At 41.8% G+C, this 57,671-nt stretch carries 34 protein-coding genes and 1 pseudogene (1 of these 35 only partly in view); 7 read left to right on the forward strand and 28 right to left on the reverse strand.

Going from position 1 to position 57,671, the window contains the following annotated elements:
• The 12 genes and pseudogenes from AB5443_RS06785 to AB5443_RS06840 all read right to left on the reverse strand — a co-directional run.
• Positions 1 to 234: pseudogene (locus AB5443_RS06785) on the reverse strand (right-handed parallel beta-helix repeat-containing protein); the annotation flags it as partial.
• Between the two features lie 29 nt (positions 235 to 263).
• Positions 264 to 2,360 (reverse strand): glycoside hydrolase family 127 protein, encoded by a 2,097-nt coding sequence (locus AB5443_RS06790; protein ID WP_277133204.1) that lies wholly within the window; start codon positions 2,358 to 2,360, stop codon positions 264 to 266.
• A gap of 143 nt (positions 2,361 to 2,503) precedes the next feature.
• Positions 2,504 to 3,238: a DUF5131 family protein gene (locus AB5443_RS06795; protein WP_022140071.1), complete on the reverse strand. Its 735-nt coding sequence runs from the start codon at positions 3,236 to 3,238 to the stop codon at positions 2,504 to 2,506.
• A 152-nt stretch (positions 3,239 to 3,390) separates the two neighbouring features.
• A complete protein-coding gene (locus tag AB5443_RS06800) occupies positions 3,391 to 3,789 on the reverse strand; it encodes a hypothetical protein (protein WP_195407234.1) in 399 nt (132 codons plus the stop codon).
• Positions 3,790 to 4,349: 560 nt separating this feature from the next.
• The gene (locus AB5443_RS06805) at positions 4,350 to 4,748 is read right to left on the reverse strand and encodes a hypothetical protein (RefSeq protein ID WP_195407233.1); all 399 of its coding nucleotides are present in this window, start codon (positions 4,746 to 4,748) and stop codon (positions 4,350 to 4,352) included.
• A complete protein-coding gene (locus tag AB5443_RS06810; protein WP_277133206.1) occupies positions 4,735 to 5,607 on the reverse strand; it encodes a DUF5106 domain-containing protein in 873 nt (290 codons plus the stop codon). The genes AB5443_RS06805 and AB5443_RS06810 overlap by 14 nt, the downstream gene beginning before the upstream one ends.
• Before the next feature lie 103 nt (positions 5,608 to 5,710).
• Positions 5,711 to 7,333 (reverse strand): fimbrial protein, encoded by a 1,623-nt coding sequence (locus tag AB5443_RS06815; protein WP_277133209.1) that lies wholly within the window; start codon positions 7,331 to 7,333, stop codon positions 5,711 to 5,713.
• Between the two features lie 15 nt (positions 7,334 to 7,348).
• Entirely contained in the window at positions 7,349 to 9,334 is a 1,986-nt protein-coding gene (locus AB5443_RS06820) for a hypothetical protein (RefSeq protein WP_277133211.1), read from the reverse strand.
• Between the two features lie 22 nt (positions 9,335 to 9,356).
• On the reverse strand, positions 9,357 to 10,325 hold the full coding sequence (locus tag AB5443_RS06825) for a FimB/Mfa2 family fimbrial subunit (protein ID WP_277133213.1): 969 nt from the start codon (positions 10,323 to 10,325) through the stop codon (positions 9,357 to 9,359).
• Between the two features lie 147 nt (positions 10,326 to 10,472).
• Complete coding sequence (locus tag AB5443_RS06830; protein ID WP_277133215.1) at positions 10,473 to 12,233, reverse strand: Mfa1 family fimbria major subunit; 1,761 nt, start codon at positions 12,231 to 12,233, stop codon at positions 10,473 to 10,475.
• Between the two features lie 55 nt (positions 12,234 to 12,288).
• A complete protein-coding gene (locus AB5443_RS06835) occupies positions 12,289 to 13,452 on the reverse strand; it encodes a DUF3868 domain-containing protein (RefSeq protein ID WP_277133217.1) in 1,164 nt (387 codons plus the stop codon).
• 8 nt (positions 13,453 to 13,460) lie between these two features.
• Positions 13,461 to 14,054: a DUF3575 domain-containing protein gene (locus AB5443_RS06840; RefSeq protein ID WP_195407226.1), complete on the reverse strand. Its 594-nt coding sequence runs from the start codon at positions 14,052 to 14,054 to the stop codon at positions 13,461 to 13,463.
• Between the two features lie 255 nt (positions 14,055 to 14,309).
• On the opposite strand from AB5443_RS06840, the gene AB5443_RS06845 reads away from it, so the two are divergent.
• Positions 14,310 to 15,206, forward strand: a complete 897-nt coding sequence (locus AB5443_RS06845; protein ID WP_283140006.1) for a helix-turn-helix transcriptional regulator — start codon at positions 14,310 to 14,312, stop codon at positions 15,204 to 15,206.
• A 204-nt stretch (positions 15,207 to 15,410) separates the two neighbouring features.
• On the opposite strand, the gene AB5443_RS06850 is transcribed toward AB5443_RS06845, so the two are convergent.
• The 3 genes from AB5443_RS06850 to AB5443_RS06860 all read right to left on the reverse strand — a co-directional run bounded on the left by AB5443_RS06850 (position 15,411) and on the right by AB5443_RS06860 (position 19,387).
• Entirely contained in the window at positions 15,411 to 16,631 is a 1,221-nt protein-coding gene (locus AB5443_RS06850; RefSeq protein ID WP_368113515.1) for a phage integrase SAM-like domain-containing protein, read from the reverse strand.
• Between the two features lie 149 nt (positions 16,632 to 16,780).
• Positions 16,781 to 18,538 (reverse strand): helix-turn-helix domain-containing protein, encoded by a 1,758-nt coding sequence (locus AB5443_RS06855; protein ID WP_277133222.1) that lies wholly within the window; start codon positions 18,536 to 18,538, stop codon positions 16,781 to 16,783.
• Positions 18,539 to 18,841: 303 nt separating this feature from the next.
• Positions 18,842 to 19,387, reverse strand: coding sequence for a DNA polymerase ligase N-terminal domain-containing protein (locus AB5443_RS06860; protein ID WP_022140058.1), 546 nt, complete (start codon positions 19,385 to 19,387; stop codon positions 18,842 to 18,844).
• A 223-nt stretch (positions 19,388 to 19,610) separates the two neighbouring features.
• Between AB5443_RS06860 and AB5443_RS06865 the strand changes: the two genes are divergently transcribed.
• From AB5443_RS06865 to AB5443_RS06890, 6 genes are all read left to right on the forward strand, one after another.
• Positions 19,611 to 20,699: a linear amide C-N hydrolase gene (locus AB5443_RS06865; RefSeq protein WP_073345161.1), complete on the forward strand. Its 1,089-nt coding sequence runs from the start codon at positions 19,611 to 19,613 to the stop codon at positions 20,697 to 20,699.
• Positions 20,700 to 20,850: 151 nt separating this feature from the next.
• Positions 20,851 to 23,319 carry a glycoside hydrolase family 95 protein gene (locus AB5443_RS06870; RefSeq protein ID WP_277133225.1) on the forward strand — a complete coding sequence of 823 codons (2,469 nt, stop codon included), beginning with the start codon at positions 20,851 to 20,853 and terminating at the stop codon, positions 23,317 to 23,319.
• 13 nt (positions 23,320 to 23,332) lie between these two features.
• The gene (locus tag AB5443_RS06875; RefSeq protein ID WP_277133227.1) at positions 23,333 to 24,538 is read left to right on the forward strand and encodes a glycoside hydrolase family 105 protein; all 1,206 of its coding nucleotides are present in this window, start codon (positions 23,333 to 23,335) and stop codon (positions 24,536 to 24,538) included.
• Between the two features lie 130 nt (positions 24,539 to 24,668).
• Positions 24,669 to 26,120 carry a glycoside hydrolase family 140 protein gene (locus tag AB5443_RS06880; protein WP_368113517.1) on the forward strand — a complete coding sequence of 484 codons (1,452 nt, stop codon included), beginning with the start codon at positions 24,669 to 24,671 and terminating at the stop codon, positions 26,118 to 26,120.
• The gene (locus tag AB5443_RS06885) at positions 26,113 to 29,979 is read left to right on the forward strand and encodes a family 78 glycoside hydrolase catalytic domain (RefSeq protein WP_368113518.1); all 3,867 of its coding nucleotides are present in this window, start codon (positions 26,113 to 26,115) and stop codon (positions 29,977 to 29,979) included. The genes AB5443_RS06880 and AB5443_RS06885 overlap by 8 nt, the downstream gene beginning before the upstream one ends.
• 202 nt (positions 29,980 to 30,181) lie before the next feature.
• Positions 30,182 to 31,069, forward strand: coding sequence for an SDR family NAD(P)-dependent oxidoreductase (locus AB5443_RS06890; RefSeq protein ID WP_368113520.1), 888 nt, complete (start codon positions 30,182 to 30,184; stop codon positions 31,067 to 31,069).
• Here AB5443_RS06890 and AB5443_RS06895 read toward each other — a convergent pair.
• The 13 genes from AB5443_RS06895 to AB5443_RS06955 all read right to left on the reverse strand — a co-directional run.
• Positions 31,044 to 31,835: a patatin-like phospholipase family protein gene (locus tag AB5443_RS06895; protein ID WP_368113522.1), complete on the reverse strand. Its 792-nt coding sequence runs from the start codon at positions 31,833 to 31,835 to the stop codon at positions 31,044 to 31,046. The two genes, AB5443_RS06890 and AB5443_RS06895, sit on opposite strands and share 26 nt — an antisense overlap.
• 179 nt (positions 31,836 to 32,014) lie before the next feature.
• Positions 32,015 to 33,979 carry a DUF3826 domain-containing protein gene (locus tag AB5443_RS06900; RefSeq protein ID WP_368113523.1) on the reverse strand — a complete coding sequence of 655 codons (1,965 nt, stop codon included), beginning with the start codon at positions 33,977 to 33,979 and terminating at the stop codon, positions 32,015 to 32,017.
• 28 nt (positions 33,980 to 34,007) lie between these two features.
• Positions 34,008 to 35,342, reverse strand: coding sequence for a glycoside hydrolase family 28 protein (locus tag AB5443_RS06905; RefSeq protein WP_368113524.1), 1,335 nt, complete (start codon positions 35,340 to 35,342; stop codon positions 34,008 to 34,010).
• 218 nt (positions 35,343 to 35,560) lie between these two features.
• Positions 35,561 to 38,410, reverse strand: coding sequence for a glycoside hydrolase family 78 protein (locus AB5443_RS06910; protein ID WP_368113525.1), 2,850 nt, complete (start codon positions 38,408 to 38,410; stop codon positions 35,561 to 35,563).
• 118 nt (positions 38,411 to 38,528) lie between these two features.
• The gene (locus AB5443_RS06915; RefSeq protein ID WP_368113526.1) at positions 38,529 to 41,849 is read right to left on the reverse strand and encodes a glycosyl hydrolase family 65 protein; all 3,321 of its coding nucleotides are present in this window, start codon (positions 41,847 to 41,849) and stop codon (positions 38,529 to 38,531) included.
• Between the two features lie 86 nt (positions 41,850 to 41,935).
• Positions 41,936 to 42,865 carry a glycoside hydrolase family 43 protein gene (locus AB5443_RS06920; RefSeq protein ID WP_277133247.1) on the reverse strand — a complete coding sequence of 310 codons (930 nt, stop codon included), beginning with the start codon at positions 42,863 to 42,865 and terminating at the stop codon, positions 41,936 to 41,938.
• 177 nt (positions 42,866 to 43,042) lie between these two features.
• Positions 43,043 to 43,711: a DUF3826 domain-containing protein gene (locus AB5443_RS06925; protein WP_368113527.1), complete on the reverse strand. Its 669-nt coding sequence runs from the start codon at positions 43,709 to 43,711 to the stop codon at positions 43,043 to 43,045.
• A gap of 60 nt (positions 43,712 to 43,771) precedes the next feature.
• Positions 43,772 to 45,511 (reverse strand): thrombospondin type 3 repeat-containing protein, encoded by a 1,740-nt coding sequence (locus AB5443_RS06930; RefSeq protein WP_195407213.1) that lies wholly within the window; start codon positions 45,509 to 45,511, stop codon positions 43,772 to 43,774.
• 235 nt (positions 45,512 to 45,746) lie between these two features.
• A complete protein-coding gene (locus AB5443_RS06935; protein WP_368113528.1) occupies positions 45,747 to 47,714 on the reverse strand; it encodes a RagB/SusD family nutrient uptake outer membrane protein in 1,968 nt (655 codons plus the stop codon).
• A gap of 23 nt (positions 47,715 to 47,737) precedes the next feature.
• Positions 47,738 to 51,178 (reverse strand): TonB-dependent receptor, encoded by a 3,441-nt coding sequence (locus AB5443_RS06940; protein ID WP_195662801.1) that lies wholly within the window; start codon positions 51,176 to 51,178, stop codon positions 47,738 to 47,740.
• 906 nt (positions 51,179 to 52,084) lie between these two features.
• Positions 52,085 to 54,301, reverse strand: a complete 2,217-nt coding sequence (locus tag AB5443_RS06945; RefSeq protein ID WP_195662800.1) for a RagB/SusD family nutrient uptake outer membrane protein — start codon at positions 54,299 to 54,301, stop codon at positions 52,085 to 52,087.
• Between the two features lie 14 nt (positions 54,302 to 54,315).
• The gene (locus AB5443_RS06950) at positions 54,316 to 57,624 is read right to left on the reverse strand and encodes a SusC/RagA family TonB-linked outer membrane protein (protein ID WP_368113530.1); all 3,309 of its coding nucleotides are present in this window, start codon (positions 57,622 to 57,624) and stop codon (positions 54,316 to 54,318) included.
• 30 nt (positions 57,625 to 57,654) lie between these two features.
• Positions 57,655 to 57,671: the end of a DUF4992 family lipoprotein gene (locus AB5443_RS06955; RefSeq protein WP_022140036.1), read on the reverse strand. Its footprint extends 1,456 nt past the window's final position; 17 of the gene's 1,473 nt are visible here — the last part of the coding sequence; its start codon lies off the right edge, out of view; its stop codon occupies positions 57,655 to 57,657.

A 57,671-nucleotide genomic window follows, 5' to 3' on the forward strand; every position in this document is an offset into this window, starting at 1 on the left:
CTCATATAGAGCATACGTTCCTTCTTCCATATAGATAGTGATTCCTCCCCGGACACGTTCATCTCCTGTCCTGCGCCACTCGCGTGCTTGTCGTAAAGCAGAAGTCAGAGTCGCTTTCGGAGATTGACGGGTACCGTCGTTCAAATCATTACCCTGTGCAGAAATCCATATCTCACCCGCTGACAACAGATAAGTGCACAACAGACATATAGTCGCTAAAAATAACTTTTTCATAGTTCTTCTTTCTTTTCTGTATAAGAGGATTATCTAGCCAATGGCATCCAAACAGTCATTTCTCCTTTTCCCCTGTTTCCCCAGGCATAATAGGGAATCAAACGAATATCCACTGTCTTTTCCACTTGAACGACCGGACGATAAAGCACGCCTTCCCAAGAAGGAGCAGACGCCAAACGTGCCGTCCCTTCAAGTGCGACAATCGGACTGCCTTCGATACTGATTTTCTTGGGCGTCAGTTTAATATCCGCAGGAATGAGGACATTATCAATCTTTTCTCCATCAGTTATATCCATACTTTCCAGACAGTAAACCAACGGGCCACGCTTCACTACTACCTGATTACGAATTTCCTCTGCCAACGGATGGGCTTCGAGCAAACGTACAGGCATATCCATTATTAACTCCACCACGTCTCCCTTCTTCCATGTACGATTCACTTCCGCGTATGTATTCGCTTTTGCATGTATCTGCATCGCCTGTCCGTTTACTGTAAGTGTGGCTTTCTCACACCATTCGGGAATACGCAGAAAAAGAGAGAAAGCGCCTGCCTTCCGCGGAACTTTATCCAATGTCACACGTACAGTCCCATCCCATGGATAATCTGTCTCCTGTGTCAAGGCAATTTCTCCTTTATCTTTCCAAGTTGTAGTCAATGTATTTGCACCGTACAGATTGCAATAGATTCCTTCAGTTCCCAATGTATAAGCATAATTCTGCGCCTGACAAAGTGTGCGCAATGTATTGGGCGGACAGCAGAAACAACTGATATATTCCGTCCGTTCTTTCGGCCAACGAAGTGTATAAGGCAGATCGGCACTGATACGCAACGGATTCGTATAGAAATACTTCTTACCATCCAGACTAATTCCGCTCAGCACACTATTATAAAGGCAAGTCTCTACCAGTTCAGCATATTTCGCATCTCCCGTCACTTCCAGCATACGCCAGTTGAACAGCATATTGCCGATATTGGCACATGTTTCATTATGCGCAGTACTATTGGGCAACTGGTAAGGACGCCCATAACTCTGGTGTACTTTCTGAATACTGTCCGGTTCATAACAAGTACCATCAGGTGAGGTACCATCATAAAGCGCTCCGCAGGCTCCGGTCACATACATTTTGCGGGTGACAATATCATTCCAAATGCTGGTCAGGTTTTTCATTAACTGCTGTTCGCCTGTCTCCGCATATACATCCGCTACACCTGCATACAGATAATTGGCACGTACGGCATGCCCCATCGCGCGATACTGCTCACGGAAAGGAATACGATCCTGATTATCATCCGTACCATTCTCCACCATACCGCGAATATCAATCAGGTTCTTTGAAAGTTCAAGATAACGGGGATTTCCGGTAGCGCGATACATTTCGACTACGCCCATATAATGAGAAGGGCAAATGGCATTACGAGCCAGTTCGGCAGAAGCCGTTTCGTAAAAGTGACAAAGGAAATCCGTTGCCTTTACAGCGGCATCGAAGAGAGTTGTTTTTCCGGTGGCACGACGATGGACGATACCCGCCATCATCAGGTGTCCCAAATTATAAGTTTCAAAGTTCAAGCGATTGGCAAAAGCCCCCTTCTCGTTTTCCGCACCTACTTTCGTACCAATCACAGTCTGCTTGTGCTGATCGTCCAATGCATGAGAATCAATCCCTTTATTCAGTTCCTCAATGATAACGGGCGTATGTATGTAACCATCTGCACGTTGGGCTTTTATGACGCAAGCAATAAAGTTATCCATTAATTTATCCAGCTCCGGATCTTTATTGACAGCATAGACAGAAGCAACTCCTTCCATCCATTTATACATATCTCCGTCGTGGAACGGTGGCCCCCAATGTTCCCCTTTGCACACACCGGCAGCAATCTCAAAATTACGGAAGCCATGAGAAACTTCCGGTGTATTCCAGGTGTTCCACATACTCTGCAAAGAAGTATGACTGAACACATTAAAACGATCTCCCCAAAATCCGTTTGTCCACTGCACTGCATCGACTCCGGTATTCGCCATTTTAGCAAAACGGCTCTGACTCATATCCGTCAGTCCGTTACTTTGCGCAAATGCTCCCGTAACGGTGGCGGAAGCTAAAAGAAATAACAGCTTTATCTGTTTCATTAATATGGATAATTTAAAATTTACACAACATCTTTATAAAAAGACGTGATTATCCACGTTTTGTACTCAACAAAACAAAAGCGAAGACTGTCCTGCCCGACAATCCCCGCTTTTCTTAAACTGTATCCGAAAAGAATGATCCGCTATTTTTCAGGAGTATAATTCAGTTCCGCCTTTCGTGCCTGCGAATGTTGAAACTGGCGGGCAACTTTATATTCGTGTCCGTCTTTCAGCAAATAACTGCCTGTCTGCTTGAACCAAAAGCCGACATTCGCTTCCACACACTGTCGTCGAATATCCAACACCCAGTCATAATCACACACACGGGCTTCTTTTCCCGATTCTCCTCCGGCAACGACTTGTTCCACCCAATCTCCCAGTTCTCCCCTAAAGTCAATCCGACTAAGAAGCGGCTCACAGATAATGATTTTATGTTTAATAGGAATTGCCTTATAAATAGGCAGACGATAATCCACTCTATCCTGATTCTCCATTGTGCAGCAAATCGTCACATTATCATACCCCTCTCCCCAATCGGCGGGCAGACATTGCTGTAATCTGTCAATTCGCTTGGTAATAAAAAGGAAACGGAGATCTTGTCGTATCCGCATCATCTCCCATGCTTCAGTGCGCCATTCGTCGGCATCCTCTATCAGAAAATCAGAAGTAAAACAAGTATAGACCAAATTACCTGACGGAATCTTATACGTCCCATTCTTTTTCTGTTGCAAAGGCAGATCAAACTTTTCCGTCTTTGTCACGACCGAACTATCCTTCCCATATTTACCATCCGTACGGTACACATAGCAATGACGGCACCCCTCACTCAGTTTGTGACAGCCATGCCAAAGATTCCACATTGATGCTTTTTCACCCATTCTCTTTTTTTCGCCAAATGTATGTTTTATCTGTCATATATCCATAAAAAAGAGTGCACCTTTTTTCTATAAAAGAAAAAGGTGCACAAAACACAAACAAAACAAACAATAGAGCGACCTTCACAGGCAGCCGGTCGGTTAAGACCATATCTTTAATCCGCCCATCTCGATGCAGGCAGTTTTTTCTTGCAGTATGCTTTCGTCCAGCTATAGGATTTTCTTTTCCTCAGATAAAGCGTATCTCCACAATGCTTCTTCGCTTCCCAGTCAAAGATAGAATGATGCCTGATCATCCTTTCCCACCAATAAAGAAAATGATATGTACACAAAGGTATTAACATAAACCACCATGAAAGCCACAAGGACAATCCCAAAGCCGGCAATAACGTGAGAAAGAAACACTCTGTATATTGTCTTAAATGAATCCGGTTTTCCATTTCTTCCCAGATTTCCAAATATTTATAGCGAGTAAAACAGAAACCAAATATCATAAAAGAATGTTTCTTCTTACCAAGAAAACACTTCGCCAAACGACTGTTATATAAAATCATTATCCCTAATACTGTTTGTAAGTTCCACTTTGCAAATGTCCATATAATCGCGAAGATGGCAAATTGTATTCATGTCTAAGAGAACAATATCTGTCCGCAAACATGACTAATAGCATAAACTTCAAATTCCAGGCTTCGAAATACATAAAACATTCATCCAAAGATGTACACTTTTGTGTTATTTGCATAATTCGAGGTGTCTACATTCCGATTATCACAACAGAGTAACCACCCCAGTTTAACTGGTCACCGATATCGGAACATATATAATGAATAATATAAGCCCGAACATCTTTAATATTTTCACAAAGATACTATATTTATATGTATTTTATATGAAATATAGATAAAAATCATTCAATGATGCATTAAAATAAAAAGTGCACCCTCTCTCCCACCGGAAAGAAGATGCACAAACAAAACAAACAATAGTCTACCTTCACAGGCAGTTAACGGGTTCACGAACCATCGGTCTGAATCTTCAGACAATGGCAGGGGCATGAACCTTCGGGGAAATGAGGTGCTTCACAGCAGCTCGTTTTGATTATACCTCTATGCAATCAGTCCTCCCACTCCGAAGGTGGAAGTCTCTTTTTTCCATACCACTTCTTCCAGGCACAGGATTTCCGTTTTCTCAAATAAAGGGTATCGCCGCAATGTTCCCGTGCTTCCCAGTCAAAGACGGAATGATTCCATAACACTCTTTCCAACCAATACAACAAGTGATAACTCATTAATGCAAGTAACATGAACCACCACGATAACCATACGGACAACACTAATGCCGGAAGCAGTGCCAACAACAAACATTCAAGATATTGTCTTTCATGTATCCGAAGTTCCATATACTCCCAAATCTCAAGATATTTGTATCGGGTGAAACAGCATCCGAAAAACATGAAATAATATTTTCTTCTACCTAAAAGTAATTTCGCTAATCTGCTATTATATACTATCATACTCGTTTAACAAATAATTGATAACTTCACTTATAGAAGAGGGTTCTTTCAATAATACCAGTTTGTCCTCATCTAATAAATATATCGAAGGAAGAGAACGTAAAGAATACAGTTCTCTTTCAACCAGTACTTTCCTCGCATCATAACCGTTTACCCACGCAGAAGGAAAAGACTGCTGATATTCTTTCCATGTACCCGTATCGCCTTCCGTGCAAATCGTAATAAGGGCGAGTTGCGGCAAAGCTAATCCGTTATGTGGCAAGCAAGCATTTATTATTGATGCCTCAGATAGTTCCTGTATTGATTTCCGGCAATGCATGCAATCCGGATCATAAAACAACAATAAAGTATATTTAGCAGGAATATTCCATAGATTCTGAAGTTCTCCGGTAGGAAGAATGAAATCAAAATCAGCCGCTTTAGTTCCTGCCCGATTCTTTTTAAGCATTTTCAATTGATATAAAGGACGTACACGCATCATTCCATTCAGAGATTCGGAAGCTAATGCCTCTTCCAATACTGAAATATAATAATTATCATTGCGTAGCGGTGAGTCAGGCTCGTACAAATGCCGTTCCATCTGCCGCAGAAACCAATGGTTGACCCTATCATTTACTTTAGTTTTCAACACCAGTTTTCTAAGGCTTTCACAAGCTTTGTTTTCTGTCAGCCCTGATAATCGGGAAAGATAATCCACCAACATTCTTTCTGTTGCAACCGACTTGTTTGCCCACCGGACGGTATCTGTAAAATCGTATGTATTCCAGAAACAATCTACTGATACGCTATCCTTTTGATGTACTGTCGCAGTATCCGGTTTACCTCTATTGGCGGAACAAGTACATAAAAACAAGAACATGCCCGAAATAGTATAAAACTGTAATCTTATTCTCCGCTTACTCATATTCTACTATTTGATATATTCATCCTCATATTTCCTTTCACTCTTGACACTAATTGAATTATCCTTCCTGACGTATCCGAAGTTCAAAATATCCATTTCTGCCAAACAGACGCACTTTTCCTTCACGCGCATTACCTGTATTATTTTCCTTTATATGGACAAAAATATAATCATTAGTAGAGTCTAACAGGGGGTAAAGAATGGCTCCTTCATGTCGCTGTTCAGCTATCCCAATCCAATCAGATAACCCAACGACTTCCCCATAATGCGTATATGGCATGGGGAGCACTGTATATGACTGGCCAATAGAGGGATAGCGTTCAACAGTCACCGTTTTTTGTAGGACTCCATATTGGATAATACTCGTAAAAGAGTATTCCGTACCTGCATTTTCACTCGATTCCGTGAAACATAAGTCCATCTCAACAGGGTTATCAGGAGTATCATTACAAACTGTTTCCCCTGTTATTTCTGTCCCGTTTGCTTTCACTGTTATCAATCTACGCTGAAGATTGGGATAATCCGGGTCAAACATGGTGTAACCTTCCAATGATTCATCCCGGATGCACCGGTAGAAATGACCTAACACAAAAGAGTTCAGGGTTTCATTGCTGTATATGCTCCAACGAGAATTTTCAAATCCCATCTGATAGCCATTCCTTAAATAATTCTCTTGATAATCATGGGTACCATCATACTCCAATAACATGAGTGCTTCCATATCATTAGTAAATCCATTCTTTTCCGCATTCTCGAACGAGTTAGCGCCAAATCCCGTGACACTCCGGATATTCAGTTTATAGTAATTATTGCCTACAATTGAAGTCAACGGAACTTTTTTTCCTGTAACATCATCTATTGTACATAAACGGAGTTTATAGTATCCTTCCCTTTCTGTCCCATCCGCTGCCGTATATTTTCCATGTACAACGATATGAAATCCCTTATGAGCATCCAAACCCATATTCCGAATCTGATACAGATAAATAGGAGTTGACAAAGGAGCAAGATTACTGACAGACAAAGTAGAAGGACTGATATAATCCACGTCTGCCAATACTGAAGCTGATACAGGACAACTCAACCAATCTATTGAAGTCAATTTAAAATTGCCGGCTGTCACTTCCACACTGAATTTCGCCACATTCCGTTTTAAACTGAAACCATTGCTGCCGTCACTTTCCATGGCATTACGAATAGTCATCATATTGAGTGATGAAAGAGCTATGCGTCTGGTAGCCATTACAAAAGGTGGTTTTACAAGTGCTTCCGTACTTGTGCATATCTTATTTTCCAACTCCTGCAAAGTACGTATTGTCCCTTCTTCCATCGGATAATTGGCTATCAGATACAATGTATGTTCTCCTGTGGCTGAAGATATGTTCACCGTCGTCTTATATTCATTCCCAGTCCATTCCAAATCAGGGTGCTGATGATAAACAACATCTCCCTTATGGTCGAATATCAGGAAGTCCATACTTTCCACCTTCGCTTTATCGGCAGGAACAACTGTCCCCCGCGTATGTATAACAGATTCTTGTTGTACGCTCAGCCTCAAAACCATTTGTTCCTGTACATCTCTCGGATCGTTACTCTCCGACATTTCATCACTATTGCAAGCTCCAAAAGAGAAAAGCAATACAAACAGAGCTAATTGAATATATTTCTTTTTTACTATCATATCTGTACTTTTTTATCAAAGAGAGGGATAACGTAGTTTCACACAACGTACCGTATGTTTCTGATTCCGCAGTTCATCACTCGTATCACTTCCATCCGGATCGCTCATAGTGGCTACTATAAATGTGCCATCATCATTCTTTCCCCAATAGCTGTCCGAGAAGAAATTATTGGGAAGTCCGTTGGTTCCGGCATTCAAGAAAACATAATTCATTTCTTTTCCTGTGGGCAACCGCCAAGCACCACCAGTTAAATTTGCACATACAGAAGATGCGTTTTCTTTCGTGACATTAGTAACATCTGTACTTGAAACAATAAAGTCTGAAAGTTCAGGGGGACGAACATCAAGAGTACAGTTATAGAGATATTTTTCCTCTTTATAATTGTCTATGAGGTTATAGGATCCGTAACTTATATACGCCTTTCTGGCAGGACTATTATCATTTTCTTCTATACACCATGATTCACCTGAATTAATCGCCCAATTTTCACGTATGGTAGCTAATCTCCAGCATCCTTTCCCCCTTGTTGCATGATTCTCACTCACCCCTTCAGGATAATATGCCCTACATCCAGTTTCCCGAGTGGCTCTTTTATAAAACTCATCATTATAAATGCCGACACGCATCCAATTCGCTTCAGACCAATACCCCATGGCTTCAGCCCAAGTAACAAGAGCATTGCCACTACGATACGTTTCCGAACTATAAAGTTGTAGATTAAGCTCAACAGACACAGTACCTGATTCCAATGTAGTCACATAGGTAATATCATTACCCGTATTCCAGTTTCCACGCCTAAACCCGACACGTCCGCTCTTCTTATTTGCATCATCATATTCTATTGTCATTTGCAGTTGATTACCGATTGTCACCTCATCAGGAAGTTTCACTTCGACCGGAGCATTACAGGCAAAACGCACGTATGAGTAAAAGCGTAGCGATTTTACTTCAACCGTCTTTTTGTTGACAGCAAGAAAACTAGCTCCCGTTATTTCAATTGGGACATTGATTTCCGACCATCCGGAAACGTTGGATTTCATCTCAAGAGACTCTTCCCCATAACCGGTTATTGCTTTAATATTCAAACTGTAATGCCTGTTGCGGGTTATATTCCATTCTGTAGAATGTGAATCAATAGAATTCATAGCGTCACCAATCGGTAGAGTATATACTCGGGTAATTCCTCTAGAGGTTCCTTTAATACGCAATACCATTCTATAATCTTTATCTGTCGGTAAATATTCCGGCAAATAGATTTCACCGGACGACCATGTGAAATGATTTTGTTCCGTGCTGCTATTTCTCAATGAAAACATACGGTTACCTAGAAAACCTTCTTCTATCTTGTACTTACCGGCAACCAAATAACTATATTTCGGGATACGAAGAAGCTCCATAGATTCAAAGTTGACATGTTCGCTCGTGGGATTCCCGTTTTCACAAATCTCCGTACTTAGGTCGAACTTAACACTTAGTTTGGCAATCACACGTTGCAACTTTATCTCCAGTTTAGATACAGGCACAGACACCCCCTCTGTATATATCTCATTTTTACTTCGCACATTCACATTAAGCAACTGCCGGAAAAACACAAATCTTGAAGCATTCAAGTTACTTTCCGAATTCATCCGAATACTTTTCAATTCTTCAGGGGTGTTTATTCCCGAAAGATCTACCGGTTCATTTCCTATCACATAAATATCATTGTATCCTATATAGGTAATGGCAACATAATCTTCATTTATATCTATCAATTGATTGCTGACTAAAACTTTAGGGCCATAAGGATTGGAAGTGCGTGTCGAAAAAATGATAACACGCAATTGTGATATCTCATTTTCATCCCCTGCAACAAGTTTCGGCATGATGCTGACAGGGATTTCCTTCCCTTCTCCCTGACCATTACCATCAGAAGATGCTTCTGTTCCGTCAGTACAAGCAGTGAGCAGATACAATAATGCCACAACAAAGCTATATATATAAACTAATTTCAGTCTCATTCTCCCATTCAATTATAAAGTGTCACATTTCCGTATCCTGCAATATGATTGTCCATCCGGCAACGGTTATAGCTGTTTGCATATGGGTATCCGTATTACCGTCCAAATCATCTATAAGTGATATTTCTACTTCATAAACATCCTCCCGGTCAAGTTCCGACTGGGTACGGCTATATGGATGCCTCCGGACAAGTTCAAGTAAATCGGAACGGTAGAGTTCCTTTATGGTGCCGTCCTGCATCAGGCGTTCTATTAATAGCGTCAATTTTTCTCCTTCTACCAAGCGCATTAACGAAAAGATACTTGTCAACTGGTTCCATGCATCATTATTGGTGCCCTGATATGGATAATATGTCAATTCGTTGCCCGAAGCAACTACAGAATTATCAAATTTATAAGTCGCCCCTTTAGGGTCAACCACACGGACACGCACGCCATCCGCACAGCGGTGAATACATGGTATTCCGCTTTTTTCAAACCACTTCACATTCAGATGCAAATGATTCTCATTCTTTATAAGTGAAAGAACTTCAGTGTGTTCCTTCACATCGTTTACTTCTACTTGTTTCATAGCATGAAAAACAGGAGTCAATTTATGGTTCACACCACGTTCTTCTGTTGCGTTGAGTGATAATAATGCCTGCTCAAGCGTAGTTTGTCCGGCAATAAAGACCGGTTGCAAAGTGACTTCATCAGTCAGGTTTCCCCATGCCACCAACGTATAGCTACCGGCAGAAAGTTCCGGATCAATCCGAAAATCTTTCGGGAAAGGCTCCCCTTTACGAGTTATGCATTTCAGAAAACATCCGGCTGCATCAAATACATACAAGTCTATTTGCTGTACGTCGATGTCGAAACGATCGGGGCAAGTATTGTCCGTGTGATGAACATATTCGAAAGCCACGTGGAAATTTCCCTGCGGACAACCGGAAAAATCTTCATTAACGCATCCGATAATCAGCCATAATAGCACCGATATGTATGCCATCATCCTTCCTTTCCTATACAATGTATTATTATCCTTGAAGTGCATGTTAAATTGTTCTTGAGAGGGATTTTAGACTCCTTTACCGGGATAACTTCCCGGCAAAGGAATCCGTTAAAATCTATTTTTAATGAACCGGCAAACTAACAATCATTACATTCCCAGTTCTGCATCTTGTTCAACTTTAGTCCATGGTTCCACCGTGATATGTGCCTGCATGTAAGTTTTCTGATTGATAGGATCTGTCGGATCAACAGTGACATCTTCGTCATCAGGATAACCGATTGAAGTAATTCTTGAGATATTTACATTATAGAAACGATTACGCATTACTGAATAGAACAGGTTGTTGGCTTCTGTCTTTCCGTCCATATTATCCTCAACATTCACGCGATAGTAACAAGTTCCTCCGGTGTACTGGAAAATACGTATTGTTCCTTCAACACTCTCCTGATAACCCGGTACTCCTCCATTCTTAGGATGCGAATATTTCTTAATGGTAACAATCGAATAAATACCCTCAGAAGTCGAAAATGAACTTCCATAATATACACTTACAGGATTTTCGATATCACCTTCGTCTACGGCACTATCTTCATCTACAGCATTTAGCCATTTCTGTTTTCCTGCTTTATTCAAATAAGTCTTTAAAATCATGTCCAAGCCATAGGTTGCCAAGTTTCCACCAAAGTCTGCAGGAGCCGTATAAATCTGATTTTCCCATTCCGGAACAATGAAGAATGGTGGAACCTCTTTTTCACCTATTGTATAATCAGTATCGTCAAATTGATTCTTGATAGTAAGATTTTCACTTGTCCCTTGCACAGTAACGTTATTAATCATGACATTGGCTGCCGGAGCAAATACACCTTTCACTAACACATAGGTAGTATTACCTCTTACCGGTGTCTGATTGGAGTTCTCCGGCAAATATATAGATCGGATAGCTTCTCCATCGGTACTTGCTTTCAAATCCAAATTCGGTTCATTAACTTCGTCATAATATTTAGCGAAATCTTCAAATGTAGAACTAGTGCCAGTCATTGTATAGAATGGTGTAAGGAAACCATTAGCTTGATTATGGAGAAACATATAACTCTGAACCGGCAGGTTACGAACGGTAAATGTCGGAGTAAGCAATTTGCCTAATGTTTTGCCTGTATTATCTTTCAGTGTCAAAGCGTCCGCATTTGCATAAGTAGCCTGCAATTTGGCTGCGGCACGGGATATGGAAACCTCTAAATGATTATTTTGCTCCATTTCCGCAGAACTTTCATACGACGGTTTCGAACAATTCTCTGCAGAAATTCCCGGATATAATGTATATTCGGTTGCAGCCAATACATTCGCCATGAGGAAACCATTAGCCGCCGCATCACTATTACCGGATATTTTATCAAAACTACCGACACGTGATACAGCTTCTGTCTTTTCTGTACCTTTGGTATGGGCAATACGTCCGGCTTTCGTACAATGTGTCAAAGCAATAGCTTCAAATTGGGCGGTTGTAGTGGTAGATGTAATCCACTCATCCTGCATATTGGCTACTACGTACACTTTCTTTTTACCGGAAGTTAACTTCAATGTGGTAGTATGCTCCACCCCATTTCCATCTACAGTAACACCATCTGTCTTTGCCTCAAAACTACCTGATTCACTGAAGATGTAAGCCCGTAGATTCTTAATACTTTTTTCTGCGACTGTACCTTCATGTTCGTCACCTGTTGCACGTGACTTACCACTGTCTTTGCCAAGCTTAAATATAAACTTCGCCCAAGTAGGCTCTCCCTCCACGACTTCGGTATTACCGTTGCCGTTGCTTCTTTCTTCGCCCAGCTTGTCCTCATTGCTACAAGCAGCAAACGTCATTGTTGCCAGTGCAAATACTCCGATTAGAAAATCATTCTTTCCCATTTCTTGTTTTACGATTAAAAAATTAATAAAAAAATAAATTATTATATGTTGAGACTTATATGTTTTCACTTTTCATCCGATAATACACCTTGATGTACCCGGCCCGGCGCAGTTGAGGGAAGAAGTGCTCTTTTAGAAAACGGTAGGGCACTCCCCTTTTCAAACGTTGCAACCGTTCCTCACGTCCTTTCATAATTGGAACAGAATCCATAATATCCAATACTTCCTTACGATATTCCATATCAGAGTGTTCCACTTTATAGCGCAATTCCTCCCATCCCTCATCACCATTCACAAGCACAAAACAACTATCCGGCAAAGCAATCCGACCGGTTATATATTGCTTCAACGCTTCAGCCCGTTTTCCCGATAATCGCTTATTGAAATCAAAAGCTCCTTCCGGTGAAGAAAGCCCCAGTAGCACCACACGAGCTATCTCTACTTCCGGATCTTCGCTGATACGGCGGGTAACGTCAATGATATGTTCCAGTACCTTCTCGTTGTCCAGATAATTATTATCTATCTCTGCCTTTGCAAGCTTGAAATAGACAATCTGCGCACCTTCCTGCTCACCTGTAAGAAGCCTTTTGCCCGCCAGGTAATTTTCTATCGGTTCTACAAATCTTTCTGTTTCAGCCAGCACTTCTGTGATACATTTATGGGGTAATATTTCCGGTATTTCCACTTTCTCTTTTATTTCCGGCTTGATAATAGAATATTCATCCGTCCGATTCCATGCAAATAGCTCCACCATATCCAGTTCTTTTTCCATGCAGCAACTTCTAAGCTGCCGCCGCAACAGTAACTTTGCCTGCCACACCCACAGTTTATTCGCTAACATCGGAGTTGAACAAGTTATTGTATTCCATTGTCGGTTGTCTACCGTATATATTGAGTCTTTCTGCGCTTTTGAAGGATGAAGCACTTCCTGCCTTCGAGCTACTCTCTCCCGTATTTTGCCATTTACACGTATGACAGGGAAAGTAAAAGACTGATTTCCCCTTATATCTACCAATATAGGTGTTAGTGACAATTCGTCATTTGCTTTTGTAATACCGGGAGCGACCAACATACGGAATCTCAAACTCACAGAATCACCTTGTACATTCTTCTCTATAGAAAAATCTTTTATCTTGATAGAATCAATATTTTGAGCGGATGCTGACATAGCCGTTATACTCAGAAAGAAGGAAGATATTATAATCTGAAAACTGTTCATTAGGGATATTATTTAAGTAAATATATGATGGATACAGCGGCACGTGTAGGCCCTAAATAATTACGGTTCTTTACACTTAACCGTTTACCGCACTCTTTACATGGATATTTGTTATAATGCAAGCGTGCGTAGCCAAGCCCTAGCGTCCCCTCCACACTCCAATGTGGTGAAAGAATCCACTGATACCCATAACTAAATCCGAATCCGGCAAGATTTCCCTGTCTTCTAAAGTCGCTTAATCCAAGATAACGGATACCACCTATATTATATTGTCCGTAAAATGTATGCACACCGAAAAAATGCCCGTTAAACGATTCACACAGCCAATATCGAAGTTCTGGTTGAACCACCCAATGCTTCATTTTTCTATTATTCGAACCTTTTCCGTTTTTACCCAGTGGAAACGGATTATAAGCTCCCCATAAATCAATAGTCAGTTTAGGGGAAATGCCCCACTCCATAGCTATATTGGGAGTTTGCATCATACCACCATATAACAAGTTCGTTTTCACAGCTATATCTTGCGCGTTTACCAGTAAGTGTCTTGTCAGGAAAAACATAAAGAAAAGCATGTATATTCTACTTTTTATATATCTATTCATATACTCTGTTTTGTTTTAGACTTTGCTTCATCTCTATTTCATGATAGAGATGAAAACAAATATATTCATCATAAACCATTAATTATAAATCAATTATGATATATGATGAATATATATTTGTTTCATTATTATATTTTTTTTGATAATGACTGAGTAAACTGAAAATAAAACTCTGGCATTTAATTCATTAAGAATATCAATACTGAAACAATGCTGAAACATACAAGCCAAACAATTTGAATAACTATATTTTATATGACGAAACTTATGCAAAACGAACTACTGTACATTGAGGAGCACCTATCATGCCAAAACTATATGGCAACTGTCAACACCGGATTTAAATACATTGAATTTTCTGAAGATGCTGAATTTGGAGAGGATAACGCAAATAAGAATTATTTGTTGTTTTTCCTCAAAGGAGATTTTACAATCAATTGTAATCAGTTCCATAACAGAATATTTCATGCCGGAGATATGATATTGATTCCACGCTCGGCACATTTCAAAGGGGTAATAAAAGGGAAAGCAAGTATATTATCAATGTTTTTCGATAGTCCCGAATGGTATTGTGACAAACTTGTATTCCAGTCACTGTCAACACTTTGTAATAATGAAGAATACGAATTTGAACCAGTTAAAATACGGTATCCGCTGACTCCTTTTTTAGAATTGCTGACTCACTGCATCAAAAATAAAATGAATTGTCCACATCTGCATGACCTGATGCAACGGGAATTCTTTTTCCTGCTTCGAGGGTTTTACCACAAACAGGAAATAGCTATGTTGTTTTATCCCATTATCGGAAAAGAAATGGACTTTAAGGATTTTGTAATGCGCAACTATACCAAGGTCAGCAATATCGAACAACTAATTTCGTTGTCCAATCTAGGAAGAAGCCGCTTCTTTACCAAATTCAACGAAGCATTTGGAATGACTGCCAAACAATGGATGCTGAAACAAAAGAACCAGCAGATTCTGGAGAAAATGACAGAACCCGGCATATATATTAAAGATGTCATCGAAGAACTGGGATTTGATTCACAGGTTTACTTCAGCCGTTATTGCAAACACCACTTCGGATGCACTCCAAGCCAATTAATGAAGCGTTGTCAGGCTGATAATGAAGCTATTCGACACACAAAATCCTGAATTGTACAAAATGAATAAATTATTGTACTTTTTGATAAATGCTATAATGAAAAAAAGGGCTTACTTTGCAGCAAATTAATCACTGAATAACAGAGTGCTTTAATTCCATCTCTATCATGAAATAGATTACAACGGTGCAAATATATATATAAAATTAATACTATATATTCTTTTTACAAATTATAATACAGAAAAAGCAAATAGCTAGAACAATTTAGTCACCATGCTATTTACTTTATCGAGCAAGGACACATCGAATTCTTTCAAATAAACACGTGTCATCTCTTCCGAAGTATGTCCCAAGCCGGCACTGATTACAGAAACCGGCGCACCGTAGTCACGGGCAAGGGTAGCCCAGGTATGGCGCGCGGTATAGGTAGTTAAAGGTACTTTAATATCTATCATGGCAGCTATTCTCCTAAGATGCCGGCTGATACGTCCTAATGCCAGGCGATATAACTTATATTCAGATGAGTCTTGTTTGTTGAGAATAGGAAATATATATTCCCCCCCAGTTTTATATTTATCCATTATCTCCTGCATTTGAGGGGTTACGGCAATACGGATCAGTTGCTTTGACTTGTGGCGGGAATAGGTCAGTATGCCGTTGCAGATACTGGATTTTTTCAAAAGTACAATATCGACAAAAGCCATTCCCTGAGCATAGAAACTGAATAAATATAAATCACGGGCAAATTCCAGTTCCGGAGTATCTTCTAACATAAGGTTTGCAAGAGATTGAAGATTTCCCCGGGTCAGGGCACGTTTCACTGTCTTGGCCGGGCGGGTTTGCGCCTTGACAAAAGGATATTCACCCAGAGAATGGCAGCCATCCAGCATAGCTTGATTGTACAGAATTCTAAAATTCCGTAAGTAATAACTTACCGTGTTACCGGTAACTCCGGTACTATACAAAAAATCCTCATAGCGCCGTACAAAGCGTAAATCAATTACCGGAATCCGAATATCCGAATTGTTCAGAAACTTGGCCAATGATGAACGTGTACTTTTGTATGCAGCAGCCATCCCTTCTTTCTTTAGAGTTTTTTTCCGTTCTATCTGTGTATCAATGTATCGCAACAAATAAAACTGCTGTCTGACATTTTTATGAACACACGGTACCAAAACATCTTCCACCGTAAAATAATCAGTGGTTCGTTCGAGCTGCCGGATTCTTGCGTTAATTGTACTTCTTATCTTCCTCAGTTCACGATTCATCTTCGTTATATCTGTAACAGAAAAAGCTGAATCCGTACCATTCGCAACAATCCTTTCTTCCTGCTCGTCAAAAGCTTCTTCTTTTATACGATAGCCCGTATATAGCAACTTCTTTCTTCTTTTATGTATCACCTGAAATACCAAAGGGTAACTGCCATTGTTCAATCTTCTAGCCTTATTCAACATGAGTTTTATTGATGTTATCATACCTTTATTTTTTTTGTTACTGTAAAATTACAAAGTTTACACGCAAAACAAGTGGTATATCGAAATGTTTAACTGCTGCACGAAGAAGCAATCATATTGGCAAAAGGCACATCTTATACCAATGCCTTTTGCCGATATTGATCCTATCTCTAGCCTACAATGGTCTTTATATAATCGGAAGGACAGATATTATAGAATTCCTTAAACTTTTTTCCAAAATATTTGGCGTCACAATACCCCAGCATAGTGGCTATTTCAGTATTGCTATATTGCTGGGAAGCCAAGAGCTTGCGCGCCTTATCCATTTTAAATGAATAGATATAATTCTCCGGTGATTTTCCGGTTAGTTCTCTCATCTTGCTATAAAATGCCGTGCGACTTTTGCCGATATCAGTACAAAGTTGCTTTATCAAATATCTTTCTGACAAATTTTCTTCGAGGATTGAATTCACCTTTTCCATGAATTCCTGATCTTCTTTCGTTGACTTTTCCTTTGGAGACATTAAAGGAGAAATTGCATCTGACAAAAATTGTTTTATTCGCTCCCGCAAGACTAAATGGTTTTCTATCAGCATACGTATATTTGCCCTGAATTTGCAGATACTTTCAGTTCGCAACTCCAACCGATCCGCTCCACTTCCCAAATGGGACATATAGCTTTCATTATCGAATGACCTTATCAAAAGTACAATCGGCATATTCCCCACTATCTTGTCCGCTTTGATTCGGAAACAAAGAGCATCTCCACTTACTCCATTTACATTATCATCAATAATAACGGCATCAGGATTCAGGTAGATAATGTTTTTTATTAACAGGTCCGGGTTATCAAGAACTGTAATCCGAAAATATCTCGACAAGTCCTTTTTCAAATAATCGCTAAATAACTTATCTCCCATAACTAACAGGATACAAGGCATATCCTTGATTTTAGAATATTGATTATCATCCTCCGGAATCTGAACTGAACTGTCGGAAGCACTTTTTGTTTCGGCTACTTTATGTTTTATAACGGGACATGACTGATTCCGGCAATAACTGTCTGTCGGAATAACAATCCGAAAACTGACTGCCTTACCATATCCGTAACCTGTTATTTTTCCGCCGTGCAAATGAATGATTTTTCTCACAGTCCGTAAATCACTATAACCATATATAGGGAACATAACAGGAATAAGAGGAATTATCATCTTATTCTTGCCTTTCTCCGCAATTCCACAATTACTTACATATAGCTCCCACGAATTTATCGCATGTGTTATCTTTATGGATATGCAACACCCCGGTGCAGAAGTCTGAATCATTTTGTTCAAAAGATGTTGCAATGCCGCTGTCATAATATTCTCATTAATCCTACAACTTACACAATCCGGACATTCATTGACTACCAAACGTATCTGACGGGATTTCGCATACGGTCGGCACTGATTCACAATGGAAGTGATATAGGTAAAAAGTTCAAAACTAATTGTGGATGTTTTGGGCTTGATTTTTCCATTCACTTTATCAAGTGTGGCAACATTGTGATTACAGTCTATTATACATTTAGTATACCCCAGTGCCTCTTCTATCTTTGGAGAAAGGGATTCCGGAAGATTATCGGTCCTAATATCTTCCAACTGGTTCTGTAATAATAGTAATGGCGTATGTACCGCATGAATCATATTCACTGTAAGCTTATATTTTTCATGTGACTGTAACCTTGAATTATAGTCCAACAAGAAATACACCAATAGACAAACAAACAGCCCAAGTCCAAGACTCTCCACAGGAACCACATACCCTAATAGAGACATATTGGGTAAAATTACATCAGCAGTTTGCTTACTATCTGCCAAATTGGCTCCGGCACTCAAAAAGAGTGAAGCCTGAAAATCTGATAACAAATTCAGGTAACAATTATTCATACTAGTATCGGATTAAATTAATTAATATTTTACACTTTCAACATAACACGCCTAATTCTTTTTATGCATGCCAAAAGTCGATGCAAGTGTAAACATTTTAACAGCCGCCGTACAGGTGGTTTCCGACATAATAAATGGGTGTTTTTTATCAAATGGTAACAAATTACGCTGTTACCTCAGAAATACAGGACTTAATCGCAATTTTACCAGTTCAGTATAGGCTACAGTCTCCATCCATTCAATCATAGGACTGCTGATATACCACTTTAGAAAAACCGATATGACAATTAATAATGGCAACAATTATAGAAAGACTTCATCATAGGAGGGAATATCTTTAGCATCATAAACATGAGCGACAGCAAATATATCTTCTTTTTTTATTAACAACCAGTCCTTCCCCTTCTCATCCATATTGGTACGTACAAGTGTAAATAATCCTTTGAGCTTATGCCCATGTAACTTAAACTCAAGTAGACCATGTTCGATAGCGGAAGATATGTCATGACTATTGCCGACATATGCGTATGTCCCACTATCCCATATCTCTACTTCACCCGCACCATAGTTACCCTCCGGTATCACTCCTTCAAAGTGGGCATAACTTAAAGGATGATCCTCCACTTGGATAGCCAACCTCTTGTCTTTAGGATTCATAGAAGGTCCCTTGGGCACCGCCCAGCTTTTCAATACTCCGTCTATTTCCAAACGAAAATCAAAATGAAGACGACTTGCCTCATGCTTTTGTACAACAAAAACAGGTATGCGGTTGGGAGTTTCCAACATCTCCGGTGACGGTTCCGAAGTCCTGCCAAATTGTCTTTTTTCCTGGTATTCTTTAAGACTCATATATTTTTAGATTTAAATGATTCAGCTCTATAACATTCCATAGACTTCTTTGTTTGCGGGTTTCATGCATTTTAATGGCTTTAAAAACGTATTTAATTTTACTAACTTAATAATTGCTTTCTTAAATCTGTCTTCTGGAAGTTTATTTGAATGTACTTAAATCAATAGAAATCACATAAACTAATTTCCCTTCAGATTTGTTTTTCAATGAAAAACAATTATTATGAAGAAGAATTTATCTGTTAATCAAGTAGTCATTGGCTGTCTGTTTGTATTCTTGTCTCCTTCTCTTGCAGAAGCCTGCACAGGCATTACTTTAAAAAGCAAAAATGATACTACTATCGTTGCAAGGACGATTGAATGGGGTGGAAGTGACATGAACAGCCAATATATCATTGTTCCAAGAGGGCATACCGAACAATCATTCACTCCGGATGGCATTGACGGAATGTTGTATGCCGCACGATACGGCTATGTAGGACTGGCTGTCGAACAAAAAGAATTCATAGCCGAAGGTCTGAACGAAGCCGGACTGTCAGCAGGATTGTTTTATTTTCCTCATTATGGTGAATATGAAAAATACAATCCGGCAGAGAAAGCAAAAAGTATTTCTGATTTACAACTCGTATCCTGGATTCTGGGAAAATGTAAAACTGTGGATGAAGTAAAAAAAGCAGTTCAGGAAGTACACGTGATTAATTTTATCCCACAAGCATCTACTGTTCATTGGCGTTTTACCGACACTTCCGGTCGCCAGCTGGTTTTGGAGATAGTTCAGGGCATCCCCCATTTTTATGAGAATAAATTGGGAGTACTGACAAATTCTCCCGGTTTTGAATGGCATCTGACGAATCTCAATAATTATGTCAACCTATACCCCGGATCAGCTCCGGCCAAACGTTTGGGTAATATAGAATTAAGTGCTTTCGGCTCCGGAAGCGGCTTTCTAGGTATTCCAGGTGATATAACTCCACCCTCCCGTTTTGTACGTGCCGCTTTTTATCAGGCAACGGCTCCCCAACAGGATACTGCCTTAAAGACCGTTCTTCAATGTTTCCAAATACTGAACAATTTCGATATACCGGAAGGGATAGAGTTTCCGGCAGGAGAAATTCCGGCAAATATTCCAAGCGCTACCCAATGGACTTCAGCGACAGACATAGCCAATCGAATCATTTATTTCCGTACGATGTATAATAGCGCTATACGCAGTATCGATTTACATTCGATTAATTTTTCTACTGTACGTTATCAAGCCGTACCGATGGATATTGTCAAACAACAGCCTGTTGAAAATATAAGAATAGAATAGAAAATACCGGAAGTATATCCACTATACATCTTTCTTTCATTGTTCTGTAGAATAATACTTGCATTTCCGAGGCAAGATGTTTCACAGAATATGGGTACAAAAATCGTCTCCAATCGTCCTTTTATAAAAGTATAAAAGCAATTGGACAGAAATGAATAAAAAGAGATTAATCGGATATCTGTTTGTAATGGTGTCTGTAAGTTGTATTCATGCACAGGAAAAGAGAGCAGCCATGCAGGAATACAAATTATGGTACGACCGTCCTGCACAGGTATGGACTGAGGCTTTACCCTTGGGGAACGGTCGCCTGGGAGCTATGGTATATGGTACACCGGGTACAGAACAAATACAGTTAAACGAAGAAACCATTTGGGCAGGACGCCCCAACAACAACGCAAACCCGAATGCACTGGAATTTATTCCGAAAGTACGCGAACTTGTTTTTGCCGGAAAGTATCTGGAAGCACAGACCCTTGCTACAGAGAAAGTGATGGCGAAAACAAATTCGGGAATGCCTTACCAAAGTTTCGGTGACCTGCGAATCGCTTTTCCCGGACATACCCGTTATTCCAATTACTACCGGGAATTAAGTCTGGATTCGGCACGTGCCATCGTCCGTTATGAAGTGGACGGAGTGCAGTATCAGCGTGAGACAATCACCTCATTTACCGACCAGGTGATAATGGTCAGACTGACAGCCAACCGTCCGGGGCAGATTACCTTCAACGCCCAATTGACTTCTCCCCATCAAGATGTTATGATTTCTTCCGAAGAAGGAAACTATGTCACGCTTTCAGGTGTGTCTTCCTGGCATGAGGGACTGAAAGGAAAAGTAGAATTTCAGGGACGGTTGAGCGCACAAAACAAGGGCGGGAAGCTAGCTTGTACTGACGGCATCCTTTCCGTTGAAGGGGCTGATGAAGCCATCGTATATGTATCTATCGCTACCAACTTCAATAATTATCTGGATATTACAGGCAATCAGATTGAAAGGGCTAAAGAATACCTGTCTAAAGCAATGATGCATTCTTATGCGGAAGCCAAGAGAAGTCATACCGATTTCTATCGCCGATATCTGACCAGAGTGTCTTTGAATTTAGGCGAAGACCAATATAAAAATGTAACAACCGACAAACGGGTAGAGAATTTCAAAGAAACGAATGATGCCCATTTGGTTGCCACATACTTTCAGTTCGGGCGTTATCTGCTGATTTGTTCCTCGCAACCGGGCGGACAGCCTGCCAACCTGCAAGGCATATGGAATGATAAGCTATTCCCTTCATGGGACAGCAAATACACCTGCAATATCAATTTGGAGATGAATTACTGGCCCTCGGAAGTTACGAACCTGAGCGAACTGAACGAACCACTTTTCCGGCTGATAAAGGAAGTAAGCGAAACAGGAAAGGAAACGGCTAAAATCATGTATGGAGCTGACGGTTGGGTATTGCATCACAACACAGACATATGGCGTGTCACAGGAGCTATTGACAAAGCTCCCTCAGGTATGTGGCCGAGTGGCGGAGCATGGCTCTGCCGTCATTTATGGGAACGTTATCTCTACACGGGAGATGTAGATTTCCTGCGTTCCGTTTATCCCATACTAAAAGAATCGGGACGTTTCTTTGATGAAATCATGGTCAAAGAACCTGTACACGGTTGGCTGGTAGTCTGTCCAAGCAATTCACCGGAGAATGTACACTCTGGCAGTAACGGCAAAGCAACCACAGCCGCCGGATGCACAATGGACAATCAATTGATTTTCGACCTTTGGACGGCTATTATTTCGGCGTCCGACATATTGGATATTGATAAAGAATTCGCCACTCACCTGTCACAACGCCTCAAGGAAATGGCTCCCATGCAGGTGGGACATTGGGGACAGTTACAAGAATGGATGTTCGATTGGGACGATCCGAATGACGTACACCGTCATGTATCCCATCTTTACGGACTATTCCCCAGTAACCAGATTTCCCCTTACCGCACTCCCGAATTATTCGATGCCGCACGCACTTCGCTCATTCATCGCGGAGATCCTTCGACCGGTTGGAGCATGGGATGGAAAGTCTGCCTTTGGGCACGTCTGCTTGACGGCGACCATGCCTACAAACTGATAACAGACCAGTTGACCCTTGTACGCAACGAGAAGAAAAAAGGCGGCACCTACCCTAACCTGTTCGATGCGCATCCGCCTTTCCAAATTGACGGAAACTTCGGTTGTGCGGCAGGAATCGCCGAAATGCTGATGCAAAGTTACGACGGTTTTATCTATCTGCTTCCTGCGCTTCCTTCTCTCTGGCAAGAGGGTTCTATCAAAGGAATTATCGCCCGTGGCGGTTTTGAACTCGACTTGAGTTGGAGCAACGGGAAAGTTAGCCGTTTGGTTATAAAATCCCATAAAGGTGGCAACTGTCGTCTGCGCTCGCTCAACCCGTTGACAGGCAGAGGACTGAAACGTGCCAAAGGGGAAAATCCGAATCCTCTCTATGCTGTTCCTACTATTCCCGAACCATTAATCAACGAAAAAGCCAACCTGAATAAGCTGGTGGTTACAGACACTTATATCTATGACCTGCCCACCAAAGCAGGACAGGAATATATATTGACCGGAAAATAATAACTCAACCGATATGAACAGAAACTTATCAAAACTGATTGTCGCTTGCGGAGCTGCTTGTTTTATCGCATGCACGGCACCTCAGAAAGCAGAAACAGAAAAATGGAGTGAACGTATGGCACGCTCCGAAATGAAACGTTTTCCCGAACCCTGGATGATTGAGAAAGCCAGGAAACCACGTTGGGGATATACCCACGGTCTTGTGGTTAAGTCCATGCTCGAAGAATGTAAACATACGGGCGACAGCACCTACTATGATTATGCAAAAATCTATGCTGACAGCCTGATTGATGCCGACGGACGTATCAAAACCATGAAATATCTTTCATTCAACATTGATAATGTCAACGGTGGCAAGATTCTTTTTGACCTTTACGCACAGACAGGAGACGAACGTTACAAGATTGCCATGGATACCTTACGCAAGCAAATGGCGGAACAACCCCGTACAAGCGAAGGCGGATTCTGGCATAAACTGAGATACCCGCACCAAATGTGGCTGGACGGAATCTTTATGGCTTCTCCGTACTTGGTTCAATATGGCGCCACTTTTGATGAGCCGGGCTTATTTGATGAAGCCGTGAAGCAGATTCTTCTCATAAACCAAAAGACTTATGATCCTGCAACCGGACTGTATTATCACGGTTGGGACGAAAGCCGTGACCAAAAATGGGCAAATCCCGAAACGGGCTGTTCTTCTAACTTCTGGAGCCGCAGTATCGGATGGTACGGAGCCGCCACTGTCGATGTACTCGATTATCTTCCACAGGAAACTGCCGGACGCGACAGTGTGATGCAGATTCTTCAGGGACTGGCCAAGACACTGGTGAAATATCAAGATCCTCAATCGGGTACCTGGTATCAAGTGACCGACCAGGGAGCACGCGAAGGGAATTATCTGGAATCTTCGGCAACTGCCTTATTTATTTATACACTTGCCAAAGCTATCAACAAAGGATATATCGGCAAAGAATATATTGAACCCACACAAAAAGCCTTCGAGGGTATGGTTAATACATTCACCCGCCTTGAAGAAGACGGCAGCTATACAATCACCAACTGCTGCGCAGTTGCCGGATTGGGTGGAGATTCTAAAAGATACCGTGACGGCTCATTCGAATATTATATCAGTGAGCCGATTATCGAAAACGATCCGAAATCGGTAGGTTCGTTTATTTTGGCTGCTATTGAATACGAGAAAATGATAGAGAAAAAATAATATTCAGGCACGGATTACACGAATTTCACGGTTTTTAGAAATATGATTGCATATAGCAACAGCGTAATCCGTGTAATCCGTGCCTGAATACGAGATCATTAGTACAATAAACTAAAAACGATAAAATACAATGAGAAAATTCAAGATTATTCCTCTTTTGTTGCTGCTATTGACACTGGCAACTTCGGCCGCAGCGCAGAAGAAAACACAAAAGACGTATATCCCCTGGGACAATGGCAAGCTCGTCGTTTCCGAAGAGGGACGCTATCTGAAACACGAAAACGGTACTCCTTTCTTCTGGCTCGGAGAAACAGGATGGCTGCTTCCCGAACGGTTGAACCGTGACGAAGCCGAATATTATCTGGAACAGTGCAAACGTCGCGGATACAATGTGATTCAAGTTCAGACGTTGAATAATGTACCATCCATGAACATCTACGGACAATATTCCATGATAGACGGATATAATTTCAAAAACATCAACCAGAAAGGTGTATATGGTTATTGGGATCATATGGATTATATCATCCGTACGGCTGCAAGAAAAGGTATGTACATCGGTATGGTTTGTATATGGGGAAGCCCTGTGAACCGTGGCGAAATGAATGTAGAACAGGCTAAGGCCTACGGCAAATTCCTCGCAGAACGATACAAGGACGAGCCGAACATTATCTGGTTTATCGGCGGTGATATTCGTGGTGACGTAAAGACAGCCGAATGGGAAGCATTGGCGACCTCTATCAAGGCAATCGACAAAAATCACCTGATGACTTTCCACCCACGCGGCAGAACGACTTCGGCAACCTGGTTCAATGATGCCCCCTGGCTGGATTTCAACATGTTCCAAAGCGGACACCGTCGTTACGGACAACGTTTCGGTGACGGTGACTACCCTATCGAAGAAAATACGGAAGAGGACAACTGGCGCTTCGTTGAACGTAGTATGGCTATGAAACCGATGAAACCTGTGATTGACGGAGAGCCAATCTATGAAGAAATCCCTCACGGCCTGCATGACGAAAATGAATTGTTATGGAAAGATTATGATGTACGCCGTTATGCTTATTGGTCGGTCTTTGCAGGTTCTTTCGGACATACGTATGGACACAATTCCATCATGCAGTTTATCAAACCGGGTGTAGGCGGTGCTTATGGAGCAAAGAAACCCTGGTACGATGCTTTAAACGATCCCGGTTATAATCAAATGAAATATCTGAAAAACTTGATGCTGACTTTCCCATTCTTTGAACGCGTACCGGATCAGTCCATTATCGCAGGTCAGAACGGAGAACGTTACGACCGTGCCATCGCTACACGCGGTAATGATTATCTGATGGTATATAATTATACCGGACGTCCGATGGAAGTCGATTTCAGTAAAATCAGCGGTGCAAAGAAGAATGCCTGGTGGTACACAACGAAAGACGGCAAACTGGAATATATCGGTGAGTTTGATAATGGTGTGTACAAATTCCAACATGATAGCGGTTATTGCAGCGGCAACGATCATGTCCTGATTGTTGTAGACAGCAGTAAAGATTATCTAAATAAAGACTGGACGGAAATCAATGCTCATGAATAAAAGAATTTTTATATTATCTATATTATCTCTTCTGTTCTTTGCAGGTTCGCTACGTGCATCTATAGGCATAACTGACCTGCGAGTAGAGCAGCTAAAGAGCCCGATAGGTATCGATGTACGCCAGCCCCGACTGGGTTGGCGTATCGAATCGGATGAACAGAATGTGATGCAAACAGCGTATCACATTCTTGTTGCATCTTCTCCCGAGCTATTGGCGCAAGGGAAAGGAGATATCTGGGACTCGGGAAAAATAGAGTCCGACGCTTCCCAATGGATCACTTATCAGGGAAAGTCTCTAAAACGTAATGCTCCCTATTACTGGAAAGTGAAAGTATATACCAATAAAGGTGAAGCAGACTGGAGTGCTCCGACTTTCTGGAGCATGGGATTACTCAACGAAGCAGACTGGCAAGGCCAGTGGATTGGTTTGGATCGTGCCGCGCCCGGTGATAGTGAGACGCAATGGAGTCGCCTGGCAGCCCGTTACCTTCGCAAAGAATTTGCTTTAAGCAAAGAAGTGAAACGTGCAACGATACACATTGCCGGAATGGGACTTTACGAATTGTTTATCAACGGACAGCGTATCGGCAACCAGGTATTGGCGCCCGCTCCTACCGACTACCGAAAAACAATTCTGTATAATACCTACGATGTAACTTCTCAACTTCAGAAAGAAAACGCCATCGGAGTTACTTTAGGAAATGGCCGTTTCTATACGATGCGTCAGAATTACAAACCATATAAGATACCGACGTTCGGTTATCCCAAGCTTCGTCTGAATCTGATTGTCGAATATACAGATGGCAGCAAAGAAACAATTTCTACAAACACTTCATGGAAATTGACTACCGAAGGCCCTATTCGCAGTAACAACGAATATGACGGTGAAGAATATGATGCCCGCAAGGAACTGGGAAACTGGACACAAAACGGATATGATGACAAGAACTGGATGCCGGCACAACGGGTAAGTATTCCTTCGGGAACATTACGCGCCCAAATGATGCCGGGTATGAAAGTAACGGAAACATTGGAACCTGTTTCTATCAAAAAGCTTGGTGATAAATATATTCTGGACTTCGGCCAGAATATGGCAGGTTGGGTACGTTTCCGCATTAAAGGACAGACAGGTGACAGTATCCGTCTCCGCTTCGCGGAAACCTTGCAGGCTAATGGAGAACTCTTTACCAGAAATCTGCGTGACGCCCGTTCCACAGATGTATATATTGTAAACGGACAGGAAGATAAAGACGCTACCTGGGCACCCCGTTTCATTTATCATGGTTTCCGCTATGTAGAAGTCAGCAATTATCCTGACGCAAAGGCGGAAGACTTCGTGGCTGAAGTAGTAGAGGATGAAATGGAACATACGGGTTCTTTCAGCTGTTCCGATGAGACGCTTAACAAGATTGTCCGTAACGCATCTTGGGGAATCCGGAGTAATTATAAAGGCATGCCGGTAGATTGTCCGCAACGCAATGAACGTCAGCCCTGGCTAGGCGACCGTACTATGGGTTGTTGGGGAGAAAGTATGCTTTTCGATAATCATGCTATGTACACCAAGTGGGCACGTGACATCTGCGAAGCACAACGTGAGGATGGCTGTATTCCAGATGTAGCTCCGGCTTACTGGAACTATTACTCGGACAATGTGACTTGGCCTACTGCCTTACCTATGGCATGTGATATGCTTTTCACCAATTTCGGGGATAAACGTCCGATAGAAATGAATTATCCGGCTATCAAGAAGTGGGTGTCCCATATTCGTGAATACTATATGACAGAGGATTTTGTCATTACAAAAGATAAATATGGTGACTGGTGTGTTCCGCCCGAGTCATTGGAACTCATTCACAGCAAAGACCCTTCCCGCAAAACGGACGGTTCACTTATCGCCACTGCTTATTATCTGAAAGTGTTGCAACTGATGCATCGTTTTGCAAGTTTACAAGGCCTGAAGGATGACGCAGAAGAATGGGAAGACTTGGAGCATCGCATGAAAGATGCGTTCAATGCCCGTTTCCTGCATATAAAAGAAGGAACTTCCCTTGTTCCGGGACATACATTATACCCGGACAGCATCTACTATGGCAATAATACGGTTACTGCAAACATTCTGCCGCTTGCTTTCGGTCTGGTTCCTAAAAATCACATCAAAGAAGTAGCCAAGAATGCCGTTACCTCTATTATTATAACTAACAAAGGACATATCAGCACCGGAGTAATCGGTGTGCAATGGTTGTTGCGCGAATTAAGCCGTCGCGGGCATGCCGATGTGGCTTACTTGCTTGCCACCAATAAAACATATCCTTCCTGGGGATACATGGTTGAAAAAGGCGCTACTACCATTTGGGAATTATGGAACGGTGATACGGCAAATCCTGAAATGAATAGTGGCAACCATGTGATGCTTTTAGGAGATTTATTACCCTGGTGTTTCAATAATCTCGCAGGTATCCGGGCAGACCGTTGGAAATCCGGTTATAAGCATATTGTCTTTCAGCCGGCTTTTGAAGTCCAGGAGCTAAGTAATGTAGACGCATCCTATATGAGCATCTACGGAAAGATAATCAGCCGATGGAGCAAAACGCCCACGCATCTCGAATGGGACATCGAGCTTCCCGCCAATACAACGGGCGAAGTACATCTGCCGGATGGAAGAAAAGAGCGAATAGGCTCAGGAAAATATCATTTCAGTGTGGATATACCGACTAAGAATACAGCTATTCTAAGTGATGAGTTTCTATACGAAAAGGCTTCTTTCCCCGAATGCCATGGAGCTACTATCGTAGAAACGAAGAACGGCGATCTTGTTGCTTCATTCTTCGGTGGAACGAAAGAACGTAATCCCGACTGTTGTATATGGGTATGTCGCAAACCGAAAGGTGCTAAAGAATGGACTGCTCCCCAACTTGCCGCTGACGGGATATTCTCACTCAAAGACCCGCAAGCTATCCTAGCGGGAATTGATTCTACTTGTACGCCTGTAAAAGACGCAAAAGGAAAACTGATTGCCCGCCGGAAAGCCTGTTGGAATCCGGTACTTTTTCAGATTCCCGGTGGCGATTTGATTCTGTTTTATAAAATAGGTCTGAAAGTAAGTGACTGGACAGGGTGGTTAGTTCGTTCACGTGACGGTGGAAAGACATGGAGCAAACGCGAACCTCTGCCGAAAGGTTTTCTAGGGCCTATCAAGAATAAACCGGAATATATCAACGGACGTATTATCTGCCCTTCCAGTACGGAAGGCAGTAATGGCTGGCGTGTTCACTTTGAGATTTCAGACGATAAGGGCAAAACCTGGAAGATGGTAGACCCGTTGGATGCAGAATTATCCGTACCTACTCAAAACCGTAAAAAAGGGGGGATAAACGTAGATGACCAGGAAGGTGGAGAAGCAATCAAAGGAGAAGGCGCAAAACCGATTTATGCCATACAACCCAGTATTCTGAAACATAAGGACAGAAGACTGCAAGTGCTTTGCCGTACACGCAACGCACAGATAGCGACTGCCTGGAGTAGCGATAACGGAGATACATGGAGCAAGGTTACGTTACTAGATGTTCCGAATAATAATTCAGGAACGGATGCCGTGACTATGAAAGATGGCAGGCATGTGCTTATCTATAACAACTTTTCTACGCTACCCGGAACTCCGAAAGGGCCTCGCACTCCGCTCTGCATAGCTGTATCAGAGGATGGAATCAGTTGGAAGCCTGTTCTCACATTGGAAGATAGCCCGATCAGCCAATACTCATATCCTAGCATTATCCAAGGCAAGGACGGAAAATTACATGCTGTTTACACCTGGCGTCGCCAACGAATCAAATATGCAGAAATAAATCCAAAGAACTTTTAAGAATCGAACTGTCATTTGACTAAAATCGACCGCCCGTTTTAACAGAAACGAGCGGTCGATTTGTTATAATCATACGGTCGTTCCCCACAAATCGAACAGTCATTTCTTGTGAATTGAGCAGTCGTTTCTATCCAATCGAGCGGTCGATTCTTTGCATATATCCTTTTTATATTTTACATTTGCCAATAAATAGATAATAACAATGGCAGATAATTATTTAGAAAGACAAAGGGAGCAATACGAAGCTAGAAAAGCTGCTTGGAAACAGGCGCAAAAGTATGGCAAAAAGAAATCTGCAACAACTCACACGGTCAAATCGGAACAGGCCATTGAAGCCGATCCAAAAGCAGAGAATCTGAAAAGAAGAGTGTTCGTTACCGGTGGTGCGGAAGGTATAGGTAAAGCAATAGTAGAAGCTTTCTGTCAGGCTGGAAATCAAGTCTCCTTTTGCGATATAAACGAAGTAGCGGGTCAACAGACTGCTAAAGAAACTGGAGCTATATTCTATCAAGTAGATGCCAGTGATAAAGATGCGCTTGAGAACTGTATGCAGCAGATTCTGAAAAATTGGGGAGACATTGACATTATCATCAACAATGTAGGAATCAGCAAGTTCTCTCCTATTACGGAGACAAGTGTAGAGGATTTCGATAAGATTCTTTCTGTGAATCTGCGGCCTGCATTTATCACCTCACGATTGCTTGCCATTCATCGTAAAGCACAATCCTCTCCCAACCCATATGGAAGAATTATCAATATCTGCTCTACACGCTATCTGATGAGCGAGCCGGGAAGTGAAGGTTATGCTGCTTCCAAGGGTGGAATCTATTCGTTAACCCATGCTTTGGCCTTATCACTCTCCGAATACAACATTACAGTTAATTCCATCGCACCGGGATGGATACAAAACCATGATTACGATCAGCTCCGCCCGGAAGACCATTCACAACATCCTTCCCGACGAGTAGGAAAACCGGAAGATATCGCCCGTATGTGTTTATTCCTCTGTCAGGAAGAGAATGACTTTATCAATGGAGAAAACATGACCATTGACGGTGGAATGACTAAAAAGATGATTTATGTTGAGTAAAGTCCTGTAATGCCTGTCGGGCGACTTCAACTCCTGTTTCCACAATAGCGGCCGCATGATGGAATTCCATCATATCATAAGCATTGCCGGACATTTGAATTAACAAGTCGGGCTGACAACGGTCTACCTGATAACGGGTGATTTGCTGCATCATCATCCTTGAAGATTCCGTCAACAGATTGTATGGACTCATCTTCTTTTTCTTGCCGCAATCGACCGGAGCATTCACATCAACTGCTATCAGAATATCCCCTTCCGTGCGCTGCACATGGTTTAACGGGAGAGGATTCAAAATACCACCATCAATTAAAACCATACCGTCTTTTCGTAAAGGGCGGAAGAGCATGGGTATGGATATAGAAGCGCGAATCGCTTCATGCAGGCTTCCCCGGTCGAACCGTACTTCCTGGTCACGGACAATATCCGTAGCCATTGCCACATAAGGAATCGGCAAATCCTCAATATTCATATCGGGAATAATCTGCTTTAATTCTTTGATAAAGCGGTCACCTTTCACCAGTCCGTCCCTGCTCAATGTGAGGTCTGCCAATTCCCACATCTTACGTTTATCCCAATGGTATAGCCACTCTTTGCACTCTTCCATTTTTCCCGAAGCATACATCGCTCCCACCATTGCTCCCATAGAGCTTCCTGAAATAGAGGTTATCTCAAAATCATGCCGCAGCAATTCTTCAATTACTCCTATATGTGCTATTCCACGTGCTCCACCCATGGAAAGGACTAATGCTACTTTTTGCTTGCTCATATAATATACTATTCTGTTAATCGTTTACAAGATAACAAATTTTTCACAAAAAAGATGTTTAATTCCGATTAATAATCGGATTGACTGATTGAAAACCGATAATAGAAGAAAGGCAGTAACCCACTTTTTCAGTGGTTTACTGCCTTTCCTTTATAGTCTTTTATTCGGATACAATGATTCTACTTCTTTCCTTGAGCTTTCTTTTCTGCGTTTCGCTTGTTTACATAGTCCTTAAACATCTGACGCCAGTTGCGGCCATGTTCATTAAAGTACTGTTCGCACTTGGTTTTATAGATTTCAAAGATAGCAGAAATCTGCTTCATATTCTTATAGTCAATAGCCTGTTCACGCGCCAGTTTCAATTGTTCCAGGACAAACGCAGTTTCTTCTTCTGTCATATTGGGGACAATAGCCTGATATCCTTTCAATGTAAACGCTACCTTACCAACCGTATATTTATCAAGTATTTGCTCTACTTGTTCTTCCGTCAACACTCTGCGCAAGCCTTTCATCAGTCTTTCATGTACTTCTTTCGGCATGGCAGAATCGGCTATCATTTCGCGGTCGAGTTTGCTTAATGGTTTGCCTGTCAATGGATTGATACCGGCAGGAATCGTTGTATAAGGATGGTCATTATGCCAGTCGCGCACTTGACGCAAATGATTATAAATAGTTGTTACGGCAAATCCGGCTTTCTTATCATCATTCAAATTCAGTGAAGCCACCCAGTCCATTGCTTTTTTCTCAAGAGAAGCATCCGATTTCAGTTTGGCGAACACTTTCTTATCAAAGTAAGCTGCTACCTTATCAAATGAACGGATGGCACCTTCAGGAAGTAATTCACCGTTTTCTCCGAAGCTGTACATGGCACATTCCGGTTCAATGGTAACCTTGCTTTCATCCAACATCTTCTTATTCAAATTGAATACGTCCGCGAAAAAGTCATAGACTGCATTTCTCTTATTAGGACCGAAATCATGCTTTTCTTTCGGAAGATGTACATTGGCTACTTTATCTTTAGCGTTATAGAACCCGTATATTCTCTGCAAATAAGGAAATTCCAAATCAGGAACACTTGCTGTCCAGTCTCCGCCGTCAGAAACAATCAATTGCGGACGGGGGGCAAAAATAGCAGCCAATTCTGCGTTACAAGTCCCGCCCGCAGAAAGTTGAATCGGCATTCCGCTTTCACAAGGGCATCCACCGTCGAAATGGGAAGCCAGACTTACAACCGGAGCAGAAGCCGTAAAACGGTCATCCAGCACGCTTAATAAAACAGTATGTGTGCCGCCACCTGAGCCACCATTCGCTCCGATACGACTGGTGTCAATATCTTTGCGGGAAGTAAGCATGTAATCAAGAATCAACAAACCATTCATAGCCTGGATAGTGTGTGCCGCACTGCTGCGATGTGCTGCACTTCCAACTTGCAGAATGGATTCTCCCCATCCGAACAAGTCGTAATCGACACAGATTGCTCCCATTCGTGCCAAAGTACCCATACGCTGCTGTTGGTCTTCACGATAACGACCGCCACCGAAATGTCCGTTCGGACAGATAATCAATGCATGTTTTCCTTTTGATTGGGGTGTATAGATAGAACCGCAGACATATAAACCGGGCAACGTTTCAAGCGCAAAATTCTGTACAGTATAGCCGTCAAACTTACGTATCTTTGAAAGAATTGGCTTTGATTTCACACATTGAGCCAGTAAAGCATCCATCCCCAAACGTTGGCGGACTTCCTTTTTTAGAGAATCGGCACGAAGCTGAAAAGCTTGTTTGTCCGCATATAGCGTATTAAGATAAGCTAGCATCTTTTCCCCATCCGCATCTGTACGGCGTGGATACTCATAGGCTTTTAACTTATACATATTTCCTTTCTGCTTGACAAACTTATAATCAAAAGGTGCCAGTACGTTTGTCAGCGACTCTTCCACCGAATAAGGGCGGATACGGAAATCAGCATAGGACAACACCTTGCCTACCGTATCAATATCATACTTTAACCGTACTCCAAAACGGTTCTGAATATCTGACAGGACTTCATTCAAGGGACGGGCAAATTCCGTCTCATATGTTTGTGTTTGCGCTTCTGCCGAAAGGGATGCGGCAAGAAGCATTGTGAAAAGGATTCGTTTCATTTTCTGATTCGTTTAATTTCTATCTATATTATAATTTGATTTCCTCTCCATTGACGATTACATCATCCATGGTGATACGTTCACAATCTTCAAAGATACACTTCTGCTTACCTCCCTGGATATGGATGTCGCGCAATACGATATCAGAGATAGGAGCTTCTTCCAATCCTACGATTTTGATGGGAGTCTTTACGTCTGTCACAGTCATTCCGCTAATATGTACATTGCGGAATATCGGAGTACGTTCGCTCTTTGGTTCTGCCGGCATCTTGCTGTATTTCAGATTCAGCACGACCGCTTCCTGCTTGATATTACTCATCACAATATTGCTGACACGAATATCTTCAACGACTCCGCCCCTTCCACGGGTTGACTTGATGCGTATTCCACGATCTGTTCCGTCGAACACACAGTTGGAGATAGTGACTTTGCGTACACTTCCGCTCATCTCGCTACCTATCACAACACCACCGTGACCGGAAAGCATTGTACAGTTCGTTATGGTAATATTCTCACAAGGTACTCCCAAACGGCGGGCTTGCGCATCCCTTCCTGATTTAATGGTTATACAATCATCGCCGACTGAAATATGGCAATCACTGATATGTACATTACGGCATGATTCGGGATTGATGCCGTCCGTGTTGGGCGAAGGAACATTATTTATCGTAATACCTTTTATAGTCACATTTTCACAAAACTCCGGATTCACCGTCCAGAAAGGAGAATTGATAATTTTCACTCCTTCAATCTTTACTTTCTTACAACGAACCGGCTGTATAAAAGGTGGACGAAAAAAACGCCGTTGCAATGTATTCACATAATCTTTGTTTGTTTCGGCATAAATCGCTGTCGTATCGTTTTCGGCATCCCACATCGGCTGATATTTATTGATATCACGCATGCCATTATCTTTCAGGTCAATCATGACACGGAAAAACTCCGTCCACCATTTCTTGCCTTGTCCGTCCAATGTCCCCTCTCCTTTGATTGTTATATTCTCAGCATCTACCGCATAAATCAATGGTTGGAAACTTTTCATCATCACTCCTTCGTGACGGACTTCTACAAAAGGAAGATAATCATCAAAGTTGTCGGAAAAGAGTAAAGTTGCTCCGGCTTCCAGTTCCAGTGTGATATTGCTTTTCAGGTGGATACTTCCCGTCAGGTAAGTTCCGGCAGGGAAGAACAGCGTACCGCCACCACCACGATTGAGACGGTCGATTGTGGTGTTGATTAACTTTGTATTAAGGGTCTTGCCGTTTGCTTTTGCACCGGCTTTCAACATGTCCACACGTTCGGCACGAAGAACGGTTGCAGCACAGAAGCAAAGAAAAGAAATAAGAGTTATTCGTAAATTCATGGTCTATATTATTAAAAAAGATTTCTTCGTTACTTTCTAAAAAATCATGCTGATAGATTTATTTTTTCTTCCCAATGTTTTTATAAATCATTGCAATGATTTTTTCAAAGATGCAGCATGATTTTTTAAGGCATGCTATATATATTTTTCAATCAGGTTGCATGTTTTACAGAAGCAACACATTGTTTTTTATGCTACAAATATATGCAAAGATTTCCTTATTCCGTACATACAAACTTGTACGTTCCACTTTGCACTTCCTTAGGTTCTTTCCCACCCGGAAGATAAACAACAGCAGTTGTGTTGACCGGAACGGATACATTCAAAGTGAAAGTACCGTCCTGACGAGCCCAATCCACAACAATTGTACCATATAAGGTTTCATAGGATGATTTGACAAACTTCAAATCTCCCACGGGTTGCGGAGCAATAATAAATTTCTGATAACCTTGCTTTGATTTATTTTGTTGATTCTCCAATGTAGACGCGGCATAAGGACGGATGCCGACCAAGGAATTGAAGAACCATTCGTCAATCTGTCCCATCATAAAGTGATTCCAGGAAGAGCCTTGACGCGGATCCCATTGCTCAGTCAAGGTTGTTGCGCCAAATTTCAGTTGGAATCCATAACCGGGCGCTTCTTCATGGTTGAACATTTTATATATCAATTCATGCTGATCGTTACAGGCTAACGTCTGAATCAGATAACGATTACCTACATCTCCGGTAGTCAAGCGATTGCCATGTGCTTCCACATCTTTAATCAGATTCATAAACACTTTCTTATCCTGCGTCATATGAAGGAACAAGGGAAGTGCGTTACTGCACTGGCTTCCTGTACCATACTGTGCCGTATCATTGTTCAGGAAACGCTTATCAAAAGCAATCCTGATATCATCTGCCAAAGAGCTGTAATAACGAATATCATAATCATTACCTACCATCTTTGCAGCTTCTATCAAATACATGACAGTCATATAATAATGCGCGGTAGCTACCAGTGGCACAGGTGTATTTCGTGAGAATCCGGCACGGAAATCCCCATAATCATACCAGTCGCCCAGTCCGAAAGAGAGGATATTATTATCTGCACGTGTCTTCAGGTAATCGACATAACGGCGCATATTCGAATAATACTTCCTTATCAACGAATCATCTCCATACGTTTCATAATACATGAACGGGAAAATGACCAATGAACCGCCCCATTCGGGAGATTCGGCAAAGGCATCCATTCCCGGCCCTTCAAAAACCACGTATTCCGGAGCTGTGGTCGGCATTGCTCCATTGGAGTGTTGCGCATCCGCCATATTCTGCATAATCTGTGGGGCGTAGGCTGTCAAATCATAATTGTATAGCAACCCCGGCCCGTTCAGATGTACCTGTTCCAACCATCCCAGTTTTTCCCGATGAGGGCAATCCGTAAATACTGATTGCATATTGCTACGAACGGCTTTCTCTATCAGACGATGAGCAGCATTAAATATCGGGTTGGATGATTCAAACGTAGAAACTTTCTTTGCCGAATTATAAACAAAACAAGATTGGATATTCTTCAATACGGGTAACTTCTGCGGGTTCTTTTGTCCTTTCAATACAGCGCCTTCCACTTGAATATATCTGAAACCATAATAGGAGAAACGAGGATGCCAGGTTTCATCACCTTCCCCTTTCAACGTATATTCATAATAATGCTGACGCCCTGTCTGACGCTGGTTACAAGCACCTTCATCCGTCAATGCTTCGGCAACCAGTAAAGTAACTTTCTGCCCACGTTTTCCACGTACCGTTATTTCCGGGAAACCGGCTAAGTTCTGTCCCATATCCAAAACAAAGGCGGACGGGTCTACTGTTCTTTTTGTCGATTTAGAAGCAGCCGTTATTTGTTCCGTATTCAGTTTGGTTACCTTTTGGATATCGTACCGTTCCATGATCTTCACAGGTGGTGCCATCTGTGGACGGAGTACTCCTTTGGGTGCTCCCTGCATTACTACCGGACGCCAGTGGCTATCATCAAATCCTGCCTGATTCCATCCTTTCTGTTCGCGACGGGCATCATAATCTTCACCACCGTAAATACAGTTGAACGTTACCGGACTCAAATCATATTTCCACTCATTATCAGAACGGACGATTGTACGTGTTCCATCCTCATAATTGATTACTAGTTCAAATAAAAGTGTGGGGGGGCCGAAGCTTATCTGCAACTTGCGATAACGTCCCCCCTGCACATTGTAGAATCCATTCCCCAATAAGATTCCAACGGCATTCTCACCATACCGCAATTGTTCTGTTACATCATATGTGTTATAATAAACACTTTTATCATAATCACTCCAAAGCGGAGCAAACTCACTACTACCGACTTTCTTTCCATTCAAAGAGAATTCATAGAATCCCAAACCACAAACGTATGCAGTCGCTTCAACTATTTTCTTGCCAGGCTTATTGCCGGAGTCATTCCGAGACTTATTCCGAGACTTCCGAATCTTTGTATTCTCTGCATCATCCAGCAAAAACGTTCTTCGTAAATAAATGCTTTTCTTCGCCAAAGTGTCCACTGCTTCCCAAGCTGCCTTCACTTCCGGCTTTTTCAGTTCGCTGCCGTGGAATTTACGTCCTTCCGGAAGGTGTGCATTCTGACGGGTGATAGCTCCAATCCATTTTCCGTCGGAAAGTCTTGAGGGGGCAGAACGGAACTTCGCTTCATGACTCCATTCGGAAGGAGTACCCGTTTCGTCCCACACACGGACACGCCAAATATAATTGAACGGATTGCCAGAACCGATATTCGCTCCTTCTGTTGAAACCAACTGGCTTTGTGAAGAATCGACTTTGCCGCTATTCCAAATTTGACGTCCTGTGAAAGCTTCCCGAATATCAATCTCATAGGCAGATTGTCGTGTCCCATTTTCCGGTGACTCCATCATCCATCCCAAACGGGGGGCGCCTTCAACCACTACCAATCCTTCCTGCATTTCACAAGTAAGACGGGTGATCGTTATATTCTTTGCCTGCAAAATACAGGGTAGACAAAGAAAAAGAAGAAGATATTTTTTAAAAGCCATTATTCGTTTTCCTTTTTTTATTAGACAGAAGAACAAAAGAACAGATATTCAGTAATCAATAAATAGCTATAAAAACTTTTGTTCTTCTGTTCTTCTGTCAGAAATATATGATTTGTATCTACTTTAAAGCATTCTCGCAAACGACTTTTGTCAATGTATCCGCATGTCCCACTTCTTTGCCATCGACAAAAATACGTAATCCCTTTCCTGAATGATAGCGGTCGCCATTCTTATCCCAAAGAATGGTCAGATTATGCCCATGATACAATACATTATCCAAACAGAACCAATCCCATTTATCTGCAGGAATCAACGGATTCACCTCTATCGTATTATCCAAACGCGGACGCAGCCCGATCAATCCTGTAATCATCAAGTCATTGAAAGTAGAATGATTATAATAGCGGCTACGTTCCTGATCTCCTTTCAGCCAATAACCTGTCACTTCATCCAAATATTCGCCGATATACGGACGTCCACGGTGATATTGTGATTCTACATACAGTTCCATTTGACGGAAATATACACTGTCGGACAATACAGTCTGCGGATAATTATTCATAAAGTTAGCCATTGCCGTCAATGTCTGTGCAGAAGCAAACGGCCAGATAGCTCCGTCCCATTCGCATTTGCCCACTCCACGCGTACGGAATTCAGGATGGCGACGTTCGGCGGTAGTCAGACCGTAAGGAGCAGAGAAGCCTTTTTCGTCCATAATCTCTTTCCAGGCAACTTCGTATTTCTTCGCCGTATCAGGTAAATTGAAGTACCATGGAATGTAACCGATAGCTTCACGGACATTAGCTGAAGAGTCAGTACGCATCGTCTCGAAGAACTGGTGACGTGTATTCCACAATTCGGTATCCACTAAAGTTTTCAGTGTATCTGCCTTCATTCCATATCTCATAGCCGCCCCCTCATCACCAGAAAGGATTCCCATCAATGAAAGTGCTTTCGCGTTGCCATACATATAACTATTAATTGTCGGACGGGCATATTTCTTTTTACGACCGCCACTGATGGATTCTTCCATACCGTCTTGCACGTCCCCCTGCCAATAAAGCCCGTTTTTCAAACGGTTGGTACGTTCCCAACGTTGATATTCGGTTTCCAGATCTTTCTTCATATCCAGCATGAAGTCTTTATCACCGTCTACCATATATCGTGCCAATACTGCATCTGCATTCCATGAACTGAACTTGTCCATTTTCTTCATCGGGCCGCCTTCATTACCGCGATACCAAGTATGGATTATCTGATCCAAATATTTCGGGTCACGCAGCCAACGGCTTTCGTAAATATGATGCCCGATGGCGCAGGCAATCAGATTGTATTTATCCGAATAGGAACGTTGAACCAAAAATTCCGTCATGCCATATCCAACGGGAGTTTCCTTGATATGCTTGCGCAATGACCACCAACGGTAATAATACATTTCTTCGAAATTGCGTTGCGGACATTCAAACAAAGGAATATTCTCTTCCATCCACTCCGAAGCCTGGGCATTAGGTATAGCCTGGATGATATTCTCATCTTCCATTCCATTGAAATAATCTACGTAATGACTGAAATCCGCATATTTCAGAAAAGCGGATGACGCATCCTTGTCCGTAGAAGATGTTTTCACATTGGCTATGCGATATTCAACCAAAGGTTCCTGCCCACCTGCGTTTGGCAGATCATAAGTCTGGTCGGCGGGAGTATCTACCGTCGGGAAAGTACGTGGCACACCTGTACGGAAAGCTATTCTTTCGACACTCGCTACCGGTGCATAGAACATACGCAACCCTACTCTTTTGCCGTCTACATATACCTGGATATTACGGTCTGTCGTTGAAAGGACAGCTTCTACGTGATAGTTCTTTCCCGCTTCATATTTCATCATATTCGCGAAACGGGATCCGCCTTTCATGCGGAAAATACCATCATTGGTCAGCTCCATACGGGAACAGGCAATTCCGTTCTCATCCAGAAATTCTATCTGAAGTGTGCCTTTATCATTTTGTCCGGCCTGCAAATCGAATGAGACTTTCAATTCTTTAGAAGCAGGAATTTTCCGTTCCACTTTCGCGTAATCAAACGGATCTTTGTCTTGAAGTCTCAGCCATTGTCCATCCAAAGAAACCGGAGCCCAAACGGGAGAATAAATATTCCAATCGGTAAGTTCCGCAATCGCTTTTGATTTCGAGAAGTCATCATCGGCATGTGACGAAGCATTGAGTTCCACCGGCACGGGAATACGGGAAATCCACATATCTTCTTTATTCACACTATAAGAAACCCACAAGTCACCATCCGCAGGTACTCCGTTTCCCTCTTGTATGCCACGAGGATATTGGGGGCCGTATGATTTATAATTTCCTCCATAACGCATCGGGGGGATTTCACCATGCACCAAATTCAGCGTTGTATATTCCAGTCCGTCCTTACTCAATGAGATAGCAAGCGGCCAACGGAATTCCGATGGATTATATACGGTAGCATATGTACCATCACTTAAACGTTGTCCCCATATTTTCGCGTTGCTATTAACAAAACCTTTTGCACGAAGCACGGGTTCCGCCCAAGTGTGCCCACCATCTTCACTGATAGAAGTCAACGCGTGTTTCCAAAGACTGGCAATTCTTCCGTCGGGTAGTGTGTAGCAGTTGAATGCCTTATATCCTTTCTTCAATGGGATAATAGGATCTTCACGATCTGCTTCTTCCACCCATTGCATCATATACAGGGGATTGTCAAGAATCTCCTGACAGGCTTTCACAAATTCGCGGTCTTTACTTTTTTTGAAATACGGATAGTCGGTGTTCTTTTCGTTAAATCCGTGATTATAATAAATGAAATGAATAGGTCCGAACGAACCGTCTTTCTTTATTTCACGCACTACGCGACCGATGCCGTTTCCATCATTCGGGTCGTCTTTCTTATCCAGAGCAACTCCGTAATTTCCCATCGTTATCAAACGGCCGGATTTGGAGACATAGAAGCCTACACGTTGGTGCATGATAGCAATCAGGTCTTTTGCCTGCATCCCCGGACGGGATTCTTTGGCATATCCATCCGGTACTTTATACGGTGGAAATACAATCTCGGGATTTGTCCATTGATAACCATCTTTGGATGTCATCAGGAAAGTTTGGGATGGCGGGACGTGTTCGTCCGAAGGATCGGCCAGGTATTGATAATAGAATTGTCCGTTCCAATACGCCAGCATCGGCTGATGATTGTAAGTCCACCCATTGCCGTTAGAGGCATCAGGATGTTCGCGGTTTGCACGCACCAATTGAATATTATGTACTCCTACCACCGGTGACAGTTGTCCGTCATGATAAGTAGGATTTGAGAGTTCCTTTCCTGTGTAATGGATTCTGTCTTGTGCTGTAACTGTAGCTGTCAGCCATCCGGCAGCCAGTGCAAGGAGAATCTTGGTAGAGTTGTTCATGATCTATTTCAGGTTTTAATTTGTTTCTTTGATTTCACCACAGATTACATGGATTGACACAGATTATTCTTTGTGTCTTTCCGGAATTATCGGTCATCTGACATTTTCAGAAGCGTTTTAACGACGGATTCCGGCGCCTTGAAAATTGTTCCGTGTTTATGTCCGGCAGGTACGCTTACATCATTCGTTATATCGGTAAAATTCTTAAAATCCTTTGTGCGCATAGCACCGTATATTTTCTTCTTATATACATCAAAATAAATGAGATAGTCCTCTCCTATCTTTTCTACGGTCGGCCCTTCGACAAAGGATTCGGTGAACGGCTGTGATGCAGGCGAATAGGGTCCTGTCAGTGAATCTGCAAAAGCGATCTTCAGGTTACGTTCAGGGCGGGTGTTATCTTTGAGCACCATCACATAATCATTCTTAGCCCGTTTCACAAGAACGGCGTCAATGGTGCTAAAGCCCGGATCATATAGAACTTTCGCTTTTGAAACTGTCTTAAAATCTTTCGTTGTGATATAATACAACCGATGATTATTGTTTTCTTCCTCTATCCCTTTCTCGAAACGACCGGGGACGCAAGAAGCCCACACCACCATAAACTGCTCACTATCGTCATCATAGAAAATCTCTGGAGCCCATACGTTAACGGTGGTCGGTTCATCTGCCATGACAGGAACCATCTGTTGTTCCGACCAGTTAACCAAATCTTTGGAATTTGCATAACCAAAGCCCAAATCACCTTTCCAACTCGTAGTCCAGACTAAATGGAAAGTCCCGTCAAGAGTACGTACCATGGAAGGATCGCGCATCAGTTGATGCTGTCCCAGTTCCGGCTTCAGCCAAACTCCGGGGATACTGTCCCAATGCATTCCGTCTTCGCTATATAAATATCTTAACCCCTCGTCAGCCGGTTCGTGGAATGAAGTGAACATATAATAGTCTCTGCTTCCCCCACAAGAAACCAGGAACAAAATACCTATTGCGGCTAATGTATTTCTTAACTTTTTCATTTCTATAATAATCAATAATTGTATCCTTTATATGGAAAAGACGAGAAAAGCCCTGATTTGTACTCAAACAGATTCAAGATTCATCAGATTATAAATATATTTACGAGAAAAGGGCGACTCTCCGAGCCACCCTTTCCGTCATCAAACAAACTAACCATTTAATTATGGGTGCGAATCTTATAAAGATCCTCCACGTGCTTTCACACGTTTGTACCATTCTTCACGTTCTTTCTTCAGGTCGTATCCGCGTTTAGCCAGATAATTATTGATACGTCCTTTATATTTTCCGAAAGCTGCATGTTTCTTATTTGAATTTTCCGCATCCAAGGCAAATTCACGGGCTTCTATCAGCCATGCATAAATTTGTGCCTTTTCTTCTTCTTTCAAAGTCGGAATCATATCAAGATGCGAATCATATGTCACTTTCACCACTCCGTAGGTCATGCCGTCTTTCACTGCTTCTATTTGTTTCTCGTCAAGGAAAAGAGATAAATTCGCCGGAAATGCGAAATGAGAACGATATAATGCTGCATCCTTTTCATTTTCGACAACTTTCAACGCTTCAGTCTTAGTGTCGCCGGTCAGTCCCGATTCTTTTACTTTCTTGACTTTTGCGTCACGTACTTCATAAATATCGTTCAACTCGAAATAACGGTTGGCAATGATATTGCGGACATCTTCAGCTATCTTTGCATCTGTAATCCCAAGTTTATCGACAATCTTCTGTGAACGATTGATAATAGATTCCACATACTTGGGGTCACGGTTTTCTTTGTTCAAGTCAACTGCCCCGGCAGACATCCAGCCGCAAAGCAACAGTAGAGAAATTATTAATATCTTTTTCATTGATTTTGTTTTTAAAGTAGGATACCGAAAGGAAACTTGACTCCGGCACCTTGCCGGCGATTACATTAATTTTCCTTTTTCAGCCAAAGTATCGTAGTTGTTTTTTAAATCACGCCAGTTTACTTTGTGTTTCGTGCTGATACCATTGATGTATTTTTCAATATTAGTGTATCCGTCACCCGTACAATCTTTATTGGCGTCGCTCGGATCGTTCGGATTCAATCCGTTAGCTATTTCCCATTCATCCGGCATTCCGTCGCCATCTGTATCCACATACGGAGTACCTTTGTATTCAGGATAACCACCCATTTGACGAATATCAGTAATAATACCTTGCTTATAAGAGTCTTTCGGTAAACGGCGATACTTGAACTGTCCGTCTTCGCCCATTGACTTGGGAGACAAACCAGTCAAATCACCATAAGCATCTTTCGGAAGTTTCTTTTCATAATAAGGGATACCTGTTCTTACTTCCTCAATTACTCGTTCGTCTACAATATCACGACAAGGAATATTCGCGCCTACATGTTTCAATACATAATCGTAAGCGTCTTTAGCCCCCATGATATTGATATACGGCATTTCGAACGGCTGATAGCTACGCATATATTCAGTATATCCGTCAGTGTTCGGCTGGGTTTCAATCTGAATGCCGCCATTCCAGTTGTCTTTAGTTATTTCGGGATAGCCTTCCATGATATTTCCGTCAGCGTAAACACGTCCGTATTCTTTGTGATCCAACTTGCTACGTCCGGCTTCCGGTTTCAAGATACGATGTCCTACATTAGAATCTTTTGGAGTAGCAGGTCCCGGTTTGTAGTAATTGTTAATCATATTGAACATAGCGGTATAATCACCGCCATCAGAAGAACGATGAACCCAGTTGAATACTACATTATTAACGAAATTGAATATACCATTCCAACCAATAGAAGGGTTACGTCCTGAGTTACTAGCCCAAAGGTTACGGGCAAATGCACAGTTTTCACCACCTAATGTACTTCCAAATGCATGATTGTATGTATCCAACGCTTTTGCCGAGATGGTATTCTGAATAGTTACGTTTACGGTAGGAAGTTTCAAGTCTTTGCTCTCATATTGTCCTTCACTCGGATCGTACATATGACGATAGAAAGATATATTCTCATCCAGTCCCCAAGTACAGGAGCAGTGGTCGATCATTATATTACCAACAGGGTTACCTCCGAAAGAGTCATCGCGATGCCATACTTTCGTTTCTCCACGGCGGAAACGCATGTGACGGACTACGACATCATGCGTATCTACCCAGAATGATTCTCCGGCAATACAAACACCGTCTCCCGGAGCTGTCTGTCCTGCAATAGTTACGTAAGGGGCACGGACGATAATCGGTGATTCCAGACGGATGATACCGGCAACATTGAATACGATAATACGAGCGCCACCTGTTTCGCATGCTTCACGGAAAGACCCTGGTCCGCGGTCATTCAGATTTGTTACAGTAATCACTTTACCGCCACGACCACCGAAACTGTACATACCACCACCTTCAGCACCCGGGAAGGAAGGAATATCAGCCTGTGGCAAATCATACGGACGACCTGCCCAAGGTATATATGGACGTCCTTCCCTGGCTTCTTTTTGTACTATCGGCAACGCTTTCGCCCATGCTTCGTCAGAACGTTTCCGCTCTTCAGTCATCATTTTCGTATAGTTTTCTTTGGCTTCGCCGGATATTTGCGGGTATTGTGCCCATGCAATGGTCGGAGTCAACATTGTTGCAGCGAAAGCTGCTAAAAATAGATGCTTCTTCTTCATTTCTATTTGGTTTTGTGAAGTTGTTAATTCAAAAATACAATAATAAGACGAAAGAGAAAAAGAATTGTAATCAGTAAAAAGAAAATTATTTTATGAAGCCCTAAACCTTTCCTTATATAACAATTCACCATCTTCCTATTCTTTCATATTACGAAAAAGGAAAATGGTGAATCTTATATTTTATCTATCAGGAACTTTTCTTAACCTGATAAATAAAATTGTAATCAGATATTATCTATTCCTGATAATCAAATGTCCCGTCAATACTATTCGTATCTTTCCATAACTTAGTCTGCGTGAGCCAAGTATTTGCAGTAAGAGCTGTACGATTCAACCCCCAAATATAATAACGCTGTCTCCACAAAAGATCAACTCCAACACCATGTCCATCATTATCCATAGGAGTATCGGGATCTGCCAAAACAAAATTATTCTCATAAAATGTTGCCAAGTTATTTAAATCATTTTCAAAGGTAGCAGCATCCGGATCTACTGATATATTTATACGATCGGCAGTTAAGGGATCAGTATCAGTGTTTAACATATCTTTATATTGTAAATAATTGCCTGTACGATGTGTACCATTCAGAGGTGCCAATCCAAGTTTTGCACAAGTCATATTATTATTTGCAGCATCATCATTGTAAAGCATCCAACGCTGTATATCCAAGAAACGTTTTCCCTCATATGCCAACTCAATCCTTCGTTCATACAAACAAGCCTCTAAAGCCGCATATTTATCTGCAAATGTTCCAAGTCCATAATGATTGTCAGCCAAAACACCTACACGACTACGAATCTTTTCAAGATATTCCAAACATTTGGCTGTATTGCCTGTAGCTGCATAACATTCAGCAATATTTAATATCAGTTCTGCATAACGATATTCCAAGATGTCGGTTCCAGAATATTTAAATGTATTATCTACAGATGTATCTGACATTTTGCGTACAAATACTGGACTGGCTACATTATTATTATCACTATAACTATAGTTCGTACCTTCCTGTGTCTGATACTCCCAACGATAAGCCCACACTACATCGTCTGCCGCTCCTTTGTAACCCCATTTACAGCCGGAGAAAGCAAATGTACGATAAAAACGAGGATCTCTATCTAGGAAAAATTTAAATTCATCGTATCCGTTAGCTACTGTAGGACGACTACCATCCTTCATTGGGAAAAGATCTATCATTTCCTTAGGTGCTGTCAATCCACCGCCTCCACCTTGACTGGAAAGACGGATACCATTCTCCCAACCGTTATTCTCCGATGTATTGGTCGTTCCTGCAGAAAGTAATCTCACCATAATTACTTCTTTACAGAAATTCTTACCGTGGTCCATTATAAACATGTCATTCCATTCTTTTGCTGTATTTCCATAAAGTCCATAACCAGCTGAAGTTAATTCTGTTTCAGCAGTCAAACTGACACTCAAAGCATCTGCCCAACGTTGATTTGCTGTATTATCCCAATCCTTATTAAATAAGGGACTAGCATACATTAGTAATACACGGCTTTTCATTGCCAACGCAGCTGCCCGGGTAAAACGTCCCCGGTCTGCATCCCCCCATTTATCTGGCAACATGTTTGCCGCGTTATCCAAGTCTGAAAGTATTTGTTTTACTACTTCCGAAACCGAAGCCCTAGGATGTTTGATAGAGGGGTTTTCCACCTCTGCATTTTCCACCTCTAAAACAATAGGTACACCACCATACATACGCATTAAGTCAAAGTATTGCATTCCCCTCAAGAAATACATTTGTCCTTTTGCTGTTTTCTTAAATGAATCAGAAATATTCACTCCTACCTCATCAATATTATTAATGATAAAATTACAATTACGAATGCGTGTATAAGGGTTATTCTGAACATTTGTTGCCGGAGCAGTTCCATAGTAGTTGGAACAATCATCTGATTTATCAAGTTCTTTAGAAGGGTCAATCATATCAGAAATTCCTCCTTTTTCTTCTGTCAATGCTGTACGATCTTCCCATAAGCCCACAATATTCTGTCCGGGTCCTTTATATCCACTATAAAAATCATAATATAGTCTGTCTATAAACCAACCTGTTTGGGCTTCATTTTCAAAAGTATCATCATTAAACACACCATATTGCTTTTTATCTTCCAAGAACTGGTCACTACAACTTGTAGCCAAAAGCCCCAAAGCAAGTGTTGCTGTATATATAAACTTTTTCATATTCTTATTTTGCTTTTAAACTGTTAAAAAGACAAATTGATTCCAATAGACCATGTACGCAGTGTCGGATACATGCTTGTTGAAGAATCGTACATATTACGATATTTCTTAGGATATGGATTATAAAAATCCCAAAGATTATTTCCTGTCAAACTAATTTTAGCAGATTCAATCTTTGCAGGTTGCAACCATTTTTTTGGTAATGAATAACCAACACTCATATTTCTAATATAGCAACGGAAAGTACTAATTGTCCAAAAGTCTGATTGTGAAATAACATTAGCATCCCCATTATAACCTGCATTTGGATAACGTCCGGTAGGATTATTTTCTTCATCGAACATATCTGTCCAATAAGCTTCCGGTGACCATAACATTTGATTACTACTTACATTTACTTTATAGTTATCAATTGTACGAATACCACCCCATGAAGTTGAGATTTGTGCACTCCAGGAAAGTCCTTTCCAGTTTAATCCTAATTTTGTAGTGAATCCATAGGTCTTATTGTTCTTACATAACTGATCTAAATCCTCTTTATCAGCAATCTGTCCATTAGGCATACCTAAATTTCCGTCAGCATCTAATGCCCCGTGAAGATCCTGATAAGCCAACATACCTGGTTTCATTTTACTTTTATCAGTAATTTTAAAGAATTTAGGTGTAGTTCCCGCAGCTTCAGCATGTTCTGTCAGATATGCCCAATAATGGTCAATATCTGTTTGATTACGTAATATACCATCACCGGTTGAAGTACCTCTCCACACACGATACCCCCATGAAGGCATGTAAGTCGAGGCTCCTTCACGTGTTGTATTATCAGAAGGATATCCAACCGGAAGATCCGGCCATTCTTTCACTTTGTTACCATTGAACCCGAAATCAACGCCAATATTGTATTTGACTTGTCCTACTTTATCACGCCATCCTAATGATATTTCAACACCTTTCGCATCAATGCGTCCATAATTTTCTTCTGCATAAGATCCTCCAACTGTAATAGGCACACCAACAACTTTAGACATATGCTGATTCAATATATCAGAATTACGATCATAGTAAAAATCAAAACTTGCACTTAAGCGTCCATCCAAGAAACGAGTATCAAAACCAAGATTCCATTTTGTAGTAGAATCCCAATGTACATCTCTATTAGGAGTTTTTCCAGGAGTCAATCCTGAACCTAAAGTACCTCCATTACTTCCAAATTGGAAACCTTTATCTGCTGCATAACTATATGTTTGTTTCCAAGCCCAAGCGCCGAGGTTATCTTTGCCAGTCTTACCCCATGAAAGGCGAGTCTTTAAATACTCAAACCAAGGAAGAGTCTTTTTAAACCATGACTCTTCGGAAATAACCCATCCGGCAGATATTCCAGGGAAGAATCCCCAATAGTTTTCCGGCGCAAATTTTGTAGAAGCATCCGAACGGAATAGAAACTGAAGCATATATCTATCTGCATAACTATATTGTACACGTCCTAAATAAGAGAGAGTACCTGATTCATTTTTCTGAGTATACGAATTTCCTGCATTCAGTGTACCCGCTGTTGTACTTGTGCCTAAATATGGGGAATCAGGATTATCATAAAGATAAAATTTCTTCGTATATTCTGCATCCGTACGTTCAACAGAAGCCATAGCAGATACACTATGTTTGCCAAACGTCCGATCATAGTTGATATAAAAGTTCATCTGACGATTAGATGTTATGACATCATTATATGCCACGCGTGATGACTTATCATTTTCTTTAAACTTATATTCACTTGCTTCTGTATGTGAACTATAAAGGTGTTGATTTTCTTTTACTAATCCATTACCCAAAAAAGCCAAGGTAAAAGGCATCTGACGCTGTTCGGAATCAGACGTACTACGAGACGTTGCGTATGTACCTTTTATGCTTAATCCTTTCACATAGGGAATAGCATATGTCATTGAGAAATTTGCAGAGTAATTGAAAGCCTTAGTTTCTTGTCCAGAGCCATTGTCCAGTAAGCTAAAATAATTCCAACTAGCAATCTGATTTGCAGATGCCGCATTTCCGGAGTTTGCATGAGGTCCTAATGCAGGAGACGTATAATATGTTTGTCCATCATCCAATGTAACTTCCCAAGGAATATATCTCGGCATATGGTGTAATAGATTATAATCACCCTGTTCACTGGCTTTACCACCAAATGCATCCAGATTACTGGCATTTTTCGTAAATGATTTGCTTATTTCCGACTGATTCCCCGAAACAGACGCACTAAACTTCAAGTCAGAAGTTAGTTTCACATCTACTCCTGCACGGAATGTCCATTTATTATAATCCTGATCCCCCATATTGGCACCTTGATCATAATAAGAAGCTCCAGCAAAATAAGTTGCACGTTCAGAACCACCGCTCACATTCACAGCATGAGACATCATAAAAGCAGAGGACCAAGCTTCGTCCAACCAATTATAGTTGAGATTTTTCATCTCATTCAGTTCATCATTACTGAAAAGTTTATTCATATCCCATAAACCTGTTTTAGGATCTATGGATGATTTACCTGTCGCTTTAACTATACTATTTGCCCAAACACCATAATCATAAGCATTCAAAAGTTTTGAATGACTAACAGCGTCATTAAAAGCAAATTTACCTGAATAGCTAATTCTAGGTGCTCCACTCTTTCCACGCTTTGTTTTAACGATAATAGCTCCCTGCGAAGCACGCGAACCATAAATTGCCGCACTTGCATCACGCAACACAGTAATACTTTCCACTTCGGAAGCATCCAATAAATTAAACTGCTCCAATGTAGCACGTCCTGTATTAGCATCTATTTGAATCACATCATCAATAATAACCAAAGGAGTAGAGTCACCACCATCTTTTGCATAATTAAAAGATTGACGAATACTTAAACTACTTTGATCCCCGGGACGATTTCCTGTATTTACTGACAATCCATTTATTTGTCCAGCCAAAGCGTCTGCCAAATTTGATACAGGAAGGTCCTCTACTTGAGATGCTGAAATTTGTTGGATTGATCCTGTAATGTTCTTAGCTTTTTGCGTACCATATCCGACCACCACAACTTCATCAAGTGTCTTGGTATCCTCTTGCAAAACAATTTTTAATGACTGTCCCGCTTTAGGAGTGACAAATTGACGAGTATATCCAATAAAGGACACTACAATCTGGCTTCCTGCCGGCACTGTCAATGAGAAGTTACCATCAATATCAGTAATCGTACCGACTGTTCCCCCTTTTATTGTCACGCTAGCTCCAATAATCGGTTCTCCTTGAGTGTCAACTACCGTTCCTTTCACGATTCCCTGTTGCTGGACTACATTTACGGCAGGCATTTCTTTTACACTTTCAGCAAATGTCTCCACAGGAACAGCAAACAAAAAAGAGAGGCAAATAATCTTCGCGGCGCTTAGATATTTGCTCTGTGTTTTTCCAGAAAAGACTTGTTCTTTTTCCATCTGTTTACATATTTAGTTCAAAAATACAAAAATACTTCACCAATATTTCTTTTTTATCATACATAAACAGGACGAACAACCCAAAAATATGTAATCACATATTAAAGAATAAAATTAAATTTGCGATAATTTTATCCTTCAATACCTTTTTCTCAACCAATTACTATTGATTAAGAATGATGTTTCTTGTACTATAAGAATGGAACACATATAGAAGACCACACAAGATGAAGTACTACATTCGTCAGGAAGATGTAGATGAGTGAGGTAGTTCAAGTACAGACTTTGAATTAAAGAAGTACTCGAATCTACCAGTAAAATAGTATCTATATAATCCTCAACCAGTCTCTAATTTTTAATGTACTCTCCCGTTTTCAGCTATCCAGTTTCCTCTAAGAGTCCTTATTCATGGGAATTCTGGCTGAAAGCTCCCCTGAAACCACCCGATTTCGCTTTCAGCCACCCGATTTTGCAAAACGGAAGGTCTGTTAGAGTAAAATACAGCCTCTGTTTTCCCTAATTGGAGCCTCTATTCCCATGGGTTAGAGGCTCCAATCCCGGAGAGTAATATAATATGCCCAAGGGGCAGAAAAGATATGCCCGGTTGTCAGACATATAGAGCCGACGCGTCAGTTATATATAGCCAACATCTCGACTATTTACAATTGACAATCCGGCTGAAAGCATCTGCTTTCAGCCGGAACACCGATAAACAGGGAGTCACAGAAAAAACTGAAAGCTGAAACCACTTTTTCAAATTTTCCTCGGAGAGCCCTATATTTCTAAAAAAAATGAGTCCAAACCACCCTCCTTTGAAAGGAGAAATAATTTGAACTCATCTTCTATGGTAAATTGCTTTTCTTCTAGTTGCAGCAAATTCCCTTTTCCTGAAAATCAGGAGAACTTTTATTCAGCCAGCGGGTCAAAAGTTCCCATGCCACCATGAGAGTGGTCTTCCCAACCAATGGTCTGATACAATGTAGCATTGGTCTGTTGTGCGCTTTGTCGCAATCCGAAGAAATAATATCTAGGTTGGAAAACAGGATCGATACCAAGCGTGTTACCGTCAAGACTGATATCCTTGCGTGTAAAGTTTGCATTATAGAAATCACACATCGCCTGCACAACCGGATCGGAAATTATCTCATCATCACCAACTATTTCGGATACGATATTCTCATTCAAAGTCAATGCGGCCGGACGGGTTACATTTCTAAGAGGGTCGCTATTGTCATTCGCAGCACCGGTTCCTGCCACATGGATTTCAATACGATGCCTTTTGCCATGAGCATTCATCGGAGTTACACCCAGATAACTACAAGTATTACCGCTAAATCCGGACAATGCCCAACTTGCATTCAACGCTCCTTGCCCTACACCACCGTCAAAAAGCATCCAACGGCGCATATCATAAGCCCGTTTGCCTTCATAAGCCAATTCTATCTGACGCTCATACAAGATAGCCGCAAATAATTTGGCACGGTCATTCTCAATATCTGTATTCAGGCCGTAATTATTAGCTGCTGTATATCCGACCCGTGCACGCACGTCTTTCAATGCCTGAACACCTTCCGCATGATATGCGCCACCGGCACCGCAAGCGGACTCCGCCAAGTTCAGCAACACTTCAGCATAACGTATCTCCATATAAGGAGCTGCCGAACGTCTGAAACCTTGCTGGTCACCGGAACTATTGTCCGTAAACACATTGAGAGCGGAAGCCGGATCATCATTTGAACGTTTACGTACATAGACACTCCTGTTTTTAGTTCCTAACTTATCAGCCGCATAGCCGCTTCTACCCGGATCTGCGAGATCCGCAGCCGATGCATACCAACAATAGTTCCAAAGTTCATATTCACTTCCATCCGTATAATAGCTGGGGCAAAGACCGGACATGGTAGTTCCCGAGAAATCTACATCCCCACTATTGAATTTCCATTCCACACCCGGAAATGCGAACGTACGATAGAAACGCGGGTCACGGTTCATAAAGAACTTACTACCTTCGTTGTCGTATGTATATATTGATTCTCCGGGTCTCTTACCGTCAGCCATCGGGAAAAGGTCTACCATTTCAGCAGTAGCTGTTCTACCTCCGCCACCATTTATATTACCCGGACGGATTCCCTGCTCCCACAAGTTATACTTATTAATATTCTGACCGGCAATAGGAGATACATTATTGTATAAAGTTACAAATACGGCTTCACTTCCTCCTGTATAATCGGCAAACATTTTAGCCCAGTTCTTCGCATTGTTTTCTCCCCCGTTACTTTCATAAGCAAGTCCGAAGCTACCGGCCTTCAATGCAGCAATGGCTTCAGAATTTGCGTCATATGCAGCTTTCCAACGTGATTGGTCATCGGCACGGTTGAAGAGCGGGCTGGCATAAAGCAACAACATACGCCCTTTCAAGGCAAGAGCGGCACCGGAAGTGATACGTCCGTAATCATTTCCCTCCCATCGTACCGGAAGATATCGGGATGCCAAATCCAGATCATTACATATAAAGTCTACGCAATCTTTGGTTGAAGAACGGGGAATTACCAGATTCTCACCGTTTCCATCACCAATCACCGGATTCTGGACATGGTCTACAATAGGTACACCACCATACATTTTCACCAACAGATAATAACGCCAGGCACGGAAAAAGTAAGCCTGTCCCAACAATTCCTCTTTTTCTGCCTGAGTAAGGGTCGCACTTCCTGTCACCCCTTCTATGATATCATTACATTCGCGGATACGTCCCCAAGGGCTTGTTTCTCCGTTGATAACATAAAAATAGTCGGGCACACTCTGAATCGTAAGAATCTCTGACGGATTATTGAAAACGGAATATTCGCCGTACTCTTCCGTACATTTGGAAAAGTCATCGTTGATTCCCGCACTGACTATATCAGACAGTGCATTGGAACCTCCGGTTGCGTTAGGCAGCAAACAGCGATACAAATAATCTACACGACTTTTAGCGGTTTCATAATATTCGTATACGACTGAGCCGTCAAAGCTCCCGTATACTTTCTTGTCTTTCAGAAAGTCGTCGCTACATCCGGTAAAGCTGATTATTGCTGCCACCGCCAACGCTTTCAAACTAAACATATTTATCTTTTCTTTCATAATCTTCTTTTATATTAGAATGAAACATTCACACCCATGGTAAATTTACGCAAGTTCGGATAATTTCCATACGTGCCTGCCCATGTATCCCATACGCCATTTTCATAAGGATTGTAGAAGCTAAAAAGGTTCTGACAAGTCAGGTTCAAACGGCAACTGCTGATGCCAATCAGAGTCAACCATTCTTTCGGAAGGTTGTAAGCTACGGTCAGATTACGCAATCTTATGTTGGCCGCACTGACTTTCCAGAATGTGGAAGCCTGGCTATTCACCTCTTTATATCGCAGGTTCGGATATTTAGCATTCCGGTTCATCGCTGCCACGACATTGCCGTTAGCATCCAGCACGTCTTCGTACACATACATGTCTTTCCACATGGCAGACAGGTTTTTATATTCCATATCATCGTAGCTTTCCTGACGCAAGTTGGTTTGAACAAGACCGTAAGCCCCCCAGTTTGCCCCTAACTGCGCACTAAATGAGAAGTTCTTATAAGCACCACCGAAATTCAGAGTAAATCCCCACGGATTATTGACACGATTGGAAATCTTCACATAGTCATTCCGGTCAATAACCCCGTCCTTTTCGCCATAACTTCCGTCAGCATTACGTTGTCCGCGCTGGTCGCTATAAATCAACATACCCGGATGAACGTTATCTTTCGAATTTCCAAGATAGGATGTGATATTGTTGACTGCGAAATATTCCTCAATTTCCTGATAACTACGGAACATACCAAGACATTCGTATCCCCATACTCCACGGTCGGAACGTTCGCCACGAACGACGTCATCAAAGAAAGGTGTAGCCTGGAAACCGGCTTCCTTTATCTTATTGTCGCTATAACCTGTACTCATCTTCACCCAATAAGAGAAATCTTTGCCGATTTTATCTTTCCAGTTCAGGGTAAGTTCCACACCATAAGTGTCGATCTCTCCGAAATTTTCCGGAGTAGCCTGTGTGCCAACAGTTGTCGGATAGAAAGAGGTTCCTGTGAAAGTGGTAAACAACTCACGTCCCATGTCATAGTAAGCATCCAGCGTAATGCCCAATCTGCTGTTCAATGTCCGGATATCGATACCCACGTTCGTTTTGTAGGTCTTGTCCCAATGCACATCTTTATTCACACCTCTTTGGGGCATCTGGAAAGTCGCACCAGCATATGTATTGGTACCTTCTCCGAATATAGGGCCACCGTCCTGATTGCGGGCGTAAAGTTGGGTCCACAACCAAGGCTGTATGTTGTCTCTTCCCAAAATACCGAATGATGCACGGATTTTAAAGAAGTCAATGCCGAGTTTTTCCTTATTGAACCAGTTTTCTTCCGACAATACCCAACCTACTGACCAGGAAGGGAATACTCCCCAATAATTACTGGGAGCAAATTTGGTAGAAGCATCCGAACGAAGCAGGAACTCGAACAAATACTTGTCCGCATACGAATAGTTCAAACGGCCGATATAAGAGAGCATACCCGATTCTGTACGGCCGAAAGTGGTTGTCTGATCCGCACCGGTAGCTGCGGAAGTCGATTGTCCGTCAGTAAAGCTATAAGGGTCGGCAACAGTACCTGTCAGATATTCATATTCTGATTCAGCCTTTTCTATTGAAAACAAACCGCTCACATTGTGCAAGCCAAACTGGCGTGCGTAGCTGACAGTCAAGTTCATCTGGTAATTGTCCGTCTTGTTCATTGTGCGTGAAAGCAAGTTACCATTATCCAAAGTGAAAGTACCGAAATTACTGTCGGCAACGTCTATATCACTGCCTGTATAAAGGTGATTTCCACTACCACCACGATTCAACAATCTATAAACGGACATTTTGGTACCAATATCGTTTCCTTTATTATTCATGATGTTTCTTGAATAAGACGCTTTCACTTTCAATCCTTTCAACCATTTGTTCCAACCGAAATCGTACTCAAATGAACCGTTGATAGACATATTGTTAGATTGTTTTTCTGTGTTATCCGGTGAATTCTGTACAGCTCCATAATGGAACAATTGTACGGCAGTAAGACCTGAAGACGCGTTTTCCATACCTGTATATACCACAGGAAGGCCATTTATATAGGCAGGAACAAACGGTATATGTGTCATCAAAGAGTTGAAGTCAGCATCTGTTCCACCACTAGTTATACCATTACGGGCACTATTCTGCTCACTCATATCACCCGATACTTGCAATGTGGCCTTTGCCCACTTGCCGATATTGGCATTCACACCTGCACGGAAGTTCCAACGGTCATAATCCAGACGGCCGATGTTACCTTCCTGACTATAATAAGAAACGCCTGCAAAGTAAGTAGCTTTCTCCGTACCACCATTGATATTGATGCCATGCCGTTGCGTCCAGGCCGCGCTCCACTCCTGATCGAGCAAATCGTAATTCAGTCCTCTCATGGCTTCTAGTTCATCAGCCTGGAAGTATTGTGTTCTCCGATTATCTGATTCTGATTCACCGGTAGAAGTACCTGCTGCACGTGCTGCATTATAGAGACGTCCGTAATCATAAGCATTAAGCATCTTAGGAAGTTTCAAAGCGTCAGTAAAACCGAATTGACCTGTATATGAAATACTGGGTGCACCTACTTTACCACGTTTTGTTTTCACCAATACTACACCGTAAGCTGCACGGGCTCCATATACTGCTGCTGATGCGTCTTTCAATACTGTTATGTTTTCCACTTCATTCACATCGAGATTATTGAACGCATCCTCGGTAGAAATGAAATCATCGATTACGTACAGCGGGCTAGGATTCGCATCTCCACCTCGAGTTGAGTTGGGAGTCACACTGGTATTGATGTTACTTTGACGGATTTGCAGGCTAGGCGTACTACCCGGACGACCACCACCCGCACTGACATGCAGACCGGTCATCATTCCACTCAACGCATCTCCCAAATTACCTACTGAAAGGTCTTTTATCTCTTCTGTGGAAATGGTTTCGATAGATCCCGTAATGTTTTTCATCTTCTGCGTCCCATAGCCTACGACCACCACTTCATCCAACTTTGAAACGTCTTCCAGCAGAATGACTTTCGGATTATTCAGATTGGTAATAGTCTGGGTTATGTATCCGACGAATGTAACTGTCAGTCGTCCTCCCTCCGGAACGGAAAGGCTGAATTTCCCGTCAATATCACTTATCGTACCCACTGTAGTGTCTACAATCTTGATTGCAGCTCCAATAATAGGGTCTCCAAATTCATCCACCACAGAACCATTCACTGTACGCGAGTTCTGGGCATAGACGATTTGTGCAAAGGCTTGTATGAAAAGCAGACATAAGCCTAAAATAAAATATCTTTTACTCATAGTATTCTGTTATTGTTTATACATTGTTATTCATTCTGTTGCCGGAA

It is taken from the genome of Bacteroides sp. RTP21281st1_H5_RTP21281_210402 (assembly GCF_040918965.1).
Lineage (GTDB): Bacteria > Bacteroidota > Bacteroidia > Bacteroidales > Bacteroidaceae > Bacteroides > Bacteroides congonensis.

What these genes read in the sequence shown, in the direction of transcription:
- AB5443_RS06815 (WP_277133209.1), bottom strand. Translation starts at nt 7,333, where the DNA reads ATGATAGTAAAAAAGAAATATATTCAATTAGCTCTGTTTGTATTGCTT.
- AB5443_RS06805 (WP_195407233.1), bottom strand. Translation starts at nt 4,748, where the DNA reads ATGATAGTATATAATAGCAGATTAGCGAAATTACTTTTAGGTAGAAGA.
- AB5443_RS06860 (WP_022140058.1), bottom strand. Translation starts at nt 19,387, where the DNA reads ATGAGTCTTAAAGAATACCAGGAAAAAAGACAATTTGGCAGGACTTCG.
- AB5443_RS06945 (WP_195662800.1), bottom strand. Translation starts at nt 54,301, where the DNA reads ATGAAAGAAAAGATAAATATGTTTAGTTTGAAAGCGTTGGCGGTGGCA.
- AB5443_RS06845 (WP_283140006.1), top strand. Translation starts at nt 14,310, where the DNA reads ATGACGAAACTTATGCAAAACGAACTACTGTACATTGAGGAGCACCTA.
- AB5443_RS06840 (WP_195407226.1), bottom strand. Translation starts at nt 14,054, where the DNA reads ATGAATAGATATATAAAAAGTAGAATATACATGCTTTTCTTTATGTTT.
- AB5443_RS06880 (WP_368113517.1), top strand. Translation starts at nt 24,669, where the DNA reads ATGAGAAAATTCAAGATTATTCCTCTTTTGTTGCTGCTATTGACACTG.
- AB5443_RS06835 (WP_277133217.1), bottom strand. Translation starts at nt 13,452, where the DNA reads ATGAACAGTTTTCAGATTATAATATCTTCCTTCTTTCTGAGTATAACG.
- AB5443_RS06930 (WP_195407213.1), bottom strand. Translation starts at nt 45,511, where the DNA reads ATGAAGAAGAAGCATCTATTTTTAGCAGCTTTCGCTGCAACAATGTTG.
- AB5443_RS06895 (WP_368113522.1), bottom strand. Translation starts at nt 31,835, where the DNA reads ATGAGCAAGCAAAAAGTAGCATTAGTCCTTTCCATGGGTGGAGCACGT.
- AB5443_RS06795 (WP_022140071.1), bottom strand. Translation starts at nt 3,238, where the DNA reads ATGGGTGAAAAAGCATCAATGTGGAATCTTTGGCATGGCTGTCACAAA.
- AB5443_RS06870 (WP_277133225.1), top strand. Translation starts at nt 20,851, where the DNA reads ATGAATAAAAAGAGATTAATCGGATATCTGTTTGTAATGGTGTCTGTA.
- AB5443_RS06820 (WP_277133211.1), bottom strand. Translation starts at nt 9,334, where the DNA reads ATGAGACTGAAATTAGTTTATATATATAGCTTTGTTGTGGCATTATTG.
- AB5443_RS06940 (WP_195662801.1), bottom strand. Translation starts at nt 51,178, where the DNA reads ATGGAAAAAGAACAAGTCTTTTCTGGAAAAACACAGAGCAAATATCTA.
- AB5443_RS06810 (WP_277133206.1), bottom strand. Translation starts at nt 5,607, where the DNA reads ATGTTCTTGTTTTTATGTACTTGTTCCGCCAATAGAGGTAAACCGGAT.
- AB5443_RS06850 (WP_368113515.1), bottom strand. Translation starts at nt 16,631, where the DNA reads ATGATAACATCAATAAAACTCATGTTGAATAAGGCTAGAAGATTGAAC.
- AB5443_RS06910 (WP_368113525.1), bottom strand. Translation starts at nt 38,410, where the DNA reads ATGGCTTTTAAAAAATATCTTCTTCTTTTTCTTTGTCTACCCTGTATT.
- AB5443_RS06950 (WP_368113530.1), bottom strand. Translation starts at nt 57,624, where the DNA reads ATGAGTAAAAGATATTTTATTTTAGGCTTATGTCTGCTTTTCATACAA.
- AB5443_RS06855 (WP_277133222.1), bottom strand. Translation starts at nt 18,538, where the DNA reads ATGAATAATTGTTACCTGAATTTGTTATCAGATTTTCAGGCTTCACTC.
- AB5443_RS06935 (WP_368113528.1), bottom strand. Translation starts at nt 47,714, where the DNA reads ATGAAAAAGTTTATATATACAGCAACACTTGCTTTGGGGCTTTTGGCT.
- AB5443_RS06905 (WP_368113524.1), bottom strand. Translation starts at nt 35,342, where the DNA reads ATGAATTTACGAATAACTCTTATTTCTTTTCTTTGCTTCTGTGCTGCA.
- AB5443_RS06915 (WP_368113526.1), bottom strand. Translation starts at nt 41,849, where the DNA reads ATGAACAACTCTACCAAGATTCTCCTTGCACTGGCTGCCGGATGGCTG.
- AB5443_RS06885 (WP_368113518.1), top strand. Translation starts at nt 26,113, where the DNA reads ATGAATAAAAGAATTTTTATATTATCTATATTATCTCTTCTGTTCTTT.
- AB5443_RS06800 (WP_195407234.1), bottom strand. Translation starts at nt 3,789, where the DNA reads ATGATTTTATATAACAGTCGTTTGGCGAAGTGTTTTCTTGGTAAGAAG.
- AB5443_RS06920 (WP_277133247.1), bottom strand. Translation starts at nt 42,865, where the DNA reads ATGAAAAAGTTAAGAAATACATTAGCCGCAATAGGTATTTTGTTCCTG.
- AB5443_RS06875 (WP_277133227.1), top strand. Translation starts at nt 23,333, where the DNA reads ATGAACAGAAACTTATCAAAACTGATTGTCGCTTGCGGAGCTGCTTGT.
- AB5443_RS06865 (WP_073345161.1), top strand. Translation starts at nt 19,611, where the DNA reads ATGAAGAAGAATTTATCTGTTAATCAAGTAGTCATTGGCTGTCTGTTT.
- AB5443_RS06825 (WP_277133213.1), bottom strand. Translation starts at nt 10,325, where the DNA reads ATGATGGCATACATATCGGTGCTATTATGGCTGATTATCGGATGCGTT.
- AB5443_RS06900 (WP_368113523.1), bottom strand. Translation starts at nt 33,979, where the DNA reads ATGAAACGAATCCTTTTCACAATGCTTCTTGCCGCATCCCTTTCGGCA.
- AB5443_RS06830 (WP_277133215.1), bottom strand. Translation starts at nt 12,233, where the DNA reads ATGGGAAAGAATGATTTTCTAATCGGAGTATTTGCACTGGCAACAATG.
- AB5443_RS06790 (WP_277133204.1), bottom strand. Translation starts at nt 2,360, where the DNA reads ATGAAACAGATAAAGCTGTTATTTCTTTTAGCTTCCGCCACCGTTACG.
- AB5443_RS06925 (WP_368113527.1), bottom strand. Translation starts at nt 43,711, where the DNA reads ATGAAAAAGATATTAATAATTTCTCTACTGTTGCTTTGCGGCTGGATG.
- AB5443_RS06890 (WP_368113520.1), top strand. Translation starts at nt 30,182, where the DNA reads ATGGCAGATAATTATTTAGAAAGACAAAGGGAGCAATACGAAGCTAGA.